Below are 57,222 nucleotides of genomic sequence, written 5' to 3'. Positions count from 1 at the left end.
CAGGGACTGGGGGAGAGCCCAACGGCGTCTGCCAGCGCGACATTCGATATACGGCCGTTACGCTGCAAATGGCTCAGAATGCGTATGTCGAGGCGGTCCAGTTTGGGTGCGCCGATCATCCAGGGCTCCGGTGTGTTCGGTCTGTCGTTCTGACAGTGACAGAAAAAATGCGATGCACCATCAGCTGTGCGCGTCGCTTGTGACCGTCACCGCAGGGCCTGGCGTACTTCGGGTTGTTCGAGTACTGCATTCAGAGTGCGTTCGAGGCGCTCGAAAAGTAAGTCGAAGTCGCTACTTTTATAACAAAGTGCAGGGGCGAAGCCAAGAACGTTGTCGGTGAAAGCCCGCAGGATGATGCCGTTGCCATAGGCGGCTTCAAAGAGCCGATCGGCCAATTTCAACGAGGGATCGAAACGCTCTTTGCTCTGTTTGTCGGCAACCAGCTCCAGGGCGCCAAGGAAGCCGCGACTGCGAGCGTCGCCCACCAGGGGGTGGTCGAGCATGGCGCGCAGGCCTCCTTCGAAACGCGGTGCCAGCGCAACGCCATTCTCCAGCAGGCCCCCCTCATACAGGCGAAGTACTTCCAGGGCGACGGCGGCACTGACGGGATGGGAGGAGTAGGTGTGGCCGTGTCCGATCGGGAGGTCCGCGGCGCCTTCGGCGATCCCCTGGTAGACGGCATCGCTCATCATTACGGCCCCCATGGGGGCATAGCCGGCGGTCAATCCCTTGGCCAGAGTCATCAGGTCTGGTGTGACGCCTTCGGCCTCACAGGCGAACATCGGTCCCGTGCGACCGAAGCCGGTGATTACCTCGTCGACCACGAGCAGGATGCCCAGCTCCTGGCAGCACACCTGCATGGCCTTCAGCCAGCCTTTGGGTGGCACGATCACGCCGCCGGAGCCCTGAATGGGTTCACAGAAGAAGGCGGCGACGCGGTTGGCGCCGAGCTCCCGCACCTTGTCACGGAGTGCCGCAACAGAGGCGGCAATAATGGCGGCGGGATCCGAGCCCTCCGGGCTACGATAAGGGTAGGGCGAGGGAATACGGTGCTGGTGGGGCAGCGGCAGATCGAAGTTGCGGTGGAACACCGGCAGGGCGGTCAGCCCTGCGCCCTGGGACGAGGAGCCATGGTAGCCGCGCTCGAGGGTGATGAAGTGCTTCTTCTCGCTTTTGCCCTGGGCGTTCCAGTAGTTGACGATGAAGCGGATCGCCGAATCCACCGCATCGGAGCCGCCCATGGTGAAATAGACGCGCTGCAGCGATGCCGGCGCCAGCTCCACCAGCTTGGCAGCGAGCCTGATGGCTGGTTCGGAGCCGAAATGGAAATAGCCGGTAGCGTAGGGCAGCCGGCGCATCTGCTCCTCGGCGGCGCGCACGATGCTCTCATGGCCATAACCGGTGTTGACGCACCACAGGCCGGAAAAGGCATCGAGGAGTTCGCGGCCGCTGCTGTCTCGCAGGTAGGCACCGCGGCCCTCCGTCAGCAGCGTGACGCCACGCTGTTCATGGGCACGGTAGTTGACGACCGGATGGACGAGGTGATCGCGGTCCAATGTAATGAGGTTATCTGTGTGCATGGTCATTCCGCCGAATATTGAGTGAGAGAAGAACGGCATAAATGTCTGCGCGGGCGAATCACTGCGTTGTCGGCACACGTTCATCGTCTGCCTTTGAGCCGCCAGCACCTGATCAATAGCCGCGTGTTCGATCGACCATCTCTACCAACGGCAATCCCTCCCGGTGGCGACGCAGGTTGTCGAGCACGGCCTCGGCAGAGGTGTCCGCCTGCGTCATGCTGGCGATATGGGGTGTCAGCATGATGCGCGAGTGATGCCAAAAAGGGTGGCCGTCCGGCAACGGTTCGATGCTGCATACATCGAGGATCGCCGTCGAAAGATGATGGCGCTCCAGGGCATCCAGCAAGTCGTCTTCGACCAGGTGATCGCCACGTCCCAGATTGATCAACATGGCTCCTTGCGGCAGTTGCCGGAACAGCTTCTGCGATAGGATGCCACGTGTCTCGTCGGTCAACGGTAGCAGGCAGATCAGGATATCGGTGCGTGCCAGGAAATCCGCTAGCCCGTGTTCGCCGGTGAAGCATTCGACTCCAGGGAGGCTTCGTTCCGAGCGATTCCAGCCGGCACATTGAAAACCGAAGTCGCGAAGTTTCTCGAGCACTGCCTGGCCCAACACACCCATGCCGAGTACGCCGACGCGGCGTGTATCTGCCGTGCGCACTGGCATCGGCTGCCATATTTCGCTGCGCTGCTGGTTGGCATAGGTGAGCCAGTCACGGTGGGCCGCCAGCACGGCTAGGGTGGCATATTCGACCATGCCCGCGACCAGGCCGCTCTCGATCATTCTAATGACCGGAATGTGTTCAGGTATCCGAGACAAATCGAACTGGTCGACACCGGCTCCCACCGAAAACACCAGCTCCAGATTGGGAAAGGTCTGCACGATATCTTCCGGCGGCTGCCAGGCGGCGAGGTAGAGTACCTGGCTGGGGTCGACGATGTGCGGCCAAATATGAAAGTCGATGTCTGGCGCTCGCTCGGCGAACAGTTCTGCCCAGCGCGCGCCACGGACTGGTTCGGACTTATAGAGAAAGCTCATAGATCAACCTCACTCCAGTGAACTCGGACAGGCGCTTTCCAGAGCTTTTCTGTCGATATCATCGCCGGGAATGCCATGCGGTCGTCATGCATCATTGTTCTCTTGATAATGGGACGGATCCCTTGCTCGAGCAGCAGGAAGCCACCTTAACGAAGGTGCGTGAGAGTCCAGTTGGCTCCTCGGTCATCGGCCAGATCTCGCGATGATTCAGATCAGGGAAGCATATCCTTCATCCGATAATAAGCGCCTACGATAGGCAGGAACCAAGGCTTGCCTGTGTGCATGGGAACCGCGCGCCAGGCCATCCCGTCGAGGGGATTGGTCCCCTGTCGGCCCATGGCGATATCGGCGAGCACGCTGCCGATAAGGGTCGAGACCTGGGCGCCATGCCCTGAATAGCCCATGCCGTAGATCACCCCATCGGCGCTGCCGGCGCGGGGGTAGCGATCCTGGGTGCAGCCGACGAGACCGCCCCAGCAGTAGTCGATCTCGACGTCGGCAAGCTGCGGAAACACCTCCAGCATCTGTTTGCGCAGCAGCTGGCCGGAGCTGACGTCCGTTTTCTGGTTCGTCGCCGAGGAGAACCGGGCCCGCCCGCCGAACAGCACCCGGTTGTCCGGGGTGAGGCGGAAATAGTTGGCGATGTTGAGCGAGTTCGTATAGTTCCGGTTGCCCGGCATCGTCGCCGCGACCTCTTGCGGGGTGAGCGGGCGCGTAACGATGATGAAGGAGGCCACCGGCATCATCCGCCGACGAAAATAGCGGAAGGTATCGGTCGTGTAGGCGTCGGTGGCCAGAACGACCTGCCGGGCGACGAGGGAACCGGTCGGTGTGGTCAGTTGCCAGCCTTGCGGAACCCGCTCGCGGGCAAGGACGGGGTTGTGCTCCCAGATGGTTGCGCCATGCCGGTGGGCGGCCCGGGCCATGCCGGTGACGTAATGCCCCATGTGCATCATGGCGGATTTCGGCGACAGCACACCGCCGTGGAAGGCGTCTGATCCCAGCTCCTTGTGCACGTCCTCGCTTGACAGCCATTCCACCGTGGGATCGACCTCGCGGCGGAGCTCGTCGCACATGGCCTGCAGCTTCTGCACGTGGGAGGGCTTGGAGGCCAGCTTGAGCTTCCCACCACGGCGGAAGCCGCAATCGATCTTCTCTTCGTCGATGATCGCCTCGATCATATCGATCGAGTCGTCATAGGCTTTCCACAAGCGGCGTGCCTGGGCGTCGCCGAAACGGGCCTTGATAGCGCCGAAGCTGGCGAAGTGACCGCTGTTGAGGTGCCCGCCGTTGCGCCCTGATGCGCCATAGCCGACATGTTCGGCCTCGAGCAGGGCGACTTTCACGCCGGACTTCGCCAGCTGGCGCGCGGCATTGAGGCCCGTGAAGCCCGCACCGATCACCGCCACCTCATACTCTCCGGAGACGGGGTCGGCGGCGGCCTTGTCGAAAGGAACCGACGTATCGTGCCAATAGGAAACGAATTTCATTGCTGCATTTCCTGGGAGAAGTCGACAAGCACGCTCTTGATCCTGAGGTTAGCCTCGTAGGCCTGACGTCCGAGGTCCTTGCCGAAGCCGGAGCGCTTGTATCCACCGGTGGGTATCACGAAGTCGGCCGTACGCCCGTAGCGGTTGATCCATACGGTCCCCGTCTCGATGCCACGCGCCAGCCGCAAGGCGCGACCGATATCGGCGGTATGCACGCCAGCGGCCAGGCCATAGTCGGGGTGGTCGGCGAGGGCCTGAGCTTCGTCGTCGTCGTCGAAGGTCTGCACGGTGAGCACCGGGCCGAAGATCTCGTTCTTCACGGCATCCATCCGCTGATCGATGTTGCTCAGGATGGTCGGCTGGTAGAAGCCGCCGCCGCTGCCTGTCGAGAGACATTGCCCACCGGTGACGATTTTCGCCCCTTGCGCCGCGCTGCGCTGCACGACGCCATCGATACGCTCCATATCCCGGCTGGAGATGATGGGGCAGAGGGTGGTGTGCGGCTCCCAGGTGTTGCCAGCCCTGAGCTCCGCCACGATGGCAGTGAGCCGCTCGATGAATCTGTCGGCGATGGAGCGCTGCACGATCAGGCGCGAGCCGGCAACGCATACCTGGCCGGCGTTGGTGGTGATCGCCCGAGCCACGGTGCGAGCCGTTCTTTCCAGATCGTGTACGTCGGCGAACACCACCTGCGGGCTTTTGCCGCCGAGTTCCAGCGTTACCGGCTTGGTACCGCTTTCCGCACATGTCGCCATGATGGCCGCACCGGTTAGGGTCGATCCGGTAAAGGTCACCTTGGCGATCTTCGGATGGCGGCACAGCGCATCGCCGGTGATACGGCCGTCACCCTGCACGACGTTGAAAATGCCTTCCGGTATGCCGGCTTCGATGGCCAGCTCGGCCATTCGCAGCACGCTGAACGGCGTCATTTCGGATGGCTTGAGTACCATGGCATTGCCCGCGGCCAGCGCAGGGCCGACCTTCCACGAAGAGGTCACTAGCGGAAAATTCCAGGGCACGATGGAGCCGATGACACCGTAGGGCTCCGCGATGGTCATGCCGAGATGGTCGTTGCGGGTCGCAGCCACCTCGCCGCCGATCTTGTCCGCCCACTCCGCATAGAAGCGGATGCCCTCGGCAGTAAACGGTACGTCCCAGCCTGCCGCGTCACGGATTGGCCGGGTCGACCCGACGGCTTCGAGCGGCGCCAGTGTCTTGACGTCGGCTTCGATCAGGTCCGCCCAGCGCCGCAGAATGCGTGCACGATCGCGGGGTGCGCAGCGTGCCCAGTCGCTGTGCTTGAAGGCGTTCCATGAATCCTGCACGGCCTGGTCGACGAGATCGGCATCCGCCACCGGCAGGCCCGCATAGGTAACGCCGTCGGAAGGGCGTTGCACATCGATCGTGTTCGGGCCGCCTTCGATATAGCGACCGCCGATGAAATGTGCACTACGTACCGTGACCTGGTTCGGATCAAAGCTTTCCATGACAACTTCCTCTCGACAGTGGCGAGGCCCGGAGTGAAATGTGATCTGGTTAGGCATGGCACAGCAGGCGAGAACAGCGATCCTCGTCTACCGAACTCTGCATATCTGATTGCAGAGTCAGCGGCCTGTCATGATAAGAAGTATGGTGCTTTTGTTTTCCATAGGGGCGTCGAAACTTGTGGGGCTGGCGGCAGGAAACACCGAAAACGGCGCCGATGTTGGTATATCGATCCGTGCGCTATGCAAGTGGTCTTTCCACTGTCATGGCATATCCGTGCAGCACTATCGCCATTGACTTTTACCGGTGTAGAGAAAAGGAGAGGCGGGGCGCATTCGCCACCTCCTCTCCTGTTGGCCGTGATGACGTTCCGGGCTCAGCCGAGCGCCTGGTTGATGATGGCAAACTGCTGCAGGCCGGTAGCGGGCGCCGGGGCTTTACCCTTGACCATGGCAACGACGGAGTCGGCCTGCAGCAGGCCAAGCTCCTGTAGCCAGGGACTCAGTTGGCCTGAATCGTCGACGTCGATGCGAATGAAGGAGTCGACACGTGCCCCTGCCCAGTAGCTGATCATGGCCTGGGCGCGTTCGACGCTGGTTGCCACTACCGGCCCGATGACATAGCCGTGCCCGAAGCGTCGTATCAGGGCGAAGCCGGTGAGCTCTCCCTGGTTGTCGAGCACCACGCCATCGGCGACCTGGAGCAGTTCGTTCAGGACCGATGCCCGGGGCATGCCGGCACCGGCTGCCGCCATCTCGATCAGCTTGGTGCGGTCGTTCAGCCCCGCCGGCCGTATACGCTCTCCAGGTGGTGGTGCAACGACGGTGGGTTTGACGATGGTTCCCCGGTGCTGGTGGACCGTGCCGATGGCCTGGAAACCAAGTTGCTCGTAGAGCGGTTGGCCTTCGGGGGTGGCGAACAGTAGCGTATTGCGTTCACCGATCAAGTCGAGTATCGACTCCATCAATGCGCGCCCAATGCCGTTGCCCTGGGCGTCGGGGGACACGATGATCATGCCGAGCGACGCATAGTCGCTGCCATGGCTCCAGCACATGGCTGAGCCGATGACCTCGCCGTTGCGTTCGGCAACGAAGCCGCTACCGAGGCGATGCACGAACTGCCAATCCTCAATGCGATGTGGCCAGCGCACCGCTTGCGAGAGTTGATGAGCGGTAGGTAGATCGCCCTCCAACATTGGTCGATAGGTAATGTCAGTAGCAAGGTTCTGGACTGCCATGAAAAGCTCCTCCATAGATACTCGTACTCTGGCGTCTGCAGAGGGGCATTACTAGGATATTCTTGCCGATATGGGAAGCTGATTATGGCGGCGGGGCGATTCGGTAGTAATGTGCGTTGGCAGGCGCCTTGGCGAATGATAATGCCGTCTTTACCCGCGCTTTTAGCATGGTGTGGGTATGCATTCTGTTGCTACGGAGACGGGCGATCGTATTTGCACTCCGCCTCTTTAGGTGGAAAGCATCACGATCTAGAATAGTGGCAAGAGTCGCCTAGCCTAGGGACTGGTTCACGAGGGCAAAGGTGTGGATCTCGGTATCCACTGGTGCCGTGGTGGTGGGTAGGGTCATGACCGATACCTGATCATACTCCTGCATTCCACAGCGTCTGAGAAACTCGGTGAAACCGCCCTCGGGTTGGGTGGTGTCGACCCGAAGAAACCTGCCTGCATGTTTCGTCACGTGGGGGGCGGTAAGCGCGATGGCGTCGTCGGAATCCTTCGCGACAACTGGTCCTACGATATGGCCCCGGCCGAACCGGCGACACAGAGAAAAACCGGCGATACGGCCCTCCCGCTCAAGTACCAAGCCGGTGGAACACTCGACCAGCTCGTCCAGGATGGCTGCTCTATCGGCGCCGAAGGCGGCCAGGTCGAGGCGCGCGATATCCGCGATATCCATCGCTTTCAATGGTCGAATTAGACAGTCGCTCGGTAGCGAAATCTCGCCTGGGTCGTTTGCCGTGCCCTGGTGTTGATGCACGACGCCCACGACCTTGAAGCCACGGGTATTAGCGAGGCGATAGGCGACCCGGGGGGCGATGATCTGAAGTCGACGGCCGCGACACTGTTCCATCACATGGTCCATCAGCCAGCCGCCCCCGCCCTGTGCCTGTAGCTGTGGCGTGGTGATGACCATGCCGATAGTGGCGAAATCGTTGCCCATGGGGAACCACATGGCCGAACCGACGACCCGACCGATCTTGTCGCAGCCGGCAAACCCCTTCCCGACCTTGAGCAACATGCGCCAGTCGTCGGGCCGGTGTGGCCAGCCGACACCGACCGACAGCTGGTGAAGCTTGCCGATGTCATTTTCCTGAAGGTCTCGCAGCGTCAGCTCATAAGTCTGCAGGCGCTTTGACGTCTCTTTGGACACCTGACTCTCCGTAAGTGGCTCACCCTTTCACCCTGGCAGTTTGGCAGCTGGTAGATGCCATGGCTAGGACGTTCTTGCCGTGCCCACGGGGGCTGCGAAACCTCCTCTTCCAACTTGAGCGGTCGGTATGACTGGCGCCTCGCTGTGGTGGTTTCGGGCATGCGGCAGCTTCTGCCGTATGGCGCGACCAATGCCAACGATTGTATGCGCGAGCAGGGTCAAAACGAATCAAAAGCGTTGTGCATTGGTGCTGTAATTGTTTCAACGGCTCGTTCGTATCCGATGCGGCATGCGGTCCTCATCTCATGACTACGGTCGGGAATAGCGTATTGCTTGGGCAGAATGCATCACGAGAGATAACGATAATGCCCTGAATTGCATGAGATGGCTTCCTGATCAACGGCGCGTCGATATAACAACAGACAACCAATGATAAGCGGATAGATGGAGGCATGACATGAAAAAGAGTGACTTTCCGGGCCATGGTTTTACGCGGCGTGATGTGCTGCGCGGCATGGCCGCCGGAACCGTGCTGGCTGCTACTGCCGGTGGCTTGATGACCGGGGCGTCGTCCGCCTTCGCTGAGACGCCCCAGCGCGGCGGACGCATCAAGGTGGCGAGCGCGACCAGCTCGACCGCCGATACGCTGGATCCGGCAAGGGGGGCGAACTACACCGACTACTGCCGCCACTTCATGTTCTACAACGGCCTGACCACGCTGGACGAGTCGATGGTGCCGCGCATGTCACTGGCGGAGTCGTTCGACACCGACGACGCCCTCACCTGGGTCGTCAAGCTGCGCCGGGACGTCGTCTTTCATGATGGCCAGCCGCTTACCTCGGCCGATGTGGTCTACTCGCTCAACCGCCATCAGGATTCTGATACCGCGTCCCGTGCTCTCAGCGTTGCCGAACAGCTCGAGGAGGTCAGGGCCGCGGGGACGCATGAAGTGCACATCCGACTCACCAGCCCCAATGCCGACCTGCCGGCGATCCTCGCCACCTCCCACTTTCTCATCGTGCGCGACGGCGCCACGGACTTCAGCCTCGCCAACGGCACCGGGCCCTTCGAGTGTGCGGAGTTCCAGCCGGGGGTGCGTTCGGTCGCGGTGCGCAACGACAACTACTGGAAGCCGGGCCAGCCCTACCTCGACGAGATCGAGTTCTTCGCGATCCCCGACGAAGCCGCACGCATCAACGCCCTGCTCGCTGGCGACGTCGACCTGATCAATCCGGTCAATGCGCGCTCGATCCCGCGTGTACGTAATAGTGCCAACGCCACGGTGATGGAGTCGCCGACCGGCGCTTACACCAACCTGGTGATGCGTGATGAGCTGGGGCCGGCCAACAACCCGGACTTCGTGCTGGCGATGAAGCATATGCTCGATCGCGAGCAGATCCAGCGGCTCGCGTTCGGCGGCTTCGGCACCCTCGGCAATGACCAGCCGATCGCGCCCAGCCACCGCTACCACCTCGACGGTCTGCCCCAGCGCACCTTCGATCTGGACCGGGCGAAGTACCACCTGGAGCGCGCCGGCGTAGGGAATCGTTCGATTCCTCTGGTGGCCTCGGAAGCCGCCACCGGCTCTGTGGACATGGCCCAGCTAATGCAGCTCTCGGCGCAGCAGATCGGGCTCAAGCTCGAGATACGCCGGGTGCCGTCGGATGGCTACTGGTCCAACCACTGGATGAAGCATCCGCTGGGCTTCGGCTCCATCAATGCGCGTCCGACCGCCGACCTGATGTTCAGCCTGTTCTTTCACTCCGATGCCGCCTGGAACGAGGCTGGCTGGCGCAACGAGCAGTTCGACCAGTTGCTGCTGGCGGCGCGCGGCGAGACCGACGAAGCCAAGCGCAAGCAGATGTACGGGGACATGCAGGAGCTGGTCCACGAGCACGGTGGTATCGGCATCCCGCTGTTCAGGAGCAGCATCGACGGCCACAGCACCAAGCTGAGAGGGTTGAACCCGCATCCGCTGGGCGGGCTGATGGGCTACATGTTCGCCGAGCAGGTCTGGCTGGACGCCTGAGCGACTTCACCGACGACAACCATCGAGGCGCCACCTCGGCGGAAATGAGATGGCGCTGGAAGCCAAAACAAGAAGGGCCAACCATGAACAGCACCATTCTACGGCTCATCATTGGCCGGCTGGGTATCGGCGTGCTCACCCTGCTTATCGTCTCGCTGGTGGTTTTTGTTCTCACCAGCCTACTGCCGGGCGATGCGGCCCAGGAGCAGCTTGGCCAGGAGGCGACACCGGAAGCGGTGGCGGCGCTGCGCGCGAAGTTGGGCCTGGATCTCCCCGTTTACCTGCGTTACCTGAGCTGGCTGGGCGGCCTGGTAACGGGCAACCCCGGCGTTTCGTTGGCCAACGGCATGCCTGTCGACGATCTGATCGCGAGCCGGCTGCCTAACTCGCTGAAGTTGGCCGCGGCCACCGCCCTGATTGCTGTACCGCTGGCGCTTTCACTCGGCATCCTCTCGGCCATGTATCGCGGATCGATCTTCGACCGCTATACCAACATGCTGGCGGTGTTCCTGGTGTCGGTTCCCGAGTTTCTGATTGCCACCATTGCGGTGCTGATTTTCGCGGTCAAGCTGGGCTGGCTCTCGGCGCTGTCGCGCTCCGTGGAAGTCGACTCCTTTCTGCAGCTGCTCAGTGTCTATGCCATGCCGGTGCTGACCCTGTGCTGCGTATTGGTCGCTCAGATGGCGCGTATGACCCGGGCAGCGGTCATCGATCAGCTCAGCTCACCTTACGTTGAGATGGCGGTACTCAAGGGCGCGCGACCGATGCGGGTGGTGCTCCGGCATGCGCTGCCCAATGCGATCGGTCCGATCTCCAATGCCGTGGCACTGAGCCTGTCCTACCTGCTTGGCGGCGTGGTCATCGTCGAGACGATCTTCAACTATCCGGGCATTGCGACGCTGATGGTGAACGCTGTGGTGACTCGCGATATGCCGCTGGTGCAGGCGTGCGTAATGCTCTTCTCCCTGGGCTTTCTGGTGCTGGTGTTGGTCGCTGACATCATCGCCATCCTATCCAACCCGAGGCTACGCACATGACTCCGAATGTACATCGGCAATCAGCGAACTTGAGTACGTCGGGTCCTCGAGCTGGTGCCGTGGTCGGTGTGGCGCACGACGAAAAGCCGCAAGGGGGCGTGCGCCGCCGTGCCAAGCGGCCGGTCAGCGGAGCCCTGGGGGTGCTGATCGTTGGGTTCTGGCTGCTGATGGCCCTGGCCGGCCCCTGGTTGGCGCCCCATGGGGCCAACGCCCTGGTCGGCTTTGAGGTATTTGGCCCAATCAGCCTGGAATACCCGCTCGGCACGGACTTCCTGGGTCGGGACATTCTCAGTCGGCTGTTGCACGGTGCGCCCTACACGATCGGCGTGGCACTGGCGGCAACGGTGCTTGCCTGCCTATTCGGCGTGGTGCTGGGCCTGGTGGCGGCGGCCTCCGGTGGCTGGCTCGATGCTGTCATCAGTCGCACTCAGGATGCCCTGATCGCCATTCCCAACAAGATCTTTGCGCTGATCATGGTGGCCGCTTTCGGCTCCTCCGTGCCCCTGCTGCTGGTCATGGCCGCCTTTGCCTACATGCCCGGTTCTTACCGTATTGCGCGTGCGGTCGCGGTCAACGTCATGACCATGGACTTCGTCCAGGTCGCGCGGGCGCGGGGTGAGGCCCTGCCATACATCATGTTCGTCGAGGTGTTGCCGAACATGCTGCGTCCGGTGCTGACCGATTTTGGCCTGCGTTTCGTCTATGTCGTGCTACTGCTGAGCGCGATGAGCTTTCTCGGCCTGGGCGTACAGCCACCGGAAGCGGACTGGGGCTCTCTGGTGCGGGAAAACATCCAGGGTCTGGGTGACGGCGCTCCGGCCGTATTGGCGCCGGCGATCGCCATCGCCACCCTGACTGTCGGGGTCAACCTGATCATCGATAGCTTCGGTGCCCGGGCCAAACGCGAGATGGAGAGCTGAGATGAACGATATCGTCAAAGTCGCCGGGCTGCGCGTCGCGGCACGTAACGATGCCGGCGTCGATGTGCCGATCGTGCACGGTGCCGATTTCACTCTGAAGAAGGGCGAGGTGCTGGCGCTGATCGGTGAGTCCGGCTCCGGCAAGACCACCATTGCCCTGGCGTTGATGGGCTATGCCCGTGCCGGCTGTCGTATCGTCGGAGGTTCGGTGCGCATCGGCGATGTCGAGGTGCTGGAGCAGTCGGACGCTTCACTGGCGAAGCTGCGTGGACGCACCGTGGCTTATATCGCCCAGAGCGCGGCGGCGGCATTCAACCCTGCCAAGACCATCATGGAGCAGGTGATCGAGAGTGCGCTGATCCATGGCGTGATGTCGCGGCGGGCGGCGCAGGCCAAGGCGGTCGAGCTGTTCCGGGCGCTGGCACTGCCGGACCCCGACAACATTGGCGCACGCTATCCGCACCAGGTATCGGGGGGGCAGCTGCAGCGGCTGATGGCGGCGATGGCGCTGATCACCGATCCGGCACTGGTGATTCTCGATGAGCCGACCACCGCGCTGGATGTCACCACGCAGATCGAGGTTCTGCGAGCCTTCAAGAAGGTGGTGCGCGACCTCGATACCACGGCGGTATACGTTTCCCACGACCTGGCGGTGGTGGCGCAGATGGCGGACCGCATCGTGGTGCTGCGCAATGGCGAGATCCAGGAGAACAGCCGCACCGAGCAGATCCTGGTGGAGCCCGAGCACCCCTACACCTGCAGCCTGCTGGCGGCGATGAAGCCGACCGTGAGCCAGGGTGCCCCTGGCCGGAGGGAAGATCAGGCGAAAGAGGCCCTGCTGCTCGACGTACGGGGTCTCGATATTTGCTATGGCAGCAAGCGGGTCGTGCAGGATATCGACCTACAGGTCCGCCGCGGAGCAACGGTCGGGATCATCGGTGAATCCGGGTCGGGCAAAACCACCGTTGCGCGGGCCATTGCCGGCCTGGTGGCACCCTCGGCCGGGCAGGTCCTGCTGGATGGCCAGCCGCTGAGCGGGACGCTCGCCGGACGAACCCGCGAGCAATTCCGGCGCGTCCAGTACGTTTTTCAGAATGCCGACACGGCGCTGAATCCGCAGCACACCATCGAAGAGATCCTGGCGCGTCCGCTGCGCTTCTACCACGGCATGCGCAGCGCGCAACGGCGCCGCCGGGTGGCCGAGTTGATGGAACTGGTGCAACTGCCGGCGAGCCTGGCGACGCGTCGCCCAAGTGAGCTTTCCGGAGGCCAGAAGCAGCGCATCAACCTGGCGCGAGCGCTGGCGGCCGAGCCGGACCTGATCCTCTGCGATGAGGTCACCTCGGCGCTGGATACGGTGGTGGGGGCCGCCATCCTCGAACTCATGGCGGAGCTGCGGCGAGAGCTTAACGTCTCCTATCTGTTCATCAGCCACGATATCCGCACGGTACGCTCGATCTGCGACGAAGTGGTGGTGATGTATGCCGGTGCCAAGGTGGAGCAGGGCAATCGCTCGACGTTCCAGGCACCGCCGTATCATCCGTATACCCACCTGCTGATCGACTCGGTGCCGGAGATGCACCAGGGCTGGCTCGAGGAGACGCGGGCGGGGCGCGGTACGCTGCCGCAGATCGCTGCACCGTCGGAATCAATGCCGCTTTGTCCCTTCCTCGCACGCTGTCCGGTCAGGATCGAAGGCAAGTGCAACAAGGTAGCACCGCCGCGGGTGTGGCTCGAGAAGGGCAGCGAAATACTCTGCCATCACACTGATAGTGATCTGCGTCACTTCGACGAGCTGGTGCCTGCCATGGTGGTCAGCGGCTGATGCCGGGACCTGCCAAGTTGATCGAGTCAGCCTTATTTGGTGGCGTTGGTTGGGAGTGTCGACGATGAACGAAACAAGCAGCAGTTCCCCCTTGAGGCAAGATGGCCGCCTGATGACGGACAGGGCGCGCGTCGAAGGCGACGCAGCGCAAGCGGTGGTGATGGCCAAGCAGTACATCGATGAGAATTTCTGCGAGCCGATTCATCTCGACGATCTGGCGGCGCATGTCGGAATGACCCGTTTCAGCCTGTCCAAGCGGTTCCGTCAGCGGTACGGCGTTTCCCCCTATCGCTACGTCTGTCAGGTACGGGTCCGGCAAGCGCAAACGATGATGGAGCAGGGGCTGCGGCCGACGGACATTGCCAGTGAAACCGGCTTCTTCGACCAGAGTCATCTGGCGAGGCATTTCAAGCGCCTCTGTGGAATGACGCCACGTCAGTATAGAACGCGCTGCATACAATCCGTGGGTCAGTGAATCCTGCAATGGATCAAGGGGAAGGGGCGTGGAGAAGACAGCGGTAACGCTCGAGGATATAAAAAAGGCGGCAGAGCGTATCCGGCCTTATGTTTGCCGTACACCGCTGCTCAGGGAGGGCAAGATGGATGGAGCCTTGGGCTGTCAGGTCTATGTCAAGCCCGAAATGCTTCAGGTGACCGGTGCTTTCAAGATTCGAGGGGCGTTGAGCAAGATCCTCTCCTTGACACAGGCCGAACGGGACAAGGGAATCATCACCAGTTCATCGGGCAACCACGGTCAGGCATGTGCCTATGCAGGCAAAGTTCTTGGCATCCATGCGACCGTCATCGTCCCGGAAGACACCCCCAGGCTAAAGGTCGAGAATGCCCGGTCGATGGGGGCGGATGTGATCTTGTGGGAGCGTGCCTATACGGAGCGCTGGAAAAAGGTTCATGCCGAGGTCGAGGAGCATGGCTACACCATAGTGCACAACTATGAAGACTTCGACGTCATGGCCGGCCAGGGCACGATTGGCCTGGAGATCATGGCGGATCTGGCGGATGTGGAAACCGTGCTGGTTCCCATTGGTGGGGGCGGACTCATTTCGGGTATTTCCACCGCCATAAAGGAGATCAATTCCGAGATACGAGTGATTGGCGTTCAGGCCGAGGCCTGCTGTCCTTACTATTTGAGCCGCCAAAACGGTGAGCGAACCAAGGCGACCGTCAAGCAGACCATAGCTGACGGCCTTGCCTGCGATTTTCCCGGCAACAACACCTACCCCATTATCGAGAAGTATGTGGATGACATCGTTACCGTCTCGGAAGAGGCCATCGAAGAGGCGGTAAGGATGGTGGCGAACGATGCCAAGTTTGTTGCAGAGCCTTCAGCCTGTGTCGGAATAGCCGCATTGTTGTCAGGTGCTGTGACGACTCGCCCGGATGAAAAAGTCTGTGTGGTTCTTACCTCCGGAAACTGGGGTATCGACATGATCGGCAAGCTCCTTAAGGGCGAGCATGTAGAAGGCATTTATTGACCAGTCAAGCAAGGGATTATATGGAAACGTTGCTACTGAACAAGGATGAAGTGGGTTCGCTCATCGACCTCGATTCGGTGCTCGAGGCCGTTGAAAACGGCTACAAATCCTTTAACAGTGGAAGGGTCGTGCAGCCGGATTTCATGAGCATAGAACTGCCAGGTTCACATGCCTGTATTGACTTCAAGGGCGGCCTCGATCTTGCTGGGGGATATATCTCGATCAAGTCCTCTGCCGGTGGATACAAAGGAAACCCTGAGCTGGGCCTGCCGACGGGCATGAACGCCGTCATGCTCTTCGAGGCAAGCACCGGTGCTCTCAGGTGCATCATGGATGGAACCTGGATTACCGGTTGCCGTACCGCTGCTGCGGGTGCCATTTCGGTAAAATATCTGGCACGCGAGGATGCAAAGACGCTTTGTATCATAGGGGCGGGCAATCAGGCGCGCAGACAGCTCCGGGCCATCATCCGGGTGAGGGATTTCTCCGAGGTTGTCGTGTGGAATGCCTCCTCGCAAGCGCTCGATGACTACGTACGAGAAATGTCCGAGGAAATGGGCCTCGACATCCGCAAATGCGAAACCGCGGAGGGGGCGGTTCGCGCAACTGACGTCGTCGTCACTACCACCCGCGCCCACAGAGGTCCCATCGTCAAGAAGGCGTGGCTGAAGCCCGGTACGCATATCGTTGCCATTGGCTCCGATATGCCGGGAAAGCAGGAGATCAGCGCCGATATATTCAAAGAGGCCAAGGTGGTCAACGACTCTGTCGAGCTTTGTGTCAAGTACGGCGATACCCAGCATGCCGTCAAGGAAGGCATCATCAAGCCGGAAGCTATTCATGCGTAAATCGGTGAGATCCTGCTGGGAAAAAAGGCCGGTCGCGAAAACCAGGAAGAGATAACGATCTTCGATTCGGTCGGCATGGCCATTCAAGACACCGCGACGGCTGCCATGCTGTACGAGGCGGCCCTCGACAAGGGGCTTGGTACGCCCTATGAGTTTTTCAAGTAATTCATTGACGCGTTTAGGGAAGCGCTGAACAAATCGCCGAGCGAGATGAAGCGGCTAGGTTCGTTCCCTACGAACCAACGCACTTCCCACATCCCTGTGGGTCGCAAGGCGCACGGAGCACAGTACCGAGCGAAGCGACAAACAGCCGTAGGCTGGCCCCGAAGGGGCGAGAAGCCGAAGGCTTCGAGTCAACCGGAGCATATGGGGTATATGTGAGGATTCCGCGCACTGCGCAACGCAGTGATTCGCTCGCGCAGGCATTTGTGCAGTGTTTCCTTAGCTCGGCCAAGCAACCCACCCAACCGAGTCATACCATGAACAACAGTGACAGTGTGGAAATCGACGATCTGGTAGCGCCGCTGGTGTCGTTTCGGCGCGACCTTCATGCCAACCCCGAACTTGCGTATCAAGAGCACCGCACGGCGAAGAAGATCGAAGAGGCCCTGCGCGAGCTCGGGCTGGAGGTGCACGCGGGCATTGGCGGCACCGGTATCGTCGCTTCGCTGAAAGTGGGTAACTCCCCGTGCAGTATCGGGCTGCGCGCCGACATGGATGCACTGCCCATCCATGAGGAGACCGGGCTGCCCTATGCCAGCCGCACCCCGGGTGTCTTCCACGGCTGCGGCCACGATGGGCATGTGGCGATGCTGCTGGGTGCTGCCCGCTATCTCGCCCGTACCCGCCGCTTCGACGGCACGGTCCACTTCATCTTCCAGCCGGCCGAAGAGGGGCAGGGCGGTGCCCGGGCCATGATCGAGGATGGACTGTTCGAGCGTTTTCCCTGCGACCGGGTGTTCGCCTTTCACAATTGGCCCGATCTTCCGGCCGGTACGGTTTCGACACGGCCTGGGCCGATCATGGCGGCGGCGGACAAGTTCGAGATTCTGGTCGAGGGGCGTGGTGCCCATGCCGCCATGCCGCACAAGACACCGGATGCGATCCTGGCGGCCAGCGATCTTGTGGCCCAGCTCAACAGCCTGGTATCCCGTCGCATTCCCCCCATGGCCACGGCCGTGCTCTCGGTAACCTGCATCGAGGGGGGCAGTTCCCACAATGTGCTTCCCGCCGCCGTTCGTGTCGTCGGCACGGTGCGAACGTTCGATACCGCGGTACAGGACAGGATCGAGGAATCCCTGCGCCAGGTCGCCGAGGGCGTGGCCCTGGCCAGCGACACGCGTATCGCCGTGACTTACGACCGCTACTATCCGGCGACGATCAACAGCGCGGACGCGGCCGAGGAAGCCTTGGCCGCCGCAGCCGGCTTTACCCACGCAGAGCTGGCGCCGCAGCCGGCCTTCACCTCGGAGGACTTCGGCTTCATGCTCCAGGCCTGCGAGGGCGCCTATATCTGGCTGGGGCAGGGGCGCGGTGACGACGAAGTCTCGCTACATCATCCCCAATACGACTTCAACGACGAGGTGCTGGCGACTGGGATCCGCCTGCATGCCGCGCTCGTCGAGCGCCATCTAAGGGGCGGGGGTTAGAAACGGCGCCAAGGCGTAGGGGGGGATAGGGGTGCGCTTTCTTCCGACACGGCAGGGCTCAGTATTGCGGTGAGAATGATTTGCGATTATATTTCGTTTCGCACGCAAATGAGGGTCAGTCACCACTCTGCCACTGGACACTGCCCGCAGAGGGGCGCCCTCCAAGCCCATCAACCGATCGATGGTCATCGCGTGCACTCCTATTTCTGGCTGGCTGAGTGGTGCAACGGCCAACCGGGCACCTTTAACGAAAGAGTGATGGATCGTTCATGAAACGTCTTCTTGCCTTCACTGGGCTCTGCACGATGCTGGGTTTGACGTCGAGTCCCGCCTTTGCAGACGCTACTCAATACCCGCTTACGCTGGATAACTGCGGTGCAGAGGTCACCTTCGACCAAGCCCCCGAGCGGGCGGTCGGTCTTGGCCAGAACAGTGCCGAGATCATGCTGATGCTCGGCCTAGAGGACAAGATGGTCGGCACCGCCTTCTGGCCCAATAGCGTCCTGCCGCAGCTCGCTGAAGCCAATGCCCAAGTGAAGGTGCTGACGGTGGAGTTTCCCACCTTCGAGTCGATCCTTGCCGAAGAACCGGATTTCGTGGCAGCGGCGCTGCCGAGCCTGTTAGGCGACTCCAGCCGAGTGGCGACGCGGGCGGACTTCGACAGCGTGGGCGTGCCTTCCTATCTGTCGCCTGGCACCTGCGTCGCCGAGGGCATGGCCCGGGACAAGTACGGTTACGGCGATCGCGCCCAACTCTGGAGCATGGACGCTCTCTATCAGGAGATCGAAGAGCTTGCCCAGATCTTCGACGTGAACGATCGAGGCCAGGCATTGATCGAGGACCTCAAGCGTCGCGAAGCGGCTCTGCGAGCCGAGTCTCCTGATGGTGACGATCCGCTCTCCTATGTCTTCTGGTTCTCCAGCTCGTCGCCCTCTGCCGAGGCCCACCTGGGCGGGAAGTACAGCGCGTCTGGTTATATCGCCGACGTGCTGGGTGGCACCAATGCCATCACCGCTGAGGCCGAATGGCCGACGCTTGGCTGGGAGGGCATCATTGCGACCGACCCAGACGTCATCGTGGTGGCCCGCGTCGACCGTAACCGTTGGGAGTTGGACAAGGCGGAAGCAAAGATTGAATACCTCAACTCGGATTCGGCCACCCGTGAAATGAGAGCGGTCAAGAACGGCGCCATCGTGGTCATGGATGGCCAGGCCATGAACCCGACGCTCAGGACGATCTTTGGTGCCGAGCAGGTGGCTGAACAGCTGCAGGCGCTCGGTCTGAGATGAGCATGGCGGTTAGTGTCAACCGGTTGGATGAGCGCTGGTCACGGTTCGTCTGGCTTGCCGGGTTGCTGTTGGCTTCACTGGTGGCTATCGCCCTGGTCGTCGGGATCAGCGTCGGGATCGGCGATATGCCGATCCCGCTTGCCACCACCTTTGCCGCGATAACCAACAAGCTGGGCTGGACGTCGACCGAACTCAATCGGATCCACGAGACCATCGTCTGGGATTATCGCTTGAGCCGGGCGCTGGTGGCCGCGTTGTGTGGTGCGGGACTGGCACTTGCCGGTGCCATCATGCAGTCGCTGCTGCGCAACCCGCTGGCGGAGCCCTACGTGCTGGGCATTTCCGCGGGGGCGTCGACCGGTGCGGTGTTGATCGTCATTCTGGGACTTGGGGCCGGGGCGGTATCGCTGTCGACGGGGGCCTTCGCCGGTGCCTTCGCCGCTTTCCTGTTCGTTGCACTTCTCTCGAACGGTGCCCGCGGCGGGGCCGATCGCACGATCCTGGCCGGTGTTGCGGCGTCGCAGCTGTTCAATGCCGCAACCTCCTATATCGTCACCACCGCCGGCAATGCGCAGCAGGCTCGCGACGTGATGTTCTGGCTGCTCGGCAGCTTCGGCGGCGTGCGCTGGCCGGAATTCTTCCTGGTATCGGTGGTGGTTGGGCTGGGGCTGGTGGCGTGCCTTTTCTATGCGCGGGTACTGGACGCATTCGCCTTCGGCGACGAGGCCGCCGCCTCCCTGGGGGTCAATGTCGGTCAGACACGCATCATCCTGTTCGCCCTCACTGCGGTCATGACCGCCACCATCGTCAGCATGGTGGGCACCATCGGTTTCGTTGGCCTCGTGGTCCCCCATGCGGCGCGTTTCGTGGTCGGCCCACGGCATTCAAGGCTGCTGCCAGCCTGTGTGATCGTGGGGGCGATCTTCATGGTGCTGGCCGACATCGCCTCACGCACCCTGATTCCCCAGCAGACCCTGCCGATCGGGGTGGTGACGGCGCTGGTGGGCGTGCCGTTCTTCTCCATCATCCTCTACAGAATGCAGCGCGCATCATGAGTATCAAGGCCGACAACCTGGTCTGGAAGATCGGTGCCAAAACGATCATCGACGGTATCTCTTTCGCGGCGGAGCCGGGCAAGGTGCTTGGGCTGCTGGGCCCGAACGGCTCCGGTAAGACCTCCCTGCTGCGGCTGCTGGCGAGGCTCAAACGTCCGCATGCGGGGCGGGTCATGCTCGATGATCGGGACCTCGCCACGTTTCGCCGCCGTGCCATTGCGCAGCGGGTCGCTTTCATCGAGCAGCATGCCACCACCAACGCCAATCTCAAGGTCGAAGATGTGGTCAAGCTCGGTCGCTTTCCGCACCGCTCGATGCTCTCGGGTTGGACCCGTGAAGACGATGCGGCGGTCGGCGAGGCACTCGAACGCACCGGGATGAGCGCCAAACGCCTTGATGCCTGGCAGAGCCTCTCGGGTGGCGAGAAGCAGCGCACCCACCTGGCGCGAGCGCTGGCCCAGTCACCCAGGGAACTGATCCTCGACGAGCCGACCAATCATCTCGACGTCCATCACCAGATCAGTCTGCTGCGTCTCGTCTCCAGCCTGCCAATCACCAGCATCATCGCGCTCCACGACCTCAATCATGCCGCGATGTTCTGCGATCGGCTGATCGTCATGCAGGCGGGAAAGGTCGTCGCCGCTGGCCAGCCCGAGGAGGTGCTCACGCGAGACCTGCTGCGGGAGGTCTTCTCGGTGGAGGCTCATGTGGAACCCTCTCCCCATCATTCACGGCCTCATATTCATTTCGCACGATAACCAACGCCCCCACGCTTCGCCGGGCGAGGCGTGGGGGCGCGTCGAGGACGGTGGCTGGGCGCTTAGAGACCCACCAGACCGGCCAGGCCGCCCATGTCCTTGATTTCGTGCGTGGCGTAGTTCGGCATCAGGTTCGGCTCATGGTTGCGGTTGACCAGAACGCGTGCGCCGTAGCCCAGGTCGGAGGCGGACATGAGGTCGTAGCGGAAGCTGCTGGAGACGTGCATGCACTCCGCCGGTGAGCAACCGAGCTGGTCGAACATGTACTCGAAGGCCTGGAGGCGCGGCTTGTAGGCGCGGGCCTGCTCGGCGGTGAAGACATGGGCGAAGGGGGCGCCGAGCTTTTCGACGTTCCGGTGGATCTGGTCGTTGTCGGCGTTGGACAGGATTACCAGCGGAATTTCGTGGGCGACCTTGAGCAGGCCTTCCGGCACGTCCGGGTGCGGGCCCCAGGTCGGCACGGAGTCGTAGATCTCCAGCGCTTCCTCCTCGCGGAATTCGAGCTGCCACTTGCGGCAAGTGCGCTCGACCGAGTTGCGAACGATGTCCTTGAACGGCTTCCAGTCGCCCAGGATTTCGTCGAGGCGATAGACACGGAAATCCTCGACGAAGGCTTCCATTTGCTCCGGACCGATGCGATCCGCGAAGATCCTGCGCGCCGACGGGGCCATCTGGAAGTTCGTCATCGTGCCATAGCAATCGAAGGTGATGTACTTAGGCCTGAATGTGCTCATGAGTTGGGTTTCCTGTTTTTTCGATAGGGAACGAAAAGCCCTTCGGCGTAGAAAGCAGTATCCCGGAGACGTGCCTCACGCATGGGGTTCATTCACTTTGTGCCGTAAATCCATTACACCATGGGGGACAAACAGATGGTTTCGATGCATGGGGAGGAAACCGCAAGAAACGTCGCTTTTATGGCTGTGCACGGCAGATATATGCGTTCACTCGGGATCAGGCATTTCCCCACGATTTCTCTCGAGTCATGGGGAGGCCGGGAAAAACGCCGGCCAGGGAAAGCCGCATGGTCATGGCAATGGCCGGTGGCTCAGTGCGGCCGCTCTGCTATTACCACCGCGCGGCGGGGAGCAGGGTAGCCTTCAATGGTCCGAGTACGGTCGTCGGGATCAAGAAAGTCAGCCAGCGATTGATAGGTCATCCACTCCGTTGAGCGCTGCTCTTCAAGGGTGGTCACCGCTTCATCGACGACTCGCACATTGGTAAAGCCGCAGCGTTCCAGCCAGTGGCATAGCGCTTTTGAGGATGGCAGGAAATAGACGTTAGGCATGGCGGCATAGCGTTCACCGGGCATAAATACTGTCTGCTCATCGCCTTCGACCACGAGGGTTTCCAGTACCAGCTCGCCGCCCGGCGCCAGGGCCGACTTTAGCTGTTGGAGATGTTCCAGCGGGGCAGGGCGGTGGTAGAGCACACCCATGGAAAAGACCGTATCGAAGAACGCCAGGTTGTCTGGCACGTCTTCAATGCCAACAGGTAAGAACTGGGTTCTGCCGTCATCCGCATCACCGACGAAGTGCCGCACCGCCTGAAATTGCCAATAGAAACGCGGCGAAGGATCGATCACTAGCACGAAGGCTGCGCCTGCCCCCGTCATTCGCCAAGCGTGATAGCCGCTGCCACCGCCCACATCGAGCACTTTGCGGTACTTGAGCGGGGCAAGGTGCGGTGCCACTCTTTGCCACTTCCAGTCCGAGCGCCACTCGGTGTCGATATGAATACCGCCTAGCTGAAAAGGGCCTTTACGCCAAGGGGCAAGCTTTCTCAGCAGATTGAAGCACTGGCGCTGCTGACTATCGCTAAGGTCGAGCTCGACACTGACGGTATCGCTATCCAGCCGTACGTTCCGCTCATCGGGTAGCGTAGGCAGTTTAGCCACGGCTTTTTCCCAGGCGGGTAAATCGCCGTGGCGGTTGCGGTCGAGGCCGCGCGCCAGCTGCTCGGGCAGACGCGCCAGCCAGGTATCCAGGCCCTGGTCGACGAAGGCGTGGTAGAGCTCGCGGTGGGGGTGGGACATGGGGGCTCGCTGTTTCATGCGTTGCTAGAAGGTGCACCAGCCGCTGGCTTCCATCAGCCTATACTGCCAGTAGCGGCGACGGGATGCGTCGAGGTACGCCTCGGGGTCGGTGCTGTAGTGTTCGGCGTCGGTATTGTGCCAGTGCCGCTCGAAGGCCGTGCGCGCCTCATGAATCACTGGGTCATCGGCCCCGGCGACCCACTCCAGATCGGCCTCGAAGTTGAGATCGTCGAGACTGCGCCGGGTGTAGTTGGCAGAGCCCAGTAACAGCCGCGCGGGGCGTTCGCCGGCGTGGCGCAGCAGCACTTTGCTGTGAGCCTGTTCGCCGTGGGTGTCGCTCCAGCGTAGTTGGATGCCGGCGGCCAGCAGGTCGCTGGCCGCCTGGCGGTTGGGAATGCCGCTGCCGGAGACACCGAAGGCGTGGTGGTTGGGGTCGAGCAGCACGCGCACCTCCACGTTGCGCGCTACGGCCCTGCCCAGTGCAGCGATCACGCCGCGGTGGGAGAGGTAGAGCACCTCTATATCAAGCCGCTCGCCGGCGCGGGCGTCATCGATGATCGCCATCAGGGCGCCTTTGATGGAGCCCTCGCTGAGCAGCCGTAGCCGTGGCGCTTGGGCGCTTGCGTCGATGCCCGTCACCGGCGGCTGGCTGCGATCGATGGTGACACCGCTGCGGGCGGCGATCTCGCGCTCCGAGGCGAGCAGGTCGAGGGCGATATCGCCGGAGACGCGCAGCGCCACGTCGCGGTAGTCGCTGCTGCCATCGTCGGCGTTGGCCGAGCTGACCATGGCGGTCCAGCTATCTCCCTCGTCGACCACCAGGGTCTTGCGGTGATTGGCGTTGAGGTTGAGCAGGGTCAGGTAGCTGCGCAGGCCGACCTTGCCGGGGCCAAGGGGATTGGGTAGCCAGCCGCGGGATGAGTGGGGCAGCCAGCGAAAGCAGAGCCGCCACAGCGCGGTCCAGCTGGGGTTGGGGTCGCGTCCGATGGTCAGGTCGGTGGTGGCGACACGGATGCCGGCCGCTTCGAGCTGCCGGTGGTGACTGAGATCGCGCCCGCCATAGACGGCGTTGATGGGGTCGGTAATCACCACCATCTCGATATCAGGGCACTGGCGCTTGCGGGCCAGCAGGGCGTCGCGTAGCGCCACCGATACCTGACGATAACAGTCGCGGTGGTCGTCGGCGGGGTCGTTGAACTGGAAGATATCCAGTACCACCAGCCGTTCGGCCTGGTCGATCAGGCGAAACATCTCGTCGAAGATCTGCTGCCGGCAGTGACGCTGGCCATCGGCGTCGACAAAGGTTTCGTCGAGCAGCAGCCGGGGTGCACCGGGCGAGCGCCACTCGCCCTCGACGCCGAGGCCGGGGGGCAGCGGTTTGCGCGAGTGCCACCAGACGGTGGCCAGATAGAGCGCCAGCGCTGCAGCGGTTAGCCAGACTCCGAGGCTCATGGTGTGACTCTCATGACGAGGTCCCTCACGGCTTGAAGGCGATCAGCGATGCGAAGTTGAGGTACTGGAACCACACCTGGCTGCGTGCGAAACCGGCGCGGGCCAGGCGCGCTCGATGGGCGTCGAGGGTGTCGGGCACCAGCACGTTCTCCAGTGCATTGCGCTTTTGGCTGATCTCCAGCTCGCTATAGCCGTTGGCGCGCTTGAAATCGTGGTAGCGCTCCACCAGCCAGGCGTTGTCCTGCTCATCTTCGGCGACGACTTTCTCCGACAGTACCAGCACACCGCCTGGCTCGAGGGCGGTATAGAGCGCCTCGATCACCGCGTCGCGATCGCCGGGGGCGAGGAACTGCAGCGTGAAATTGAGCACCACCATGCCCGATGGCCGATAGTCGAGGTGACGGATATCGCCCTCGACGATCTCGATGGCGTGCTCGGGGGACTCGCTGGCGAAGGTTTCACGGGCACGGGCGACCATCGCCGGCGACAGGTCGACGCCGGTCAGGCTGAAAGCCTCTGGAGGCAGGCGCCCGGCCAGAGCCAGCCCTACCGCCCCCAGTGAACAGCCCAGGTCGTAGACGTGGGCGCCGTGGCGCAGGTGGCGCTCGGCGATCACGCCCAGCATGCCCAGTATCTGGCCATAGCCGGGCACCGAGCGGCGGATCATGTCGGGGAAGCAGGCCACCACCTGTTCATCGAAAGAGAAACGCGCCACCCGATCCAGGGGTGTCGAAAAGATGGCGTCACGGTAAGATGCATCACTCATGGCGTCGCTGCGGGTCCGGACCAAAGTCCGAGCATTTTACGCGCCGCGGCGCCGGGCTGCACGAAACCACGGCGCCGTGTGCGACCGCTTCAGGGAGAGAGACGATGAATCAGGAAGATCGCATCGACCAGAGCCCCGCCTGGCGGGCATTGGAGGCCCATGCCGGCGAGATGCATGAGGTCCATCTGCGCGAGCTGTTTGCCACCCCGGGGCGTTTTGCCCGCTTTAGTCGCGAGGCGGCGGGCCTGACCCTGGATCTTTCCAAGCAGCGCTGGAGTGATGAGACCCATGCGCTGCTGCTGGCGCTGGCCCGGGAGGCGGGGGTGCCGGATGCCATCACCCGGCTGCTCGACGGCGAGCGGGTCAACCGCTCCGAAGACCGCCCGGCGCTGCACACCGCGCTGCGCTTGCCGGAGCACGCGCGTCTTGAGGTCGAAGGGGAGGATCTGGTGCCGGCGGTGCATGCCACCCTGGCGCAGATGCAGCGCATGGTCGATAAGCTGCATGCTGGCCAGTGGCGTGGCGCCACCGGCAAGGCGATCAGCGACGTAGTCAACCTCGGGGTTGGCGGCTCTGATCTCGGCCCGCTGATGGTCACCCATGCGCTGGCCGACTACCGCCCCGAGGGGGTACACGACGTGCAGGTGCACTTCGCCTCGACCATGGATGGCTCTCAGCTGGCCGACTATCTCTCGCGCCTCAACCCCGAGACCACGCTGTTCGTGTTGTCATCCAAGTCGTTTACCACCATTGATACGCTCTCCAATGCGCGCACCGCCCGCGACTGGCTCTACGCCCGGCTAGTGTGCAGCCGCGGTGACGCCGGCAACGGCGCGGCGGCCGAGATCGACCGCGCACTGGTGATGCGGCAGCACTTCATCGGTGTCTCGGCGAGTCCCGACAAGATGAGCGAGTGGGGCATCGCCGAGGTCAATCAGCTGGAGTTCTGGGAGTGGGTCGGCGGACGCTACTCGCTGTGGGGGGCGATCGGCCTGCCCATCGCACTGGTGGTGGGCATGGCCAACTTCCGCGAGCTGCTGGCCGGGGCGCATGCCATGGATCGGCACTTTCGCGAGGCGCCGCTGGAGGACAATCTGCCGGTACTGCTGGCGCTGGCGGGGATCTGGAACGTCAACTTCCTGGATATCCGTGCCCACTCGATCCTGCCCTACGATGGGCGCCTGGAGTACTTCGCCGCCTATCTCGAGCAGCTGGAGATGGAGTCCAATGGCAAGTCGGTGACCAACGATGGCCAGGTCACGCCCTACTCCACCTGCCCGGTGCTATGGGGCCAATTGGGTCCCAATGCCCAGCATGCCTTCTATCAGCTGCTGCATCAGGGCACGCAGCCGGTGGAGTGCGACTTCATCGCGCCGATGCGCCGCTACGACCGGGTCGAGGATGACGCCACCCGTGCCCACCTCAAGGCCCAGCATCGCCTGACCCTGGCCAACTGTTTCGCCCAGTCGCGCTTGTTGATGCTGGGCGACGACGCCATCGACGAGGATGGCCCACGTCCCAGTCACAAGCGCTATCGTGGCAACCAGCCGTCGACCACCTTGCTGCTCGAGCGGCTGTCGCCGGCGACCCTGGGGGCGCTGATCGCCCTCTACGAGCACAAGGTCTTCGTCCAGGCGACGATCTGGGGCATCAACCCCTTCGACCAGTGGGGGGTCGAGCTTGGCAAGCAGATTGCCGGCGAAACCGAACAGATACTGACCAGCCACGAGGGGCTGGAGCGCATGGACGACTCCAGCCGCGGGCTGATCGAGGCGCTGTGGGCGGCGGAGCACAAGGCGGGATTGTGATGCTGTTGTTTTGTACAGGGGTTGCGGTATGCTGAGCCAGCCGGCTGCCACATCGGCGGCGAGTGGCGTACTCTACCTGCACGGCTTCAATAGCGGCAGCGCCTCGCCCAAGGCACGCCTGGTGGCGCAGGGCTGCGCGCGGCTCGACGCGGGCCCGCTGCCTTGTGCCACACCGCAGCTGCCGCATCGCCCTGGGGAGGCGCTGGCGCTGGCCGAGTCGCTGCTCGCGACCCTGGGTCCGCAGCCGCTGCTGGTGGGCAGTTCGATGGGCGGGTTTCTGGCCAGCTGCCTGGCCGAACGGCATGACCTTCGCGCGGTGGTGATCAATCCTGCGGTGCGCCCGGCGGGGCTGGTCGAGAGCTGGCTGGGGGAGGCCTTCGTCAATGAGTACACCGGCGAGCGCTTCACCATTGAGGGCGCGCATCGCGATGAGTTGGCCGAGCTGACCCCGGCACGGCTCGAGCCGCGGCGCTATCTGGTGCTGCTGGGTACGGCCGACGAGACCCTGGATCCACGCGACGGCGCCGCCGCCTACCGTGGTGCGCCGATGATTCTGCAGGCGGGCGGGGATCATGGCTTCAGCGCCCTGGCCGAGTATCTGCCGGCGCTGTTCGCCCACGGTGGCCATCGCCTGGCATCCGGGGCATGACGCGACCACGCCTGGACGACGACTTTCACTCATAGCCTGGACGACGCATGACGCAATACAGTGCAAGTTCGATCGAGGTACTCTCTGGCCTCGAACCGGTGCGCAAACGCCCCGGCATGTATACCGATACCAGCCGACCCAACCACCTGGCCCAGGAAGTCATCGACAATAGCGTCGACGAGGCGCTCGCCGAACACGCCCGTGAAATTCGCGTGCGGCTACTCGATGACGGCGGCATCGAAGTCAGCGACGACGGGCGCGGCATGCCCATCGATGTGCACCCCGAGTACGGCGTCACCGGTATCGAGTTGATCCTCACCAAGCTGCACTCCGGGGGCAAGTTCTCGTCGACAAGCTATCGTTTCTCCGGGGGGCTGCACGGGGTCGGGGTGTCGGTGGTCAATGCGCTGTCGATGCGCCTGGAAGTCGAAGTGCTGCGCGATGGTCAGCGCCACTTCATGGCCTTCGAGCATGGCGACAAGGTCGCCGAGCTCAGTGTGATCGGCAGCTGTGCCAAGCGCCTCACCGGCACGGTCGTGCGCTTCTGGCCCGATGTCAGCTATTTCGACAGCCCCAAGCTGTCGCTGTCGCGTCTCAAGCACCTGCTGCGTGCCAAGGCGGTGCTCTGCCCGGGCCTCAAGGTCACCCTGGTCGAGAGCGACGGAACCGAGAGCGAGTGGCAGTACGAGGATGGTCTGCGCGACTACCTGGCCCAGGCCACCGACGGCTATGAGGTGCTGCCTAGCTCGCCGTTCGTTGGCCACTACAGCGATGATGAGCAGGGCGTCGACTGGGCGATCCAGTGGCTGCCCGAGGGCGGTGAGCAGCTCGCCGAAAGCTACGTCAACCTGATTCCCACGCCGCTCGGCGGTACCCATGTCAATGGCCTGCGCTCCGGTCTGCTCGAGGCGCTGCGAGAGTTCTGCGACTACCGCAGCCTGCTGCCCCGCGGCGTCAAGCTGACCGCCGAGGACCTCTGGGAGCGGGTCGCCTATGTGTTCTCGGTGAAGATGCTCGATCCGCAGTTCGCCGGCCAGACCAAGGAGCGGCTGTCGTCGCGCACCGTGGCGGCGTTTGTCTCCGGGGTGGTCAAGGACGCCTTCTCGCTGTGGCTCAATCACCACGTCGACCAGGCCGAGGCGCTGGCCGAGCTGGTGATCAGCGCCGCCCAGCGCCGTCAGAAGAGCGCCAAGAAGGTGGCACGCAAACGCGTCACCTCGGGTCCGGCACTGCCCGGCAAGCTGGCCGACTGCTCCGGCCAGGATCCGTCGGCCGGCGAGCTGTTCCTGGTCGAGGGCGACTCCGCTGGCGGCAGCGCCAAGCAGGCCCGCGATCGGGAGACCCAGGCGATCCTGCCGCTGCGCGGCAAGATCCTCAACACCTGGGAGGTCGAGTCTCACGATATCTACGGCTCCCAGGAGGTTCACGATATCGCCGTGGCCATCGGCATCGATCCGGTCAGCGAAGACCTCTCCAAGCTGCGCTACCACAAGATCTGTATCCTCGCCGACGCCGACTCCGACGGCCTGCACATCGCCACCCTGCTGTGTGCGCTGTTCGTGCGCCACTTTCCGGCGCTGGTGGATGCCGGCCATGTGTTCGTGGCTATGCCGCCCCTGTACCGCATCGACCTCGGCAAGGAGGTCTTCTATGCCCTCGACGAGAGCGAGAAGGCTGCCACCCTCAAGCGCCTCGAAGGCAAACGCGGCACGCCCAATGTGCAGCGCTTCAAGGGGCTTGGCGAGATGAGCCCGCTGCAGCTGCGCGAGACCACCATGGCCCGGGATACCCGGCGCCTGGTGCAGCTCACCCGCGAGGTGGGCGACGGCACCATGGAGATGATGGACATGCTGCTGGCCAAGAAACGCGCCGGTGATCGCAAGAGCTGGCTGGAAGATTACGGCAATCTTGCCGATATCGAGGTCTAGCGCCCGGCACCCAGTTAAGCGGCGCCGGGGACAGCTCAAAGAGGAGGTTCGATGCCAGGGATGGCATCGGTAGCGCCCAGGGATGGGGTTACAGCGCCTCCTCGGTGAGCTGTCCCCGGATCAGCTGCGACTCGAAGCCACCCGCTTTGATGAGTTTGCAGAGGGAATAACCCTCGACGATTCCACGATCGCGAATAGGGTCAACGTGCTATGACCATAGATATCCAGGTCGCGGAGGGCGACGTCGAACGTCTCTCGCTGCGCGAATATACCGAGAAGGCCTACCTCGACTACTCGATGTACGTGATTCTCGACCGCGCCTTGCCGCATATCGGCGACGGCATGAAACCGGTGCAGCGGCGTATCATCTACGCCATGCGCGAGCTGGCGCTGAACGCCAGTGCCAAGTACAAGAAGTCGGCGCGTACCGTCGGCGATGTGCTGGGCAAGTTCCACCCCCACGGCGACAGCGCCTGCTACGAGGCGATGGTGCTGATGGCGCAGTCGTTCAGCTATCGCTACCCGCTGGTCGACGGCCAGGGCAACTGGGGTAGCCCGGACGACCCCAAGTCCTTCGCCGCCATGCGCTACACCGAGGCGCGGCTGTCGAAATTCGCCGAGGTGCTGCTTGCCGAGCTGGGGCAGGGCACCGTCGACTGGACGCCCAACTTCGACGGCACCATGAATGAGCCAGTGGTGCTGCCGGCGCGCCTGCCCCACGTGCTGCTCAACGGCGGCACCGGCATCGCCGTGGGCATGGCCACCGACATTCCCCCACACAACGTGGCTGAAGTGGTCGAGGCGACCTGTCATCTGCTGCGCCAGCCAGAGGCCAGCTGCCAAGAGCTGATGCAGCACCTGCCGGCGCCGGATTTCCCCACCGCGGCGGAGATCATCACGCCCCCGGATGACCTGCGTAAGCTCTACGAGAGTGGCCGCGGCTCGGTCAAGCTGCGCGCGCGCTACGTGATGGAAGAGAGCAGCATCGTGATCACCGCGCTGCCCTACCAGGTCAGCGGCTCCAAGGTGCTGGAGCAGATCGCCGCCCAGATGCAGGCCAAGAAGCTGCCGATGGTGGACGACCTGCGCGACGAGTCGACCCACGAAGAGCCGACCCGATTGGTGATCGAGCCGCGCTCCAACCGGGTCGACGTCGAATCCCTGATGGCGCATCTGTTCGCCACCACCGACCTCGAGAAGAACATTCGCGTCAATATGAACGTGATCGGCCTCGATGGACGACCGCGGGTGCTGCCACTGCCCGAGATGCTCGCCGAGTGGCTGCGCTTCCGGCGTGTCACGGTGCGCCGCCGCCTCGAGCACCGCCTTGGCAAGGTCGAGGACCGGCTGCATATTCTCGAGGGCCTGCTTGCCGCCTACCTCAATATCGACGAGGTGATCCGCATCATCCGCGAGGAGGACGCTCCCAAGCCGGCGTTGATGGAGGCTTTCGGACTCAGCGAGCGCCAGGCCGAGGCGATCCTCGAGCTGCGACTGCGGCATCTGGCCAAGCTCGAGGAGTTCAAGATTCGCGGCGAGCAGGACGAGCTGCTGGCCGAGCGTAGCCGGCTGCAGGAGCTGCTCGGCAACGATGCCGCCCTCACCGACCTGATCGAGGAGGAGATCCGCGAGGCGGGGCGTGAGCACGGTGACCCCCGGCGCTCGCCGCTGGTCGAGCGTGAGGAGTCCAAGGCGCTCTCCGAGGTCGAGCTGGTCGGCGCCGACCCGATCACCGTGGTGCTCTCCGAGAAGGGCTGGATTCGCGCCGCCAAGGGCCATGAAATCGACCCTCACGGGCTCTCCTACAAGTCGGGAGATCGCTTTGCCCTGGCCGCCAGGGGCAAGACCAATCAGCCGCTGGTGCTGCTCGACGATACCGGTCGCGCCTACACCCTGGCAGCCCACAACCTGCCCAGCGCCCGTAGCCAGGGGGAGCCGGTCACCGGCCGGGTCAATGTGGTGGCCGGCGCGCATATGGCCGGATTGATGCTGGCGCCGCCCAGCACGCGCTTCTTGCTGGCCTCGGACGGTGGCTACGGGTTCATTGCCTGCCTCGAGGACCTCACCGGCAAGAACAAGGCGGGTAAGGCAGCGCTCAGCCTACCCAAGGGATGCAACGTTTTGCCACCGCGGATCCTTCCGGCCGCTGAGGGTGGGCTGGTCGCGGCGGTGTCCAATGAAGGCCGGCTGTTGATATTCGACCTCGACAGTCTGCCGCAGATGGCCAAAGGTAAAGGTAACAAGATGATCGACATTCCCGGCGCTCGCGCCGCGCGCCGCGAAGAGTTCGTGCGTGACCTGGTGGTGCTCGGCGAAGGCGACGCCCTGGTGATCCACGCCGGCAAGCGCAAGTTGACGCTCAAGCCCGATGATCTGGTCTACTACCGTGGCGAACGCGGCCGCCGCGGCAGCAAGCTGCCGCGGGGCTTCCAGAAAGTCGACGCACTGGAGGTGTCCGCATGACTCGACGGCTGCTGATTCGTGCTACCGGTAAGGCACGCCCGGGGCAACTGGCGGGCCTGGGCAAGGCGCTGGCCAAGAGCGGTGCACGGCTGCTGGATATCAACCAGAGCGTGACCTTCGGCATCATGTCGCTGGAAGCCCTGGTGGGCATCGAGCGCGATGAAGACCTTGAGGCGCTGCTCGCCGAGAGCGGTGCGGCACTGGGCCTCGACGTCCAGGCGATCCAGGTGGCCGCCGAGGAGTACCAGCGCTGGAGCAGCGAAGCCAGCCAGCCGCGGCTGATCCTGACGCTGCTGGCGCCGCATCTGCCGGCGGGCATTCTCGCCGAGGTGGGGGCGCTGACCGCTGAGCATGGCCTGACCGTCGAGCTGATCCATCGCCTCTCCGGCCGCGAGCCTCTGGATGGCGGTATTCCACGTGAGCGAGACAGCATCCAGGGCGCGTGCGTGGAGTGCTGGCTTCGCGGCGACGAAATCGACCTCGACGCTCTGCGTGAAAAGGCCTTGGCACTGGGTGCCATGCACGGTGTCGATATCGCTCTCCAGGAGGACTCGATCTGGCGCCGCCACCGCCGGCTGGTGTGCTTCGACATGGATTCGACCCTGATCCAGACCGAGGTGATCGACGAATTGGCGCGCCGCCACGGCGTTGGCGACGAGGTGGCCGAGGTCACCGAGCGAGCGATGCGCGGCGAGCTCGATTTTCAGCAGAGCTTTCGCGAGCGCATGGCCAAGCTCAGAGGGCTCGACGAGTCGGTGCTGGCTGAAATCGCCGCTACGCTTCCGCTGATGGATGGCGTCGAACGCCTGATGACGCAGCTCAAGCGGCTCGGCTATCGCACTGCGATCCTCTCCGGCGGTTTCACCTATTTCGCCGACTACCTGCAGCAGCGGCTGGGCTTCGACGAGGTGCACGCCAACGAGCTGGTGATCGAGAATGGCAAGGTCACCGGCGAGGTGCGCGAGCCGATCCTGGATGCCGACCGCAAGGCCGAGCTGCTGCGCGAGATCGCGACCCGCGAGGGGCTTGCCATGGAGCAGACCATCGCCGTCGGCGATGGTGCCAACGACCTCAAGATGCTCGCCGCCGCGGGGCTCGGGATCGCGTTTCGTGCCAAGCCGCTGGTGCGCAGCCAGGCGCGTCAGTCGATCTCCACCCTGGGGCTGGACGCGGTGCTCTACCTGATCGGCTATCGACAGATCGATCTGGAAGACGGACACTCATAGGCAGTTAGCCTACGTCACTACGTCCGCGCCGATGGACGATAATCACAACATGAGGCCGCCATGACTTACACCTCCGAGCTGCTCGAAGAGCTGAAGATCCTCAGGCTGTTCAATCTGTCTACTACCCAGGAGGGAATCAAGGTACATTCGAGTGCCGAACCAGACGCTATCGCGGCGACCCGACGGCTATTCGAGAAAGGCCTGGTGACCCAGGAAGATGGCGGCTATCTGACGACTCTCGGGCACGATGCAGCCCAGCACGCACAGGATCTGCTGACCATTCTCAATGGCCCGATCACGGTGGGCTGACGTCGAGTTGTCATGTAACCCTAAAGTAACCGCGACGCCGGTCGATACATCTGTATTGGACCGGCGTCGCTGCGTTGGTGATACCCCCTATGAAGAATGAGAGCCCTCATGGAGCTTAATGACAGCCATCTAGTGGTCGAGCACCCAAGTGAGATCAACACCTTGCTGGAAGGGCTCAGTGAGCCGGGGGGCGCCTCGCTGGCGATTGGTGAGCCGGCGGGCGAACCCATTCCCGCCCTGCTGATGGCCGTGGAGGAGGGGCACTCGCTGCTGATCGATATCACCGCCGTAGGTGAGATCGCCGCCGAGATCAACAGCGATAAACCGCTGCGGCTGATGGGGCAGACCAGCGGTGCGATGCTGACCACGCCGCCGCTGGTGGTTCAAGGCTGGGTCGATGCTCCCGGACGGCTGCAGTTTCGCTGCGACTATCCCGAGCAGCTGTGGGTCATGCATCGCCGCGAGGTGTTTCGCGCCGAACTGCGGCCGGGCATGCAGGTTGATGCGTCGCTGGTCGTCGACGATGGTCAGGAAAGTCTGCAGTTGGCGGGGCAATTGAAAAATTTGTCGCTTGGGGGCTGTCTGCTAGACGTACCGTTGAGCACGGCGATGCGACTACGTCCTGGGCAGCACGTCGATATATTGACGCTGCGCTTCCCCAATCAGCAGCAGCTGATCGCCAGTGCCCAGGTGCGGCATATCCAGACTGACGGTGAGCAGCAAGTACGGCTGGGCTGCGAATTTAGCGAGGTGAATGCCGAGCTCGAGCGACGGCTATGGTACTTCGTGCGTGAAATCGAGCGGGAAGGCGCGCGCACTGCCGTCGAAGGGAGCCGCGAGCTGTCGCCTTCGTCGCTGTTTGACCAGGAGGGTAATGCGCCGGCTACTCCGGCCCGGAGCCACGGTGCCGACTACGCCACGCCGATGGCGCGGCGGCTGGCCAAGGTCGCAGCCTATCTGGATGGCCAGTTGCTGCAACTGATCGAAGGCCAGCCGATCCACGCCGGGCTACTGTCCCGTTACAGCGATACGCTGTTGGGACTCCACGAAGAGGATCGCGACGCGCTGCTGTTTGCCGGCGTATGCCTGGTTGACGACCCTCCCTTGATCCAGCACGGCATTGGCGTGGCGATCAAACTGGCCGATCTGGCGGCGGGCCAGGGGCTACCCCGGGATGAGCGTAAGGCGCTGGTGGCCAGCGCCCTGCTGCATGACCTGGGCAAAGCGCTTCTGCCGCCCGAGCTGCGCCAGGCGCTGCGCCGTGCGCCGAGTCTGAACGATGCTCAGCGCCATGCACTGCGTGAGCATGTCAGTTTGCTGGAGGCGCGTCTCGGCGATTGTCGCTGGCTGTCGCGAGATATTCGTAACGCGGTGATATGGGGCATCAATGAGCGCCTCGACGGTAGCGGTTATCCGGCCGGGCGGCAGGGGGAGCAACTCGAAGACGTGTCGCGGATGGCGGCGGTGGTGGATGTGGCAGACGCCATGGGGCGACCGCGGGCGGATCGTCCGGCGCGTTCTCCCAGCGAAATATATCGCTATCTGCTGGGGCAGCCGAATGTCTTCGACCGCCAGTGGGTGCAGCACTATATCCGCCGCTTCGGGATTACTCCGGTGGGCAGTCTGGCGCGCTTCGCGAGCGGTGAGCTGGGCTGGGTGCAGCGTCTCGACCGCAACGGCGAGCTGCGCCAGGTGCAGCTTACCCCGCGGCCGGTGCAGCCAGGCAGCGAACTCGGCGAGGTGTTGCGGGACGCCCAACTGGCGAAGCTGGGTAAGCCCGAATCGCTGGTGGTGCCGCGTGCGCCGAGCCAAGCCACTTACGCCTGAATCTCGGCGTCCGGGCGTGAGTGCAGAAACGGGGATTATGCTATTATAGCGCGCCCTTTCGGCGTCAGTGAGCGACCCGGGTGTTACCCCATGAGCCAACCCTTCACTACCTGGCAGGCGCGCTTCGAGCGTCTGCGCAGTAACAAGATCTTCGAAACCTGTGTGATCGCCATCATCATCGTCTCGGCGCTGCTGGTGGGGGCCAAGACCTATGAAGAGGCCAACCGCTTCGAGCAGGTGATGCGCCTCTTCGATATGGCGGTCACCGGTTTCTTCCTGATCGAAATCCTGATTCGCATGGCCGCGGAGAAGCGCTTGCGCGACTTCTTCAAGAAAGGCTGGAACATCTTCGATTTCGTCATCGTCACCGCCAGCCTGATCCCGCTGGAGGATTCGGAGATGGTGCTGCTGGCGCGCTTGCTGCGGATCTTCCGCGTGCTGCGTCTGGTGTCGATGATTCCCGAGCTGCGCATGCTGGTCTCGGCGCTATTCAAGTCGATCCCCAGGATGGGCTATGTGGCGCTGTTGATGTTCATCATTTTCTACATCTATGCCGCGGTCGGCAGCTTCCTGTTCCACGACGTCGACGAGAGCCTGTGGGGCAATATCTCGTTGGCCATGCTGACCCTGTTCCAGGTGGCAACCTTCGAGAGCTGGGCTACCGCGGTGCTCTATCCGACCATGGAGCACTACGGTTACAGCTGGATCTACTTCCTGTCATTCATCTTTCTCAACGCCTTTATCTTTCTCAATATGATGATCGGCATCGTGCTCGACGTGATGCAGAAGGAGAACACTCTGATGGAGCTCGAAAGCGGCGAGGGTGAAGCCGCCGAGCTCCACGGCCTGCGCAGCGACGTGCGCGAGCTTCGCGACCAGCTGACGCGGATGGAGGCGCTGCTGCAGCAGAGGGAGCGGTGACGGAACCTTTATAAGAGACGCGAGCCTCATGGAGAGAGGCCGGTGGATATGCCATCGGTGAGCAACTGTCATGGACTGACTGGGACCTGAGCTATGACCGACTATCAGCAAGTGTCGCGGCCGTTCTTGCCGCCCTATCTGCTCGAACGCATCGCTTCCGGAGGTAGCCCGCGACTGCGCGAGTGTGCCCAACATACGTTGCTTGCCGACCAGCGGTTTAGAGCCCGCACGGCAGCGCCGCACTCGCCTAAGCGGAGTTCACAGCGAGGCGTCCCGGCGCGCTTCGTGCACTCTGCACGGCAGCAGCAGGAGCTGCCAGGGCAACTGGTGAGGCGTGAGGGCGACGAGGCCGACAGTGGCGATGCTGCTATCGACGAAGCCTATCATGGCCTCGGGGCGACCTATCGCTATTTCTGGGAGACACACGGGCGTCACTCCATCGACGACCGGGGGATGGCGCTACGGGCGACGGTGCATTTCGGTCGCGACTACGAAAACGCCTTCTGGGACGGTACTCAGATGGTCTTTGGTGATGGCGATGGGGAGTTGTTCAATCGCTTCACCATTGCGCTGGACATCATTGCCCACGAACTGACCCATGGCGTGATCCAGCATGAAGCGGATCTGGTTTACGCCAACCAAGCGGGGGCGCTCAACGAGTCACTGTCGGATGTATTCGGCAGCCTGGTCAAGCAGTACCGGATGGGGCAGCGCGTCGAGGAAGCCGACTGGCTGATCGGCGAAGGGCTATTCACCGAGCGTGTCGAGGGACGTGCCCTGCGTTCCATGGCCGACCCCGGCAGCGCCTATGATGATCCGCTGCTGGGGCGTGATCCCCAGCCAGGGCATATGCGCGATTTTGTCGAGACCCAGGAGGATAACGGTGGCGTGCATATCAACTCCGGCATTCCCAACCGGGCTTTCCATCTGCTGGCCATGACGCTGGGTGGCCATGCCTGGGATGTCGCTGGTCCGTTGTGGTATGCCACCTTGCTGGATGAGCGCCTTGAGCCTGAGAGCGACTTCATGGCCTTTGCTGCCTTGACGCTGGATAACGCCGCGCAGCGGCATGGGCAGGGTGGCCGCGAGTGGCTGGCGGTCCGCGATGCGTGGCGAGGCGTCGGTGTGGCGGTGACCCGCTGATGACCGTGCGAGAGACTGCGCCATGAGCGGCGATGTGGGGGGCGGGCCGCCTTCGCTGGACGTTTCCAGCTGCCTTAGCCTGCGTCGCCAGGGCGGCATCGCGCACATCCCCGGACTGGCTAAGCCACGCTACATTCGCTGCGATCGGCTCGATGACGCCCAGCGCGAACGGCTGCTGGACCTGCTCACGGAGGCCGCGAGGCGTGCGGCGGAGACGCGGGTAACGGTGGCCGCCGACCAGCGCATTTTCCACCTCGCCGTCGAGGATGCCGAGGGTCGCTGCCAGTGGTCCGCGGAGCTCGACGAGCAGCGAATGCCCGAGGAGTTGCTGCTCCTGTGGCGTGACCGGGAGGCCCTGAAGCGGGGCTAAATCGCCCGGCGACGGCGATGAAGCTTGACACGCTGGCGCTAGCCTGATTTTCTATGCGTATGGATATGACATTTCTTCGCCTACGCCTAGCCCTACGACTACTAGCCGGCCGCTGATCGCGCCGGGCGGTGCCGCGCACCGCATCTTGATAGTCACGCTACGCTGAGGGTTGAAATGTCTTACTACCGTTTTACTGCTGATGCAGCCTTCAACGCCGAGTGCGTCGTCACTCGTCGACAGGTCGCTGGCGCTGCTAAGCGCCGCGCTTCTGCTGCTATCTACGCCCCGATGCGCCCACTGCGCTCGGGGCGTTTTCGTTCGTCCATACCTTGCCCCCACGCCCTGGAGATTACGCCATGATGCTCAGCGACCCATCCGTCAAGTACCGCCCCTTCGTTGCCGTTGACCTGCCCGATCGCCAGTGGCCGAACCAGCGTATCGAGACCCCGCCGATCTGGTGCAGCGTGGATATGCGCGACGGCAATCAGGCGCTGATCGACCCCATGGACATGGAGCGCAAGCGGCGCTTCTTCTCGATGCTGGTGTCGCTGGGGTTCAAGGAGATCGAAGTGGGGTTCCCCTCGGCCTCGCAGATCGACTTCGACTATGTGCGTGAGCTGATCGAGCAGGACCTGGTGCCGGACGACGTCACCATCCAGGTGTTGACCCAGGCGCGCCCGCACCTTATCGAGCGCACCTTCGAGGCGCTGCAGGGTGCCAAGAACGCCATCGTGCACGTCTACAACGCCACCGATCCGATGTTCCGCCGGGTGGTGTTCAACGTCGACAAGCCGCAGTGCATCAAGATCGCCTGTGACGCCACCGCGCAGATTCGCGACCTGATGGCGGCACGCCCCGAAACGAACTGGACCTTCCAGTACTCACCGGAGCTGTTCACCTCCACCGAGATGGATTTCGCGGTGGAGATCGTCGAAGCGGTGATGGAGACCTACGGCGCCACCGCCGCCAAGCCGATGATCGTCAACCTGCCGGCGACTGTGGAGGTTGCCACGCCCAACAACTACGCCGATCAGATCGAGTGGTTCTGCCGCAATATCAATCATCGCGACCGGTTGATCGTCAGCGTCCACCCCCACAACGACCGCGGTACCGGGGTGGCGGCCGCCGAACTGGCGGTGATGGCCGGCGCCGACCGGGTCGAGGGCACGCTGTTCGGCAACGGCGAGCGCACCGGCAACGTGGATATCGTGACCCTGGCCATGAACCTCTATACCCAGGGAGTGCATCCCGGCCTCGATTTCTCCAATATCACGCCGATCATGCGTGAGGTGGAGTACTGCAACCAGCTGCCGGTGCATCCGCGGCACCCCTATGTCGGCGACCTGGTATTCACCGCCTTCTCCGGCTCCCACCAGGATGCCATCAAGAAGGGCATGAGCGAGCGCCGCCAGCATCCTGAGGCGGTGTGGGACGTGCCTTATCTGCCCATCGACCCGCTCGACGTGGGCCGCAGCTACGAGGCGGTTATCCGCGTCAACAGCCAGTCGGGCAAGGGCGGGGTCTCCTACCTGCTCGAGCAGGAGCACGGCATCGAGCTGCCGCGCCGGCTGTCGATCGAGTTCAGTCATGTGGTCCAGGAGGTCGCCGAGCGCACCAGCAAGGAGATCACCTCACAGATGATTTTCCAGGCCTTCGCCGACGAGTACCTCGAGCAGACCTCGCCACTGGCGCTGATCAATCATCGGCTCGCGTCGGAGGCCGACAGCCCGCGGGTGGCGCTGGAGGCCGCCATCGATCAGGACGGCCAGCGCCACACCATTGCCGGCGCCGGCAACGGTCCGCTGGCGGCCTTTATCAAGGCCCTGGCCGCCCATGGCGTCGACGCCGAGATCATCGACTATCACGAGCACTCCCGCGGACAGGGTTCGGATGCCGAGGCGGTGGCCTACGTCGAAGTGCGGCTCGGCGAGGAGGCGGTGTTCGGCGTCGGCATCGACGAGAGCATCACCAGCGCCTCGATGAAGGCGGTGATCAGTGCCATCAACCGCCACCGCTCGACTCAGGCGCCGGCGCCCAACGTCACCGCCGAGAGCCTGGGCTAAGTCTGGATGTTGGACCGGGAGGGGAGGCCATGCGGCCCTGGCAGATAATGGTGTTGGTGGCGGTGCTGAGTGCTGGCGTGGTATCCGCGGCGGCGTCTCACGAGCCATTCGAGGCCAAGCTGGTGCGCTTGGAGGTTGAGCGGACCCTTCCCGCTATTGCGCCATCACTGCGCGAGGAGTCGCCGGAGATCAACGCGCTCTTTCTTAGCTTGGCGTCGGATCAGGCGCTGTGGATGAGCGCCTCCTTGGCGATGATGCGCCACGGCGACATTGCGCGCAGCACGCTGCTCGATTATGGGCTGTCGCCCCCCTTTCAGGATCTGCTGGTGCGCTACGGAGCGGATACGGTACTGCCGGTGAGCTACTTCCGCGACCACGATATTGCCACCCTGCGCGCACAGCACTGGCTTGGCGAGCGCTATCAGCAAGTCAGCGACTGGTGGAGCGATGATAGCGAACCGGCGCCTGGGGTGGCGGAATTGACCCCCTACCGCCGCGGCCTGATGGGCATTGCGTTGCTGGAGTCTCACGGCCACGGGCTGCTCAACCAGTTTGTGGTCGGCGACGAGGGTCGCGTGGAGTGGCTGCAGGGCGAACGCATGGTAGCCGGGGTGGGGGATTTCTTCACCCGTGGGCTACGCGACCTGGAGAGCCAGTGGCGGCGCGGCGAGTCGATAGGCGCAGGCGATGTGGGCTGGGCCGGTGTCGATCTGCTGGTCATGGCCAGCACCGTCAAGGTGCTAAAGGCGGGGCGGACAGCGCGAGGCGCGCGCTTGGGCAGCGTCGAGGCCCAGGGTGCCCGGGCGGGGCAGGGCATGGTCGCCTCCGGCGGACGCTTCGGGGCACTGCCGCGTATGGCCAAGGTGGCCGCGGTGGCCGGCACCGCCTATGTGGTCGTTCGCCACCCCAGCTTGATCAGCGCGCTTGGCGCCAATCTCGCCCGCTGGCTCGGCTGGCCGGCATGGCTGGGCCAGTTTCTGATCTGGTTGGCTGTGCTCTTCCCCCTTTTGGTCGTCGCACGATGGGTATACCGTTGGCTGCTTACGCCGCTGCTATGGTTGCTGATGCCTCTCCTGCGTATAGGGGTCAGTGTGATAAGTGTTGCGTCCGCCAAGCGCCGGGCTTAAATCCCCCCTCTGTCACTGCAAAGGCCCCACTAAGGTGGGGCCTTTGTGTTAGTCAAATAAGCCGGCTAGCGCTGCTGAAGCCATTTGCGCCAGCCGCTGTAGGCGGTTACATCGGTCGCCTCGCCGCCCTCATGCAGGGCTCCGGCGCTGCAGATGAAACCACTCTTCCACGCGCCGCTGGCGAGCTCCACCTGGCCCAGCCCCAGCGGCGCGGGAATGCCGGCGAGGAAACTCCCCAGGGTCTCGATCGGCAGGCGCCACACCTCCACCTCGATGGCGGCACCGTTGGCGGCGTCGCGGGTCATGGCCGGGCGCGCCGGCGGCCCGTCGGCCAGCGCGAAGAGTCGGTAGCGCGGGGCGCTGGTGGTCGCCTCGACCAGCACGCCGCCACGCTCGGTGAGCTGGTGATTGAGCGGCAGACCGTCGAGGTGCGCGCCACACACCACCAGCTCCAGCGTACCGTCCCGGGCCGGGGCGAGCGGCGGTAGCGCCGGGCGGGGGAGGTCAGTAGCCCCCAGCGGCAGGTCGAGCCGCTCCTCCAGGGCGCGGCCCAGGCTGAGCAGGCCAAGGTCGGCGAAGGTCGGACCGAACAGCGTCACCCCCACGGGCAGGCCGCTGTCAGCGAAGCCGATCGGCACCGCCAGCGCGCTGTAGTCGAGCAGGTTCATGAAGTTGGTCCAGGTGCCCAGCCGCGAGTTGACGCCGATGGGGTCGGCGGCCACCTCGGCCTTGGTGGGGTGGGTCACGGTGGTGGGGGAGAGCATCACATCGACCCGGGCGATCAGCGCATCCGCCTGGCGCCGGTACTCGGCCAGCTGGTAGCGGGCGTCGAAGGCGTCCACCGCCAGCGGCGTCGCGCCGCCCAGGGTGATCTCACGGGTCACCGGGTGCACCGCCGCGGGGTTGCTCTCGAGCAGGCCGCGGATGGCATGGTAGCGCTCGGCCACCCAGGGCCCCTCATAGAGCAGGCGCGCCGCCGCCAGCAGCGGGCTGCCGTCGAGTTCGACCTTCTCGCCACCCAGCGCCTCCAGTTGGGCAATCGCGGCGTGCATGGCGGCGCTGTAGGCGGTATCGGTCTGCCACTGGCTCTCATAGGGCACCCCGAAGCGGAAGCGCGCCGGGGCCTGGCCATAGGCCTTGCCGTGGATCGCGAAGTCGTGGCGCCGCGACCACTCGCAGTGCGGGTCGTAGGCCGCTGCGACCTGGAGGACCGTATGCGCATCGTCGGCGGTCAGAGTGAACAGGCTGATGGTGTCGAGGGTGGCGCAGGCCGGTACCACCCCGCGGGTGCTGAGCAGCCCCAGGCTCGGCTTGACGCCGAACAGGTTGTGGAAGCAGGCCGGCACCCGGCCGGAGCCGGCGGTATCGGTGCCCAGCGCGAAGCTCACCTGACCGGCGGCGGTGGTCACCGCCGAGCCGCTGCTGGAGCCACCGGGAATGTAGGCGGCGTCGAAGGCGTTGGCCGGTACGCCGTACTCTTCCGGGGCGCGCTCGCCGACCAGGCCGGTGGCGAACTGGTCGAGGTTGGTCTTGCCCAGCGGCAGGGCGCCGGCGTCGATCAGCCGCTGAACCACGAAGGCGCTCTGCTCGGGGGTGTAGGCGAAGGCCGGGCAGCCGGCGGTGGTCGGCACTCCGGCCAGGTCGATGTTGTCCTTGATGGCGAAGGGGATGCCGAAGAGCGGCAGGCTGTCCGGGGACTCCCCCTCGAGGCGCGCCAGGTAGGGCTCGAGCCGATCGCGGTCCAGCCGAGTGATCCAGGCGGGGTCATGGCCGCGAGCATTGGCCTGGTCGAGCAGCCGCTCGATCAGGGCATGCGGTGTCAACGTGCCGCGGCGATAGGCGGCATGGAGGCTTGCAATGGTAAGGTCGATGGTCATGCCGGCTTTTCCTCTGTGGGTTCCAGAATCACGATGGGCTGTCCCGGGGCTACCGAGGCCCCCTCCTCGAGGGGTAGGCGCGTGACGCGGCCCGCCTCGGCGGCGGTGATCTCGACTTCCATCTTCATCGACTCCACCAGGGCCACGGCCTGGCCGGCGTCGACCTGGTCGCCCTCGGCGACCAGCAGCTTCCACAGGCTGCCGGTCACCGGGCTGTCGACGCCCTGCTCATGGTCGTCGAGTTCGGCGGCGTCGGCCGACTGTGGGGCCTGATCCTCGAAGGTAAACTGGCCGTTGGCCCGCCACTCGGTCATTTCCGCCTGGAAGGCGGCCTCGCGGCGCTCACGGAAGCGGGCGATGGCCGCCGCCTGGCGTTCCAGCTCGGCCTGGTAGTCGGCGAGCTTGAAGCGCGTGGTCTCGACCTCGAGGGGGTAGCGGCCATGGGGGAAGTCGCGGCGGATCTGGGCGAGTTCGTCATGGCTGACCTCGAAGAAGCTCAGCTGGTCGAAGAAGCGTAGCAGCCAGGGCTGCGCAAAATGCTCTGTGACCCGATAGCGGTTCCACATCTGCAGGGTGCGGCCGACGAACTGGTAGCCGCCGGGGCCCTCCATGCCGTAGACGCAGAGATAGGCGCCACCGATGCCCACCGAGTTCTCGGCGGTCCAGGTGCGCGCCGGGTTGTACTTGGTGGTGACCAGGCGCTGGCGCGGATCCAGCGGGGTGGCCACCGGCGCCCCCAGATAGACGTCGCCCAGCCCCATCACCAGGTAGCGGGCCTCGAAGACGATGTCGCGCACCTCGCGCTCGCTCTCCAGGCCGTTGATGCGGCGAATGAAGTCCAGGTTGCTGGGGCACCAGGGGGCGTCCGGGCGCACCGAGCGCTGGTACTTGTCGATGGCCTCATGGCAGGCCGGATCGTCCCAGGAGAGCGGCAGGTGCACGACCCGAGACTCGACCTCCAGGGTCTCGACGTCGCGCAGCTGGCGTTCGGCCTGGGCCAGGTGGGCGAGCAGGTCGTCGAGGGCCAGCTCGCGTGGCTCGTAGTGCACCTGCAGCGAGCGGATCCCGGGAGTGAGCTCGCGCAGCCCCGGCAGTGGGTGCTCGGCGAGCCATAGCATCCAGGCATGAACCCGGAAGCGCAGGGCGATATCCAGCTCCATGGCGCCGAACTCGATCAGCAGGAAGTCGTCCCCGGCGCGGCGGTAGAGGATCCGTTCGCCGGCCTCCTCGGCCGGCACGTCGCGCAGCAGCGGCGTGTCGCACTGCTCGGCAAGGGGGCCGTAGGGCTGCGCCGTTAGGCTGTCGAGGGCGGCCAACTGGCGCACCTCGAGCTCCCGCGCGGTGTCCAGGCTGACCGGCACGAAGCGCACCCTATCCCCGGCGGCTAGCTGGCCGAGTTTCCAGCGCTCGGCGCGGACCACCGTGGCCGGGCAGACGAAGCCGCCCAGTGACGGGCCGTCCGGGCCGAGGATCACCGGCATATCGCCGGTGAAGTCGATGGTGCCGAAGGCGTAGGCGTTGTCGTGGATATTGGAGGGGTGCAGCCCCGCCTCGCCGCCGTCGGCCCGGGCCCACTCGGGGCGAGGGCCGATCAGCCGTACCCCGGTGCGGCTGGAGTTATAGTGGACTTCCCAGTCGTGGACGAAGAAGGCGTCGATATCGCCCTCGGTGAAGAAGTCCGGCGCGCCGTGGGGGCCGTAGAGCACGGCGATTTGCCAGGTCTGCCCCTGCCCGCCCAGGGCGGGTATCAGTTGGGGATCCAGGCGCCGCGGCTGGATAGGGGCGAGCGCGGGCAGGTCCAGCATATCGCCGCTGCGCAGGGCGCGCCCGCCGTGGCCGCCGAACTGTCCTAGGGTGAAGGTGCTGCGCGAACCCAGGTAGCGCGGGCAGTCGATGCCGCCGCGCACCAGCAGGTAGGCGCGGGCGCCGGCGGCGGCCTTGCCGAGTTTGAGGGTGGCGCCGGCGGGGATATCGAGCACCTGCCAGAAGGCCACCGGCTCGCCGTCGAGGGTGGCGGGCAGCACCGCACCGGCCAGTACCACCTGGGTGGCGCGGTGGAAGCGCAGGGTGGGGCCGGTAAGGGTGATCTCCAGGCCGGCGGCCTCGGCGGGGTTGTCGAGCAGGCGGTTGCCGAGCCGGAATGACCAGTCGTCAAAGGGCCCTGAAGGAGGAACGCCCACATCCCAGTGTCCCTGGCGGCCGGGGTGATCCTGGATGGTGGTCATGGTCCCCGCTGCCAGGACCTCGATCACCGGCGGCGCCCAGTCGAGATCGGCCAGCCAGCGGGTGTGGATCTCGGCGCGCTGGAAGCGCGGGTCGCGCAGCACATGGGAGAGCCAGCGGCGGTTGGTGGCGATACCGTAGACGCTGGCGGCGTCCAGCGCCTCGGCCAGCTGCGCGCAGGCCGTCGCCCGATCCTCGGCGTGGACGATGACCTTGGCCAGCATCGGGTCGAACAGTGCCGACACCTCCAGGCCCGCCTCGATGGCGGCGTCGACGCGCAGTCCTTTCCCGATGGGGAAGCTCACCTCGGTGAGCAGGCCGGCGCTGGGGCGGAAGTCGTGCAGCGGGTCCTCGGCGTAGAGCCGCGCCTGAACGGCGTGACCGCGGGGCGCCAGGTCGCGGCTCAGCACAAGCAGGTCGGGCAGCTCGCCGGCGCCGAGGCGCACCATCCACTCGACGATATCCACGCCCCAGACCTCCTCGGTGACACCGTGCTCCACCTGCAGCCGGGTGTTGACCTCGAGGAAGTAGAAGGTCTGACGCTGCGCATCGTAGATAAACTCCACGGTGCCGGCGCTGCGGTAGGCCACCGCTTCGCCGAGGCGAACGGCGGTGGCATGGAGCTCGTGGCGCACGCTGTCGGGCAGGTCGGGGGCGGGGCACTCCTCGAGCACCTTCTGGTGGCGGCGCTGGGTCGAGCAGTCGCGCTCGCCGAGGGCCACTACCCGGCCCTGGCCGTCGCCGAACAGCTGTACTTCCAGATGACGGGCACGGGGGATATAGGCCTCGACGAAGACCCCGCCATCGCCGAAGTTGCGCTCGCCGAGCCCGCGCACCGAGTCGAAGGCGCGGGCCAGCTCGGCGCCATCCTGGCAGACCTGCATGCCGATCCCGCCGCCACCGGCGGTGGATTTGAGCATCACCGGATAGCCGATGCGCTCGGCCTCGGCGAGGGCCGCCTCGGCGCCGTCGAGCAGCCCGGAGCCGGGCACCAGCGGCACCTCGGCGCGCTCGGCGAGCAGGCGCGCCTCATGCTTGAGGCCGAAGCCGCGGATCTGCTCGGCGGTGGGGCCCAGGAACACCAGTCCGGCGGCCTCGCAGGCGTCGATAAAGCGGGTGTTCTCGGAGAGGAAGCCGTAGCCGGGATGTACCGCCTGGGCGCCGCTCTGGCGGGCGATGGCGATCAGCTTGTCGATATCCAGGTAGGTGTCGGCGGCCGCGCCGTCTCCCAGCGAGTAGGATTCATCGGCCTGGTAGACATAGGGTGCGTCGCGATCGGCCTCGGCGTAGACCACCACCGAGCCGACACCGAGCCGCTCGAGGGTGCGCAGGATGCGGGCGGCGATGGCGCCGCGATTGGCAATCAGAACCTTGCTAAACATATTGCCTTGTCCATCAACGGTGCGGGTCGTCCCGCGTCCGGGAAAAGTGCCGCCGGGGTCGTCCCCGGGGTCAATGCCAGCAGATGACTAGTCCCACACCAGCAGCTCGACGGGGGTCGGGTTGTAGCCGTTGCAGGGATTGTTGAGCTGCGGGCAGTTGGAGAGCAGCACGATCACGTCCATCTCGGCGACCATCTCCACGTACTTGCCGGGTGCCGAGATGCCGTCCTCGAAGGTCAGTCCCCCCTCGGGGGTCACCGGCACGTTCATGAAGAAGTTGATGTTATGGGTGATATCGCGTTTGGTCAGGCCGTACTGCGGATAGTCGGCGATGGCCTGCATCCAGTTGTCGCGGCAGGAGTGCATATGCCGCTTCTCGAGGTCGTAGCGCACGGTATTGCTCTCGCTGGCGCAGGCACCGCCCAGGGTGTCGTGGCGGCCACAGGTATCGGCGGTGATGGTCAGCATCGGCCGGCCTGCGCTGGAGAGCAGCGTCGAGCCGGCGCTGAGATAGACGGCGCCCTGCTCGCGCACGGTGTCCATGGCGCTGTAGCGCTCGCTGGTGTCGTGGGCGTTGTAGAATAGGGTGTCGGCGGCCTGATTGCCCTCCAGGTCGAGGATGCGCAGGGTCTGACCGGCCTTCAGGGTGCCGATGTAGTGATCGCCGGCGTCTACCGTGATGCGACTCACGGCGTTGTCGGGGCGCAGGGTGCTTTCGATGATCATGCGGTGCATCCTCCCTCAGAGGCCCAGGTGGTAGAGGCGGTTGTTCTCGAAGCCGCGGGCGTTCTCCGGCCGCGAGCGGTAGCAGAGGTCGTTCTCATCCGGCGGCGGGGCGACGCCCAGGCGGATATCCACGCCGCGCCGCGGGTAGTCGGGGCTGGGGTCGAGCGGATGGGGGCAGGTGTGGAGCAGCACCAGGGTGTCCATCTCGACGCGCAGCGTGACGCTGTCGCCGGCCTGGCAGTGGTCCGGCACATAGCGCAGCTGGCCGTCGGCGTCGCTCTCCACCCGCGAGAAGAGATTTAGGTTGGCGGCCAGGTCGCGGCGGCCCAGCCCATACTTGGCCAGCTCCACCAGGAAGGCGTCGTGGCCGCTGCGGGTCCAGTCGTTGTGGGCCTGCTGATAGCTCACCGGCTGCCAGCCCTTGGCGACCAGGTGGTGGCGCATCAGGTTGCCGCCAACGCTGTCGTGCCAGCCCAGGTCGTCGTGGATGATCGAGGCGAAGATGCGCCCCATATCGGAGTAGAGGCAGTGGCCCTGGGTCAGCTTGAAGGTGTGCTGGCACTTCAGGGTGTCGGGCAGGTTGAGGCGCTCGAGCAGGTTCTCGGGGTTGTAGCAGAGCAGGCCGACATTGGCGTTTGCTGCGCTGGCGGCAAGCGTCAGGGTGGTGCCGCGGCGCAGGCGCAACGACCAGTGGTGGCCGCCGGGCAAGTGGGTGGTGTAGAGCGCGTCGCTTGGCTCAGCGGGGCGTGTCATAGCAGCGTCTCCTGGGTCAGGGTCTTGAGGCCGCGCTCGGCGAAGCGGGCCGACAGGTCCGCCGGCGGCTGGCGCTCGCCGATCGGCAGGTCATAGGTGATGGTGGCGCCGAACGCCTCCGGTGCCTGTGGGTCGTGGCGCAGCTTGTCGAACACCCACAGCCGGGTGCCCAGCGCGAAGGCCTCCTTGAGGTCGTGGGTGATCATGAAGATGGTCAGCTGCTGCTCCTTCCACAGGGTCAGGATCAGCTCATGCATATCCTGGCGAATGCCCGGGTCCAGCGCGCCGAAGGGCTCATCGAGCAGCAGAATGCGCGGGCGCATCATTAGTGCCTGGGCGATGGCCAGGCGCTGCTGCATGCCGCCGGAAAGCTCGTGGGGGTACTTGCTCAGGGCATTGGCCAGGCCGACTTCCTGAATGCGCGCCATGGCCTTGTCCCGGGCCTGGCGTTGCGCGGCGCCGAAACTCTTGCCCAGCCAGCGCGACTGGCTGAGCTCTTCGGCGATCATCACGTTGCCGAGCACGGTCAGGTGGGGGAACACCGAGTACTTCTGGAACACCACGCCGCGGTCCGGGCCCGGCTCTTCGGGGATCGGCCGCTCATCGAGGGTGAGCGACCCGCGGGAGATGCGCTCGGTGCCCAGCAGCATCTTGAGGAAGGTGGTCTTGCCACAGCCCGAGGCCCCCACCAGGGTGACGAACTCGCCGGCCTCGACGCGGAAGTCGAGGCGCTCCAGCACGACGTGCTCGCCGTAGTGCTTCTCCAGGCGCTTGGCTTCGAGCAGGCTCATGAGTTGTCTCCCTCTTCGGCGTGGTACCAGGGGAAGGCCAGTCGCGAGGTCCGCGCCAGCAGCTGGTCGAGCAGAAAGGCCAGCAGGGTGATCCAGGCCACGTAGGGCAGGATCACATCCATCGACAGGTAGCGACGCACCAGGAAAATCCGATAGCCCAGCCCCTCCTGGGCGGCGATCGCCTCGGCGGCGATCAGGAACAGCCAGGCGGTGCCCAGCGCCAGGCGAGTGGCGTTGAGCAGCCTCGGCGTCAGCTGCGGCAGGATTACGCGGGTCAGGACCTGCCAGGAGTTGCCGCCCAGGGTCTGGGCCTTGATCAGCTGTTCGTCGGGCAGGCGCAGGGCGTGGCCCTGGAGGTCGCGAATCAGGAAGGGCGTCACCCCGATCACGATCAGCGCGACCTTGGCGGCCTCCCCGGTGCCGAAGGCGATAAACAGGATCGGCAGGATGGCCATGGGCGGAATCAGGGAGATCACCGTCACCAGCGGCGAGAACTTGGCGCGGATCAGCGGCAGGCCACCGTTGATGAGTCCAACGCTGAGGCCGATCAGCGCGCTGATGGCGACCCCGATCAGCAGCCGCTCGAGGCTGGCGAAGGTGTCCGCCCAGAGGACGATCTGGCCGGTGCGCTGATTCTCTTCGGTGGCCATGGTGTAGAAGGTGTTGGCCATGGTCGCCGGGGCCGGCAGCAGCCGATCATTGGGATTTTCGGCGAGCCGCGCGTTGGAGAGGCTCAGGTAGACCATCGCCACGACCAGAAAGGGCAGCAGGCCCAGCAGCCAGCGGCCACCGCGGGAGGGGGTGAGATTGATCAGGCGTTTCATGAAGGCTCCACGTCAGGGTAAGGGGGCAAGCGCGCCACCACCCTGGGGCAGCGACACGCTCCTGACGGCTGGCTTATTGTTGTGCGTCGATATAGGCCTGGGTGAAGCTCGGGTCGAAGCGCAGCTTGATGTTGCCCTCGTCGCCGAACACGCCCTGTGGGGTCTCGATGCCCACCACCCCGGGATCGGGCGCCATGTCGCCGAGCAGGCCGTGTGCGAAGCTGAACTCGGCGACCCGCTGCATGGTCTCGAGCAGGTCGTCGCTCTCGATCAGCTCGAGGGCTTCGGCGGGATCGGTGTAGAGGTAGGTGGCGTCGAGCTGGGCGCGATAGCCCTCAAGGTCGGTGCCGGCGGCCTCGGCCATCTGCGACAGCGCCTCTTCATCGCCATCGGCCATCAGCGCCATGGTCTCGTACCAGGCACCTACCAGGGCGTGACCGAGTTCGGGGTAGTCGGCCAGGGTCTGGGTGTTCACCACCATCAGGTCGAGGATCTCACCGGGAATCTCGCTCGAGTCGAAGGCCAGGGTGCTGCCCTCGATATCCGTGACGGTGGAGAGCTGGGGGTTCCAGGTCACCACCGCGTCGATGCTGTCGCGGCTGGCGAAGAGCCCGGCGATATCGGCATCGCCGGTATTCACGGTGGAGACGTCGCGCTCGCTCATGCCGACGCTGTCGAGGGCGCGGGCCAGCAGGTAGTGGGAGACGCTGAACTGCACCAGGTTGACGTCGCGCCCGGCAATGTCCTCGAGGCTGTCGGCGTTCTTCAGCACCACACCGTCATTGCCGTCGGAGTAGTCGCCGACGATCAGCGCGGTGGAGTCGACGCCGCTGGCGGCGGGAATGGTCAGGGCGTCCATATTGGTCATGGCGCAGCCGTCGACGTTGCCGGAGGTGAACTGGTTGATCGACTCGACGTAGTCATTGACCTGGACGATATCGATCTCGATACCGTACTCCTCGGCCCAGCGATCGACGATGCCGGCCTCGTCGGCATAGCCCCAGGGCATCCAGCCGGCATAGATCGACCAGCAGACGCTGAACTGGTCGCGATCCTGAGCCTGAAGCGGCGCGGCGGTGAGGGCAGAGACCAACAAGGTAGTAGTAATGGCGGCGGCGAGGGGGAGTCGCTTGGCGGAGAATGGACGCAGTGGCTGGGACATGGTGGCCTCCAATGGGCTCGAGAAAATGTCGGGGGCATCGGCGCATCCTGCTGCACCTGATCCTCCCGGGCTTTTCTCCCGCCGTGTAACCTTGCGCTGTGAATGGGAAGCCCCTTTTGGGCGTGCCCTCTCTTGCGCCGGGTCGACAGCTCTCGGACCAGTCATCGCATCGGGGTAAGTGATGATGCGATCGGAACCCTAGCCGTCCATTGGAAACTAGATTGTCTGGCAGCCAACGATGCACTGCCGATACCCCGTATCGCTTAACTCAAAGCAAAACGAATGCCCAGTATGATGTTATCGCCGGGTAAACAGCAGCTTGAACGTGTCTAGCAGCCCGTGTTGTCAACGTGGTGTGATCTTGTTGGGCGATGCTGGTGCGCATATGGGCTGATTGCATTGTTGTGGTGCATCGCTGTGGAGCCTTGATGGCCCACAAGGCCTTGCTACAGCGGCGTCTTGCTGGCTTCGCCGGGCACTTCGCGCACCAGCCGCGGCATCAAAAATCCCGGCAACGACTTGCGCAGCTCCGCGACCAGCGCGCGGGCCTCGCCATCGGGCACGTCGAAGTGCGCCGCCCCCGCCACCGGGTCGAGTACATGGAGGTAGTAGGGCAGCACCCCGGCCTCGAACAGCCGCTCGGAGAGCGCGGCCAGGTCATCGACGCTGTCATTGACGCCGCGCAGCAGCACGCTCTGGTTGAGCAGGGTGACGCCGGCCGCTTTGAGACGCGCGCAGGCTGCCATCACTGCGTCATCGATCTCGTTGGCGTGATTGATATGCAGCACCACCACTTTCTGCAGTCGTGAGGCCGCCAGCCAGTCGAGCAGGGCCGCGTCGATGCGCTCTGGGATTACCACCGGCAGGCGGGTGTGGATACGCAGCCGCTTGAGGTGGGGGATCGCCTCGAGTTCGCCCACCAGCCAGGCGAGCTGGCGGTCGCTGGCGGCCAGCGGGTCGCCGCCGGAGAGAATCGCCTCATGCAGACTGGGATCGTCGCGCAGATAGTCCAGGCTCTGCTGCCACTGCGCTCGGGACGGCGCGTTGGCGTCGTAGGGGAAGTGGCGGCGGAAGCAGTAGCGGCAGTTGATGGCGCAGGTCGGGCTGGCGATCAGCAACACCCGACCGGCATACTTGTGGATCAGCCCCTGGCGGGGGGTGTGTGCCGCTTCGCTCAGCGGGTCGTTGACGAATCCGTCGGGCGTCTCACCTTCCGCGGCCAGCGGCAGCACCTGGCGCAGCAGCGGGTCTTGGGGGGCGCCGGGGACAATGCGAGAGAGGTACGCCTCGGGCACGCACACTTCGAACAGTGCATGTCCCTGGGCGGCGCCGGGCAGCCAGGCGGGGTCGAGCTCCAAGCGCCGGCACAGCGCCTCAGGGCTGCGAATCGCCTGGGATAGCTGGCGCTGCCAGCGCGCCTTGTCGGCGGCATCGGAGGCCAGCAGTGGGCCGGTGGTCTGCACTTTGGCGGGGCTTCGGGTTATCATGCGGCACACTCAACATGGTAAGGCGGTGGGCGAGGCCCGTCGTCGTCACTTTCTCTGCACGTGATCCGGGCTACCGGTTTACGGCGCCAGCATCATCAGCGAGGCATCATGGCGAACTATTCTACCAGCGAATTCAAGGGCGGCCTGAAGGTCATGCTCGATGGCGACCCCTGCTCGATTGTGGAGAACGAATTCGTCAAGCCGGGCAAGGGCCAGGCCTTCAGCCGCGTCAAGCTACGCAACCTGATGACCGGCCGGGTCTGGGAGCGCACCTTCAAGTCCGGCGAATCGCTGGAAGGAGCCGACGTCCTCGAACTGGAGATGGAGTATCTCTACAACGATGGCGAGATGTGGTACTTCATGAAGACCGATGGCTCCTTCGAGCAGTATGCAGTGGAGAAGCGCGCCCTGGGCGATACCGAGAAGTGGCTCAAGGAGCAAGTGGCTTACACGATCACCCTGTGGGACGACAAGGTCATCAACGTCAATCCGCCCAACTTTATCGAGCTGGAGGTCGTCGAGACCGATCCCGGCCTCAAGGGCGACACCGCCCAGGGCGGCTCAAAGCCGGCCACGCTGTCGTCGGGTGCCGTGGTACGCGTGCCGCTATTTATCAATCAGGGCGAGGTGCTGAAGATCGATACCCGCTCCGGCGAGTACGTTTCAAGGGCCTGAGGAAATACGCCATGGTCAGCGAGCCGCTGCTAATGGCTACGGGCCACGAGCGGCGCAGGGGACAGGTCGTAGAGAGGGTCTTTTGCCATGGATGGCAAAAGTAGCGTACAGGGAGGTATTTACAGCGCCCTCTCGTAGGCCTGTCGCCGACAAGCCGCGGCCTCAATGCGACTTACTGCAGGCCACGCCGATTCATGGCGTGGCCTGCGTCGTTGTAGAGGACGATGTCATGGAAGCTGAATGGCGACCAACGGCGGAGATCACGACGCTGCACGCCCGCGCCCGGCTGATCGCCAAGCTGCGGGCGTTCTTCGCCGAGCGCGGCGTGCTGGAGGTGGAGACCCCGGTGCTGGGCCATGGCGGCAGCAGCGACGTGCACCTGGCCTCGCTGGCCTGCCAGGCGACCACGCCAGAGGGGCGCGAGACGCTGTGGCTGCAGACCTCGCCGGAATTCCACATGAAGCGGCTGCTGGCCGCAGGCTCAGGGCCGATCTTCCAGTTGGCGCGCAGCTTTCGCGACGGCGAGGTTGGGCGCCGCCACAATATCGAATTCACCATGCTCGAGTGGTATCGCCCCGGCATGGCCTTCGCGGCGCTGATTGGCGAGTGCGACGCGCTGATCCGCCACCTGCTGCCGCAGGACCCCGGGCCGCTGCGCCAACGCCGCTATCGCGAGCTGTTTGGCGAGCACCTGGGCATCGACCCGTTTACCGAGCCCCTCGCCGATCTGCAGTGCCTGGCGGGGACGCAGGGCGCGCTCGACATGGCCGACAGCCCCCGGGATGACTGCCTCGACCTGCTGATGAGCCTGGTGATCGAGCCGACCCTGGGCCGCGATGGGGTCGACGTGGTGGTCGACTATCCGGCCAGCCAGGCGGCGTTGGCGCGGCGTCGGCGGGATCCGCAGGATGGCGAGTGGGTGGCGGCACGCTTCGAGATCTATCTGGCCGGGCTGGAGCTCGCCAACGGCTACGACGAACTCACCGATGCCGATGAGCAGCGCGCCCGCTTTGGCGCGGATAATGCCCAGCGCCGGGCGCTGGGTCGCCCCGAGGTCGACATCGACGAGCGCCTGCTGGCGGCGCTGGCGGCGGGCATGCCGCCGGCCTGTGGCGTGGCGCTGGGCCTCGATCGGCTTCTGCAACTGGCGCTGGGCAAGCAGAGCGTGGCGGAGGTCATGGCCTTCGCCACGCCGCGCTGCTAGGGCGGTTGATCATGCGTTAAGCGACTTTCACCGCTCGGGGCTACTCCGTCGACAGGCCTACACGGGGGCGCTGTAAACCCGTCCCTGGGCGCTACTTTTGCCATCCATGGCAAAAGACCCCCGTTTCGACCTGTCCCCGGCGCCCCTCGCTATGGGGTGCTGAGCGCGCCTAATGTTTGCCCCATCTGTACGCTGTCGCCGAACGTGAGGGCAGCATCGAAGGGCATCTCCTCCGAGAAGCACATCACCACCGTGGAGCCGAGCTTGAAGCGGCCCATTTCGGCGCCGCGCTCGAGGGTGATGGGGGTGTCGAAGCGGATCGACTGTACCTCGTTGCCCAGCGGCGTGATCTGGCCGGCCCATACCGTCTCGATGGCGGCGACGATCATCGCCCCCACCAGCACCATGGCCATGGGGCCGTGCTCGGTATCGAAGATGCACACCAGCCGCTCGTTGCGGGCAAACAGCGCCGGCACATGGTCGGCGGTGGCCTGATTGACCGAGAAGATCCGCCCTGGCACGTAGACCATCTCGCGCAGCGTACCGGTCAGCGGCATATGCACGCGGTGGTAGTCCCGCGGTGACAGATAGACGGTGGCGAAGCTGCCCTGGCGAAAGGGCTCGGCGCGCTGCATGTCGCCGCCCAGCAGACTGGTCACCGAGTAGGCTCGGCCCTTGGCTTGTACCAGGGTGCCGTGGCGGGTTACGCCGTACTGTGACAGGGTGCCGTCGGCGGGGCAGAGCAGCCCCTCGCCCAGCGGGCGGGCGTCGGGCTTCAGGGCGCGGGTGAAAAAGTCATTGAAGCAGAGGTAGGCAGTTGGGTCAGGCTCGGCGGCCTGGCTCATATCGACCTTGAAGCGCTGGATAAACGCCTTGATCAGCAGGTTCTTGAGCCAGCCGATGCGGGTTTCGGCGAGCTTTCCCACCAGTCGCGAGATCAGGTGGTGGGGCAGCGGGTATTGAATCAGGGCAAACAGTCGTGACAGTGACAAGGTGGTCATTCCATTGCGTTGCGGTGGTGTTCGGCCGCGTCCGTCGCGGCGCGGCTCATTTTTCGATGGGGGTATCGTCGCGGTTGCCCCACTCCCGCCAGGAGCCGGCATAGGCGCGGATCTTCTCGAAGCCCAGCGCCTTGCCCACCAGCCAGGTCAGGCCGCTGCGATGGTGGCCCTGACAGTGAGTGATCACTTCCTTGTCAGGGGTCAGGCCTAGCGCCTCGAGTTCGGTAATCAACTCGGCGTAGTCGCGGATGCGCAGGCCGCGCTCGGGGTCCATGGCGCGGGTCCACTCCATATTGACGGCGCCGGGGATATGGCCCAGATGCTTGTTCTGGCCCTTTTCGCCGGCGTACTCCTCGGGGGAGCGGGCATCCCACACCGCAAACTGGCGATCGCCGAGGCTCTCCTTGATCGCCTCGACGTCGATATTGACCTCGGGGTTCAGAATCTCTGCCTGATAGTCGCTGGGGGTGGGGGCATGGGGCTCGCGGGACTCCTCGAGGCCCTCCTGGCGCCAGGCGTGGATGCCGCCGTTGAGGTAGGAGTAGCGGGTGTGGCCGATCAGCTCCAGGGTCCACAGCAGCCGCCCGGCCCAGCCGCCGCCTTCGTCATCGTAGGCCACCACGTGAGTATCGCGGGTCAGCCCCAGTGACGAGAATAGCGCCGAGAGCGCCTCGGCGTCGGGCACATCGTTGGGCACTTCACCGCTACCGAGCACCAACTGGCGGTGATCGAGAAACACCGCGCCGGGCACATGGCCTTCGGCGTAGCTCTCGGCCTTGAGCGGCACATCGATAATCAACAACTCCGGGGCGTCGAGGTGTTCGGCCAGCTGCTCCGGTTCGACGATCAAGGGCAGGAGGTTGGCTTCAGAGCTCATGGGTGACTCCTTGCGGTCTGCGGTGACGTTGACGCGATGATGGCACACTCCGGCTGCGCGCGGCGAGCGACCTCAGTCACCGTCGGTCTCCAGCGAGGCGAGGATACGACGGTAGCTGGCGAAGCGCTGCGGATGAATATCGCCGCGGGCGACGGCCGCCAGCAGCGCACAGCCGGGCTCCTCGCGGTGGCGGCAGTCGCGAAACCGGCAGTGGCCGAGATAGTCGTGGAACTCGATGAAGCCCTCGGTGACCTGCTGCGCATCGAGATGGGTGAGACCAAACTCGCGGATGCCCGGCGAGTCGATCAGCTCGCCGCCGGCCGGCAGGTGATAGAGCATTGCCGTGGTGGTGGTATGGGTGCCTTTGCGCGAGTCTTCCGACAGCGCGCCGATGCGCAGCGCATGGTCGGGCAGCAGGCGGTCGATCAGCGACGACTTGCCGACCCCGCTCTGGCCGACGAACACCGAGGTGCGATCGGTGAGGCGCCGGTGCAGGGCGTCGAGGCCGCCTTCGTCTTTGGCACTGGCCAGCACCACCGGGTAGCCCAGTGCCTCGTAGCGGTCCAGCAGGTCGCGCAGCTCGCCTCCCTGCTCGGGCAGCAGATCGACCTTGTTGAGCACCAGCACCGGCGCGATGCCGGTGGCCTCGGCGGCGACCAGGTAGCGGTCGATCAGATTGGCATGCGGCACCGGCTCGGCGGCGAACACGATCAGGATCTGGTCGAGGTTGGCGGCCACCGGCTTGAGCTGGCCGCGGGCGTCGGGACGCTCGAGCACGCTGTCGCGTTCGCTGCGTGCCACCACCACGCCGCTGCCGTCGTTGGCCTGGCGCCACACCACCCGGTCACCGGTGACCAGGCCGTCGAGGTTGGCGCGCATATGGCAGCGCTGGCGCTGCCGCTCACCGCTGTCATCGACGGCCTCGACGTCGAGGCTACGGCCGAAGTGAGCGGTCACCCGACCCGGGCGCTCGGGGCCGTACTCGCCGGCCTCGAGGCGATCGCCGTCGCGGGCGTCGAGGCGCTCGGCACGCTTGGCGCGTTCGGCCTGGATTTTCTCTATTCGCCAGCGCTGCTGGCGGGTCAGATTGCGTTTGCTCATGATGCCCCAAGGATAGGTACAATGAGCCCATTGTACCTCAAGGAGTGACCTCTGATGGCGGATGATCAAGGCCAGGCCCCCCGCGACGACCTGCTGGTGTGGATCGACCTGGAGATGACCGGGCTGGACCCGGCCCGTGAACGGATTATCGAAGTGGCGACATTGATT

Annotated in this window: 47 protein-coding genes, 1 pseudogene and 1 riboswitch (2 of these 49 only partly in view); of the genes and pseudogenes, 26 read left to right on the top strand and 22 right to left on the bottom strand. The window is 64.4% G+C overall.

What is annotated here, in order from left to right; all coding sequences use genetic code 11:
- From IEI94_RS18035 to IEI94_RS18005, 7 genes are all read right to left on the bottom strand, one after another.
- Nucleotides 1–119, bottom strand: partial view of an Lrp/AsnC family transcriptional regulator gene (locus tag IEI94_RS18035; protein ID WP_191168639.1) — the 5' end (the start) only. The gene continues 376 nt to the left of window position 1, outside the view; only the first 119 of its 495 coding nucleotides appear in the window; it begins with the start codon at nt 117–119; its stop codon lies beyond the left edge, outside the window.
- Between the two features lie 87 nt (nt 120–206).
- Nucleotides 207–1,580 (bottom strand): aspartate aminotransferase family protein, encoded by a 1,374-nt coding sequence (locus IEI94_RS18030; RefSeq protein ID WP_191168638.1) that lies wholly within the window; start codon nt 1,578–1,580, stop codon nt 207–209.
- Nucleotides 1,581–1,692: 112 nt separating this feature from the next.
- The gene (locus tag IEI94_RS18025) at nt 1,693–2,619 is read right to left on the bottom strand and encodes a 2-hydroxyacid dehydrogenase (RefSeq protein WP_191168637.1); all 927 of its coding nucleotides are present in this window, start codon (nt 2,617–2,619) and stop codon (nt 1,693–1,695) included.
- Nucleotides 2,620–2,831: 212 nt separating this feature from the next.
- A complete protein-coding gene (locus tag IEI94_RS18020; protein ID WP_191168636.1) occupies nt 2,832–4,109 on the bottom strand; it encodes an NAD(P)/FAD-dependent oxidoreductase in 1,278 nt (425 codons plus the stop codon).
- Complete coding sequence (locus IEI94_RS18015; RefSeq protein WP_191168635.1) at nt 4,106–5,596, bottom strand: aldehyde dehydrogenase family protein; 1,491 nt, start codon at nt 5,594–5,596, stop codon at nt 4,106–4,108. Before IEI94_RS18015 ends, IEI94_RS18020 begins: the two co-directional genes overlap by 4 nt.
- Nucleotides 5,597–5,970: 374 nt before the next feature.
- Nucleotides 5,971–6,831, bottom strand: coding sequence for a GNAT family N-acetyltransferase (locus IEI94_RS18010; RefSeq protein ID WP_191168634.1), 861 nt, complete (start codon nt 6,829–6,831; stop codon nt 5,971–5,973).
- A gap of 271 nt (nt 6,832–7,102) precedes the next feature.
- Nucleotides 7,103–7,984: a GNAT family N-acetyltransferase gene (locus IEI94_RS18005; RefSeq protein ID WP_191168633.1), complete on the bottom strand. Its 882-nt coding sequence runs from the start codon at nt 7,982–7,984 to the stop codon at nt 7,103–7,105.
- A gap of 457 nt (nt 7,985–8,441) precedes the next feature.
- Here IEI94_RS18005 and IEI94_RS18000 point away from each other — a divergent pair, with 457 nt between their 5' ends.
- The 11 genes and pseudogenes from IEI94_RS18000 to IEI94_RS17950 all read left to right on the top strand — a co-directional run bounded on the left by IEI94_RS18000 (nt 8,442) and on the right by IEI94_RS17950 (nt 20,887).
- Nucleotides 8,442–10,013 carry an ABC transporter substrate-binding protein gene (locus tag IEI94_RS18000; RefSeq protein ID WP_191168632.1) on the top strand — a complete coding sequence of 524 codons (1,572 nt, stop codon included), beginning with the start codon at nt 8,442–8,444 and terminating at the stop codon, nt 10,011–10,013.
- Between the two features lie 83 nt (nt 10,014–10,096).
- Nucleotides 10,097–11,050: an ABC transporter permease gene (locus IEI94_RS17995; RefSeq protein ID WP_191168631.1), complete on the top strand. Its 954-nt coding sequence runs from the start codon at nt 10,097–10,099 to the stop codon at nt 11,048–11,050.
- A gap of 68 nt (nt 11,051–11,118) precedes the next feature.
- Complete coding sequence (locus IEI94_RS17990; RefSeq protein ID WP_191168630.1) at nt 11,119–11,970, top strand: ABC transporter permease; 852 nt, start codon at nt 11,119–11,121, stop codon at nt 11,968–11,970.
- A 1-nt stretch (nt 11,971) separates the two neighbouring features.
- On the top strand, nt 11,972–13,795 hold the full coding sequence (locus IEI94_RS17985) for an ABC transporter ATP-binding protein (RefSeq protein WP_191168629.1): 1,824 nt from the start codon (nt 11,972–11,974) through the stop codon (nt 13,793–13,795).
- 64 nt (nt 13,796–13,859) lie between these two features.
- The gene (locus IEI94_RS17980; protein WP_191168628.1) at nt 13,860–14,270 is read left to right on the top strand and encodes a helix-turn-helix domain-containing protein; all 411 of its coding nucleotides are present in this window, start codon (nt 13,860–13,862) and stop codon (nt 14,268–14,270) included.
- A gap of 28 nt (nt 14,271–14,298) precedes the next feature.
- On the top strand, nt 14,299–15,288 hold the full coding sequence (locus IEI94_RS17975; protein WP_191168627.1) for a threonine/serine dehydratase: 990 nt from the start codon (nt 14,299–14,301) through the stop codon (nt 15,286–15,288).
- Nucleotides 15,289–15,308: 20 nt separating this feature from the next.
- Nucleotides 15,309–16,301, top strand: a pseudogene (locus IEI94_RS17970) (ornithine cyclodeaminase family protein).
- 314 nt (nt 16,302–16,615) lie between these two features.
- Nucleotides 16,616–17,785, top strand: a complete 1,170-nt coding sequence (locus IEI94_RS17965) for a M20 aminoacylase family protein (RefSeq protein ID WP_191168626.1) — start codon at nt 16,616–16,618, stop codon at nt 17,783–17,785.
- Between the two features lie 269 nt (nt 17,786–18,054).
- Complete coding sequence (locus IEI94_RS17960) at nt 18,055–19,074, top strand: ABC transporter substrate-binding protein (protein WP_191168625.1); 1,020 nt, start codon at nt 18,055–18,057, stop codon at nt 19,072–19,074.
- A gap of 2 nt (nt 19,075–19,076) precedes the next feature.
- Complete coding sequence (locus IEI94_RS17955; protein ID WP_191168624.1) at nt 19,077–20,129, top strand: FecCD family ABC transporter permease; 1,053 nt, start codon at nt 19,077–19,079, stop codon at nt 20,127–20,129.
- Nucleotides 20,126–20,887: an ABC transporter ATP-binding protein gene (locus IEI94_RS17950; protein WP_191168623.1), complete on the top strand. Its 762-nt coding sequence runs from the start codon at nt 20,126–20,128 to the stop codon at nt 20,885–20,887. The genes IEI94_RS17955 and IEI94_RS17950 overlap by 4 nt, the downstream gene beginning before the upstream one ends.
- 62 nt (nt 20,888–20,949) lie before the next feature.
- On the opposite strand, the gene IEI94_RS17945 is transcribed toward IEI94_RS17950, so the two are convergent.
- From IEI94_RS17945 to cmoA, 4 genes are all read right to left on the bottom strand, one after another.
- Complete coding sequence (locus IEI94_RS17945; protein ID WP_191168622.1) at nt 20,950–21,621, bottom strand: haloacid dehalogenase type II; 672 nt, start codon at nt 21,619–21,621, stop codon at nt 20,950–20,952.
- 311 nt (nt 21,622–21,932) lie between these two features.
- A complete protein-coding gene (cmoB, locus tag IEI94_RS17940; RefSeq protein ID WP_191168621.1) occupies nt 21,933–22,919 on the bottom strand; it encodes a tRNA 5-methoxyuridine(34)/uridine 5-oxyacetic acid(34) synthase CmoB in 987 nt (328 codons plus the stop codon).
- 24 nt (nt 22,920–22,943) lie between these two features.
- On the bottom strand, nt 22,944–24,371 hold the full coding sequence (locus IEI94_RS17935) for a phospholipase D-like domain-containing protein (protein WP_191168620.1): 1,428 nt from the start codon (nt 24,369–24,371) through the stop codon (nt 22,944–22,946).
- A gap of 25 nt (nt 24,372–24,396) precedes the next feature.
- Nucleotides 24,397–25,137, bottom strand: a complete 741-nt coding sequence (gene cmoA / locus IEI94_RS17930; protein ID WP_191168619.1) for a carboxy-S-adenosyl-L-methionine synthase CmoA — start codon at nt 25,135–25,137, stop codon at nt 24,397–24,399.
- Nucleotides 25,138–25,241: 104 nt separating this feature from the next.
- On the opposite strand from cmoA, the gene pgi reads away from it, so the two are divergent.
- The 12 genes from pgi to IEI94_RS17870 all read left to right on the top strand — a co-directional run bounded on the left by pgi (nt 25,242) and on the right by IEI94_RS17870 (nt 40,971).
- Nucleotides 25,242–26,945, top strand: coding sequence for a glucose-6-phosphate isomerase (gene pgi / locus IEI94_RS17925; protein ID WP_191168618.1), 1,704 nt, complete (start codon nt 25,242–25,244; stop codon nt 26,943–26,945).
- A 28-nt stretch (nt 26,946–26,973) separates the two neighbouring features.
- Nucleotides 26,974–27,594, top strand: coding sequence for a YqiA/YcfP family alpha/beta fold hydrolase (locus IEI94_RS17920; protein WP_191168617.1), 621 nt, complete (start codon nt 26,974–26,976; stop codon nt 27,592–27,594).
- A gap of 47 nt (nt 27,595–27,641) precedes the next feature.
- Nucleotides 27,642–29,522, top strand: a complete 1,881-nt coding sequence (gene parE / locus IEI94_RS17915) for a DNA topoisomerase IV subunit B (RefSeq protein ID WP_191168616.1) — start codon at nt 27,642–27,644, stop codon at nt 29,520–29,522.
- Between the two features lie 210 nt (nt 29,523–29,732).
- Complete coding sequence (gene parC / locus IEI94_RS17910; protein ID WP_191168615.1) at nt 29,733–31,985, top strand: DNA topoisomerase IV subunit A; 2,253 nt, start codon at nt 29,733–29,735, stop codon at nt 31,983–31,985.
- Nucleotides 31,982–33,211, top strand: a complete 1,230-nt coding sequence (serB, locus tag IEI94_RS17905; protein ID WP_191168614.1) for a phosphoserine phosphatase SerB — start codon at nt 31,982–31,984, stop codon at nt 33,209–33,211. Before parC ends, serB begins: the two co-directional genes overlap by 4 nt.
- Nucleotides 33,212–33,271: 60 nt before the next feature.
- The gene (locus IEI94_RS17900) at nt 33,272–33,520 is read left to right on the top strand and encodes a TIGR02647 family protein (protein ID WP_191168613.1); all 249 of its coding nucleotides are present in this window, start codon (nt 33,272–33,274) and stop codon (nt 33,518–33,520) included.
- A gap of 108 nt (nt 33,521–33,628) precedes the next feature.
- On the top strand, nt 33,629–35,347 hold the full coding sequence (locus IEI94_RS17895; protein ID WP_191168612.1) for an HD domain-containing phosphohydrolase: 1,719 nt from the start codon (nt 33,629–33,631) through the stop codon (nt 35,345–35,347).
- A gap of 90 nt (nt 35,348–35,437) precedes the next feature.
- Entirely contained in the window at nt 35,438–36,268 is an 831-nt protein-coding gene (locus IEI94_RS17890) for an ion transporter (RefSeq protein ID WP_191168611.1), read from the top strand.
- A 93-nt stretch (nt 36,269–36,361) separates the two neighbouring features.
- Nucleotides 36,362–37,411 carry a M4 family metallopeptidase gene (locus IEI94_RS17885; protein ID WP_191168610.1) on the top strand — a complete coding sequence of 350 codons (1,050 nt, stop codon included), beginning with the start codon at nt 36,362–36,364 and terminating at the stop codon, nt 37,409–37,411.
- Nucleotides 37,412–37,433: 22 nt separating this feature from the next.
- Nucleotides 37,434–37,781, top strand: coding sequence for a protealysin inhibitor emfourin (locus IEI94_RS17880; RefSeq protein WP_191168609.1), 348 nt, complete (start codon nt 37,434–37,436; stop codon nt 37,779–37,781).
- A gap of 356 nt (nt 37,782–38,137) precedes the next feature.
- Nucleotides 38,138–39,844 (top strand): 2-isopropylmalate synthase, encoded by a 1,707-nt coding sequence (gene leuA / locus IEI94_RS17875; RefSeq protein ID WP_191168608.1) that lies wholly within the window; start codon nt 38,138–38,140, stop codon nt 39,842–39,844.
- A 29-nt stretch (nt 39,845–39,873) separates the two neighbouring features.
- A complete protein-coding gene (locus tag IEI94_RS17870; protein ID WP_191168607.1) occupies nt 39,874–40,971 on the top strand; it encodes a hypothetical protein in 1,098 nt (365 codons plus the stop codon).
- 65 nt (nt 40,972–41,036) lie between these two features.
- On the opposite strand, the gene atzF is transcribed toward IEI94_RS17870, so the two are convergent.
- The 8 genes from atzF to epmB all read right to left on the bottom strand — a co-directional run bounded on the left by atzF (nt 41,037) and on the right by epmB (nt 52,196).
- Nucleotides 41,037–42,848: an allophanate hydrolase gene (atzF, locus tag IEI94_RS17865; RefSeq protein ID WP_191168606.1), complete on the bottom strand. Its 1,812-nt coding sequence runs from the start codon at nt 42,846–42,848 to the stop codon at nt 41,037–41,039.
- On the bottom strand, nt 42,845–46,453 hold the full coding sequence (gene uca / locus IEI94_RS17860) for an urea carboxylase (protein ID WP_191168605.1): 3,609 nt from the start codon (nt 46,451–46,453) through the stop codon (nt 42,845–42,847). The genes atzF and uca overlap by 4 nt, the downstream gene beginning before the upstream one ends.
- A gap of 87 nt (nt 46,454–46,540) precedes the next feature.
- Entirely contained in the window at nt 46,541–47,179 is a 639-nt protein-coding gene (locus tag IEI94_RS17855) for an urea amidolyase associated protein UAAP2 (protein ID WP_191168604.1), read from the bottom strand.
- Between the two features lie 15 nt (nt 47,180–47,194).
- The gene (locus IEI94_RS17850) at nt 47,195–47,932 is read right to left on the bottom strand and encodes an urea amidolyase associated protein UAAP1 (protein ID WP_191168603.1); all 738 of its coding nucleotides are present in this window, start codon (nt 47,930–47,932) and stop codon (nt 47,195–47,197) included.
- The gene (locus tag IEI94_RS17845) at nt 47,929–48,723 is read right to left on the bottom strand and encodes an ABC transporter ATP-binding protein (RefSeq protein ID WP_191168602.1); all 795 of its coding nucleotides are present in this window, start codon (nt 48,721–48,723) and stop codon (nt 47,929–47,931) included. The genes IEI94_RS17850 and IEI94_RS17845 overlap by 4 nt, the downstream gene beginning before the upstream one ends.
- A complete protein-coding gene (locus tag IEI94_RS17840; RefSeq protein WP_191168601.1) occupies nt 48,720–49,547 on the bottom strand; it encodes an ABC transporter permease in 828 nt (275 codons plus the stop codon). Before IEI94_RS17840 ends, IEI94_RS17845 begins: the two co-directional genes overlap by 4 nt.
- Nucleotides 49,548–49,620: 73 nt before the next feature.
- Nucleotides 49,621–50,709: a putative urea ABC transporter substrate-binding protein gene (locus IEI94_RS17835; protein WP_191168600.1), complete on the bottom strand. Its 1,089-nt coding sequence runs from the start codon at nt 50,707–50,709 to the stop codon at nt 49,621–49,623.
- A 60-nt stretch (nt 50,710–50,769) separates the two neighbouring features.
- Nucleotides 50,770–50,922, bottom strand: a riboswitch (guanidine-I (ykkC/yxkD leader).
- Nucleotides 50,923–51,155: 233 nt separating this feature from the next.
- The gene (gene epmB / locus IEI94_RS17830; RefSeq protein WP_191168599.1) at nt 51,156–52,196 is read right to left on the bottom strand and encodes an EF-P beta-lysylation protein EpmB; all 1,041 of its coding nucleotides are present in this window, start codon (nt 52,194–52,196) and stop codon (nt 51,156–51,158) included.
- A gap of 108 nt (nt 52,197–52,304) precedes the next feature.
- Between epmB and efp the strand changes: the two genes are divergently transcribed.
- Together efp and epmA are read left to right on the top strand one after the other, a co-directional pair.
- Nucleotides 52,305–52,871 (top strand): elongation factor P, encoded by a 567-nt coding sequence (efp, locus tag IEI94_RS17825; RefSeq protein WP_191168598.1) that lies wholly within the window; start codon nt 52,305–52,307, stop codon nt 52,869–52,871.
- A gap of 229 nt (nt 52,872–53,100) precedes the next feature.
- Nucleotides 53,101–54,075 carry an EF-P lysine aminoacylase EpmA gene (epmA, locus tag IEI94_RS17820; RefSeq protein WP_191168597.1) on the top strand — a complete coding sequence of 325 codons (975 nt, stop codon included), beginning with the start codon at nt 53,101–53,103 and terminating at the stop codon, nt 54,073–54,075.
- A gap of 149 nt (nt 54,076–54,224) precedes the next feature.
- Here the strand turns inward: epmA and asd are convergent, their stop codons facing one another.
- From asd to rsgA, 3 genes are all read right to left on the bottom strand, one after another.
- Complete coding sequence (asd, locus tag IEI94_RS17815) at nt 54,225–55,076, bottom strand: archaetidylserine decarboxylase (protein ID WP_191168596.1); 852 nt, start codon at nt 55,074–55,076, stop codon at nt 54,225–54,227.
- Nucleotides 55,077–55,122: 46 nt separating this feature from the next.
- A complete protein-coding gene (locus tag IEI94_RS17810) occupies nt 55,123–55,953 on the bottom strand; it encodes a sulfurtransferase (protein WP_191168595.1) in 831 nt (276 codons plus the stop codon).
- A gap of 72 nt (nt 55,954–56,025) precedes the next feature.
- Nucleotides 56,026–57,054 (bottom strand): small ribosomal subunit biogenesis GTPase RsgA, encoded by a 1,029-nt coding sequence (gene rsgA, locus IEI94_RS17805; RefSeq protein WP_191168594.1) that lies wholly within the window; start codon nt 57,052–57,054, stop codon nt 56,026–56,028.
- A 54-nt stretch (nt 57,055–57,108) separates the two neighbouring features.
- On the opposite strand from rsgA, the gene orn reads away from it, so the two are divergent.
- A protein-coding gene (orn, locus tag IEI94_RS17800; RefSeq protein WP_191168593.1) for an oligoribonuclease crosses the window boundary here: on the top strand, nt 57,109–57,222 show its beginning. The gene runs 456 nt beyond the window's last position; only the first 114 of its 570 coding nucleotides appear in the window; the start codon lies at nt 57,109–57,111; the stop codon falls past the right edge of the window.

The sequence above is a fragment of the Halomonas sp. ML-15 genome, from assembly GCF_014779595.1.
Classification (GTDB): domain Bacteria; phylum Pseudomonadota; class Gammaproteobacteria; order Pseudomonadales; family Halomonadaceae; genus Franzmannia.
The sequence above is the reverse complement of the archived record's forward strand: the minus strand, read 5'-3'. Positions and strand labels throughout refer to the sequence as shown.

What these genes read in the sequence shown, in the direction of transcription:
- IEI94_RS18030 (WP_191168638.1), bottom strand. Translation starts at nt 1,580, where the DNA reads ATGCACACAGATAACCTCATTACATTGGACCGCGATCACCTCGTCCAT.
- IEI94_RS18025 (WP_191168637.1), bottom strand. Translation starts at nt 2,619, where the DNA reads ATGAGCTTTCTCTATAAGTCCGAACCAGTCCGTGGCGCGCGCTGGGCA.
- IEI94_RS18020 (WP_191168636.1), bottom strand. Translation starts at nt 4,109, where the DNA reads ATGAAATTCGTTTCCTATTGGCACGATACGTCGGTTCCTTTCGACAAG.
- IEI94_RS18015 (WP_191168635.1), bottom strand. Translation starts at nt 5,596, where the DNA reads ATGGAAAGCTTTGATCCGAACCAGGTCACGGTACGTAGTGCACATTTC.
- IEI94_RS18010 (WP_191168634.1), bottom strand. Translation starts at nt 6,831, where the DNA reads ATGGCAGTCCAGAACCTTGCTACTGACATTACCTATCGACCAATGTTG.
- IEI94_RS18000 (WP_191168632.1), top strand. Translation starts at nt 8,442, where the DNA reads ATGAAAAAGAGTGACTTTCCGGGCCATGGTTTTACGCGGCGTGATGTG.
- IEI94_RS17995 (WP_191168631.1), top strand. Translation starts at nt 10,097, where the DNA reads ATGAACAGCACCATTCTACGGCTCATCATTGGCCGGCTGGGTATCGGC.
- IEI94_RS17985 (WP_191168629.1), top strand. Translation starts at nt 11,972, where the DNA reads ATGAACGATATCGTCAAAGTCGCCGGGCTGCGCGTCGCGGCACGTAAC.
- IEI94_RS17980 (WP_191168628.1), top strand. Translation starts at nt 13,860, where the DNA reads ATGAACGAAACAAGCAGCAGTTCCCCCTTGAGGCAAGATGGCCGCCTG.
- IEI94_RS17965 (WP_191168626.1), top strand. Translation starts at nt 16,616, where the DNA reads ATGAACAACAGTGACAGTGTGGAAATCGACGATCTGGTAGCGCCGCTG.
- IEI94_RS17960 (WP_191168625.1), top strand. Translation starts at nt 18,055, where the DNA reads ATGAAACGTCTTCTTGCCTTCACTGGGCTCTGCACGATGCTGGGTTTG.
- IEI94_RS17955 (WP_191168624.1), top strand. Translation starts at nt 19,077, where the DNA reads ATGGCGGTTAGTGTCAACCGGTTGGATGAGCGCTGGTCACGGTTCGTC.
- IEI94_RS17950 (WP_191168623.1), top strand. Translation starts at nt 20,126, where the DNA reads ATGAGTATCAAGGCCGACAACCTGGTCTGGAAGATCGGTGCCAAAACG.
- IEI94_RS17945 (WP_191168622.1), bottom strand. Translation starts at nt 21,621, where the DNA reads ATGAGCACATTCAGGCCTAAGTACATCACCTTCGATTGCTATGGCACG.
- cmoB (WP_191168621.1), bottom strand. Translation starts at nt 22,919, where the DNA reads ATGTCCCACCCCCACCGCGAGCTCTACCACGCCTTCGTCGACCAGGGC.
- IEI94_RS17935 (WP_191168620.1), bottom strand. Translation starts at nt 24,371, where the DNA reads ATGAGCCTCGGAGTCTGGCTAACCGCTGCAGCGCTGGCGCTCTATCTG.
- cmoA (WP_191168619.1), bottom strand. Translation starts at nt 25,137, where the DNA reads ATGAGTGATGCATCTTACCGTGACGCCATCTTTTCGACACCCCTGGAT.
- pgi (WP_191168618.1), top strand. Translation starts at nt 25,242, where the DNA reads ATGAATCAGGAAGATCGCATCGACCAGAGCCCCGCCTGGCGGGCATTG.
- IEI94_RS17920 (WP_191168617.1), top strand. Translation starts at nt 26,974, where the DNA reads ATGCTGAGCCAGCCGGCTGCCACATCGGCGGCGAGTGGCGTACTCTAC.
- parE (WP_191168616.1), top strand. Translation starts at nt 27,642, where the DNA reads ATGACGCAATACAGTGCAAGTTCGATCGAGGTACTCTCTGGCCTCGAA.
- parC (WP_191168615.1), top strand. Translation starts at nt 29,733, where the DNA reads ATGACCATAGATATCCAGGTCGCGGAGGGCGACGTCGAACGTCTCTCG.
- serB (WP_191168614.1), top strand. Translation starts at nt 31,982, where the DNA reads ATGACTCGACGGCTGCTGATTCGTGCTACCGGTAAGGCACGCCCGGGG.
- IEI94_RS17900 (WP_191168613.1), top strand. Translation starts at nt 33,272, where the DNA reads ATGACTTACACCTCCGAGCTGCTCGAAGAGCTGAAGATCCTCAGGCTG.
- IEI94_RS17895 (WP_191168612.1), top strand. Translation starts at nt 33,629, where the DNA reads ATGGAGCTTAATGACAGCCATCTAGTGGTCGAGCACCCAAGTGAGATC.
- IEI94_RS17890 (WP_191168611.1), top strand. Translation starts at nt 35,438, where the DNA reads ATGAGCCAACCCTTCACTACCTGGCAGGCGCGCTTCGAGCGTCTGCGC.
- IEI94_RS17885 (WP_191168610.1), top strand. Translation starts at nt 36,362, where the DNA reads ATGACCGACTATCAGCAAGTGTCGCGGCCGTTCTTGCCGCCCTATCTG.
- IEI94_RS17880 (WP_191168609.1), top strand. Translation starts at nt 37,434, where the DNA reads ATGAGCGGCGATGTGGGGGGCGGGCCGCCTTCGCTGGACGTTTCCAGC.
- leuA (WP_191168608.1), top strand. Translation starts at nt 38,138, where the DNA reads ATGATGCTCAGCGACCCATCCGTCAAGTACCGCCCCTTCGTTGCCGTT.
- IEI94_RS17870 (WP_191168607.1), top strand. Translation starts at nt 39,874, where the DNA reads ATGCGGCCCTGGCAGATAATGGTGTTGGTGGCGGTGCTGAGTGCTGGC.
- atzF (WP_191168606.1), bottom strand. Translation starts at nt 42,848, where the DNA reads ATGACCATCGACCTTACCATTGCAAGCCTCCATGCCGCCTATCGCCGC.
- uca (WP_191168605.1), bottom strand. Translation starts at nt 46,453, where the DNA reads ATGTTTAGCAAGGTTCTGATTGCCAATCGCGGCGCCATCGCCGCCCGC.
- IEI94_RS17855 (WP_191168604.1), bottom strand. Translation starts at nt 47,179, where the DNA reads ATGATCATCGAAAGCACCCTGCGCCCCGACAACGCCGTGAGTCGCATC.
- IEI94_RS17850 (WP_191168603.1), bottom strand. Translation starts at nt 47,932, where the DNA reads ATGACACGCCCCGCTGAGCCAAGCGACGCGCTCTACACCACCCACTTG.
- IEI94_RS17845 (WP_191168602.1), bottom strand. Translation starts at nt 48,723, where the DNA reads ATGAGCCTGCTCGAAGCCAAGCGCCTGGAGAAGCACTACGGCGAGCAC.
- IEI94_RS17840 (WP_191168601.1), bottom strand. Translation starts at nt 49,547, where the DNA reads ATGAAACGCCTGATCAATCTCACCCCCTCCCGCGGTGGCCGCTGGCTG.
- IEI94_RS17835 (WP_191168600.1), bottom strand. Translation starts at nt 50,709, where the DNA reads ATGTCCCAGCCACTGCGTCCATTCTCCGCCAAGCGACTCCCCCTCGCC.
- epmB (WP_191168599.1), bottom strand. Translation starts at nt 52,196, where the DNA reads ATGATAACCCGAAGCCCCGCCAAAGTGCAGACCACCGGCCCACTGCTG.
- efp (WP_191168598.1), top strand. Translation starts at nt 52,305, where the DNA reads ATGGCGAACTATTCTACCAGCGAATTCAAGGGCGGCCTGAAGGTCATG.
- epmA (WP_191168597.1), top strand. Translation starts at nt 53,101, where the DNA reads ATGGAAGCTGAATGGCGACCAACGGCGGAGATCACGACGCTGCACGCC.
- asd (WP_191168596.1), bottom strand. Translation starts at nt 55,076, where the DNA reads ATGACCACCTTGTCACTGTCACGACTGTTTGCCCTGATTCAATACCCG.
- IEI94_RS17810 (WP_191168595.1), bottom strand. Translation starts at nt 55,953, where the DNA reads ATGAGCTCTGAAGCCAACCTCCTGCCCTTGATCGTCGAACCGGAGCAG.
- rsgA (WP_191168594.1), bottom strand. Translation starts at nt 57,054, where the DNA reads ATGAGCAAACGCAATCTGACCCGCCAGCAGCGCTGGCGAATAGAGAAA.